General features: G+C 71.7%; 48 protein-coding genes and 1 pseudogene (2 of these 49 cut by a window edge). 32 read left to right on the top strand and 17 right to left on the bottom strand.

The window, feature by feature from the left end; all coding sequences use genetic code 11:
* The 4 genes from cydB to BMY61_RS07050 all read left to right on the top strand — a co-directional run.
* On the top strand, positions 1 to 262 hold the end of the coding sequence (gene cydB / locus BMY61_RS07065; RefSeq protein ID WP_042459374.1) for a cytochrome d ubiquinol oxidase subunit II. 734 nt of this gene lie to the left of the window's left edge; only the last 262 of its 996 coding nucleotides appear in the window; its start codon lies beyond the left edge, outside the window; its stop codon occupies positions 260 to 262.
* A gap of 17 nt (positions 263 to 279) precedes the next feature.
* Positions 280 to 4017, top strand: a complete 3738-nt coding sequence (gene cydD, locus BMY61_RS07060) for a thiol reductant ABC exporter subunit CydD (protein ID WP_042459370.1) — start codon at positions 280 to 282, stop codon at positions 4015 to 4017.
* A 215-nt stretch (positions 4018 to 4232) separates the two neighbouring features.
* Positions 4233 to 5975 (top strand): GAF domain-containing sensor histidine kinase, encoded by a 1743-nt coding sequence (locus tag BMY61_RS07055; RefSeq protein ID WP_042459367.1) that lies wholly within the window; start codon positions 4233 to 4235, stop codon positions 5973 to 5975.
* A gap of 174 nt (positions 5976 to 6149) precedes the next feature.
* Positions 6150 to 6761 carry a hypothetical protein gene (locus BMY61_RS07050; protein ID WP_052439477.1) on the top strand — a complete coding sequence of 204 codons (612 nt, stop codon included), beginning with the start codon at positions 6150 to 6152 and terminating at the stop codon, positions 6759 to 6761.
* 12 nt (positions 6762 to 6773) lie between these two features.
* On the opposite strand, the gene BMY61_RS07045 is transcribed toward BMY61_RS07050, so the two are convergent.
* Complete coding sequence (locus tag BMY61_RS07045) at positions 6774 to 7577, bottom strand: HAD family hydrolase (protein ID WP_236656647.1); 804 nt, start codon at positions 7575 to 7577, stop codon at positions 6774 to 6776.
* Positions 7578 to 7678: 101 nt separating this feature from the next.
* Between BMY61_RS07045 and BMY61_RS48320 the strand changes: the two genes are divergently transcribed.
* The 17 genes and pseudogenes from BMY61_RS48320 (at position 7679) to BMY61_RS06960 (ending at position 28231) form a co-directional block, all read left to right on the top strand.
* Complete coding sequence (locus BMY61_RS48320; RefSeq protein ID WP_177240376.1) at positions 7679 to 11155, top strand: AfsR/SARP family transcriptional regulator; 3477 nt, start codon at positions 7679 to 7681, stop codon at positions 11153 to 11155.
* Between the two features lie 260 nt (positions 11156 to 11415).
* Positions 11416 to 13002: an MFS transporter gene (locus BMY61_RS07035; RefSeq protein ID WP_042454150.1), complete on the top strand. Its 1587-nt coding sequence runs from the start codon at positions 11416 to 11418 to the stop codon at positions 13000 to 13002.
* A 125-nt stretch (positions 13003 to 13127) separates the two neighbouring features.
* The gene (locus BMY61_RS07030) at positions 13128 to 13664 is read left to right on the top strand and encodes a hypothetical protein (protein WP_042454152.1); all 537 of its coding nucleotides are present in this window, start codon (positions 13128 to 13130) and stop codon (positions 13662 to 13664) included.
* Complete coding sequence (locus BMY61_RS07025; RefSeq protein ID WP_082015362.1) at positions 13664 to 16087, top strand: bifunctional polysaccharide deacetylase/glycosyltransferase family 2 protein; 2424 nt, start codon at positions 13664 to 13666, stop codon at positions 16085 to 16087. The genes BMY61_RS07030 and BMY61_RS07025 overlap by 1 nt, the downstream gene beginning before the upstream one ends.
* Before the next feature lie 84 nt (positions 16088 to 16171).
* Positions 16172 to 17059 carry an LLM class flavin-dependent oxidoreductase gene (locus BMY61_RS07020; protein WP_042454154.1) on the top strand — a complete coding sequence of 296 codons (888 nt, stop codon included), beginning with the start codon at positions 16172 to 16174 and terminating at the stop codon, positions 17057 to 17059.
* Between the two features lie 266 nt (positions 17060 to 17325).
* A complete protein-coding gene (locus tag BMY61_RS07015) occupies positions 17326 to 18105 on the top strand; it encodes a hypothetical protein (protein ID WP_042454156.1) in 780 nt (259 codons plus the stop codon).
* A 53-nt stretch (positions 18106 to 18158) separates the two neighbouring features.
* Positions 18159 to 19001, top strand: coding sequence for a hypothetical protein (locus BMY61_RS07010; protein WP_143094211.1), 843 nt, complete (start codon positions 18159 to 18161; stop codon positions 18999 to 19001).
* Entirely contained in the window at positions 18998 to 19804 is an 807-nt protein-coding gene (locus BMY61_RS07005) for a hypothetical protein (protein WP_042454158.1), read from the top strand. The genes BMY61_RS07010 and BMY61_RS07005 overlap by 4 nt, the downstream gene beginning before the upstream one ends.
* Positions 19801 to 21222: a hypothetical protein gene (locus tag BMY61_RS07000; RefSeq protein WP_075003789.1), complete on the top strand. Its 1422-nt coding sequence runs from the start codon at positions 19801 to 19803 to the stop codon at positions 21220 to 21222. The genes BMY61_RS07005 and BMY61_RS07000 overlap by 4 nt, the downstream gene beginning before the upstream one ends.
* 211 nt (positions 21223 to 21433) lie before the next feature.
* Entirely contained in the window at positions 21434 to 22129 is a 696-nt protein-coding gene (locus BMY61_RS06995) for a hypothetical protein (RefSeq protein WP_143094209.1), read from the top strand.
* 19 nt (positions 22130 to 22148) lie between these two features.
* Positions 22149 to 22997: a hypothetical protein gene (locus BMY61_RS06990; RefSeq protein WP_075003787.1), complete on the top strand. Its 849-nt coding sequence runs from the start codon at positions 22149 to 22151 to the stop codon at positions 22995 to 22997.
* Complete coding sequence (locus BMY61_RS06985) at positions 22994 to 23752, top strand: hypothetical protein (protein WP_042454168.1); 759 nt, start codon at positions 22994 to 22996, stop codon at positions 23750 to 23752. The genes BMY61_RS06990 and BMY61_RS06985 overlap by 4 nt, the downstream gene beginning before the upstream one ends.
* Positions 23749 to 24597: a hypothetical protein gene (locus BMY61_RS44795; protein ID WP_052439118.1), complete on the top strand. Its 849-nt coding sequence runs from the start codon at positions 23749 to 23751 to the stop codon at positions 24595 to 24597. The genes BMY61_RS06985 and BMY61_RS44795 overlap by 4 nt, the downstream gene beginning before the upstream one ends.
* 121 nt (positions 24598 to 24718) lie before the next feature.
* Positions 24719 to 25669 carry an ABC transporter ATP-binding protein gene (locus BMY61_RS06975; protein WP_042454170.1) on the top strand — a complete coding sequence of 317 codons (951 nt, stop codon included), beginning with the start codon at positions 24719 to 24721 and terminating at the stop codon, positions 25667 to 25669.
* Entirely contained in the window at positions 25662 to 26555 is an 894-nt protein-coding gene (locus BMY61_RS06970; RefSeq protein ID WP_042454171.1) for an ABC transporter permease, read from the top strand. Before BMY61_RS06975 ends, BMY61_RS06970 begins: the two co-directional genes overlap by 8 nt.
* A 77-nt stretch (positions 26556 to 26632) precedes the next feature.
* Positions 26633 to 27487, top strand: a pseudogene (locus tag BMY61_RS06965) (ABC transporter ATP-binding protein); the annotation flags it as partial.
* Positions 27488 to 27514: 27 nt separating this feature from the next.
* Positions 27515 to 28231, top strand: coding sequence for an ABC transporter permease (locus tag BMY61_RS06960; protein ID WP_042454176.1), 717 nt, complete (start codon positions 27515 to 27517; stop codon positions 28229 to 28231).
* On the opposite strand, the gene BMY61_RS06955 is transcribed toward BMY61_RS06960, so the two are convergent.
* From BMY61_RS06955 to serS, 4 genes are all read right to left on the bottom strand, one after another.
* The gene (locus BMY61_RS06955; RefSeq protein ID WP_052439119.1) at positions 28200 to 29579 is read right to left on the bottom strand and encodes a glycosyltransferase 87 family protein; all 1380 of its coding nucleotides are present in this window, start codon (positions 29577 to 29579) and stop codon (positions 28200 to 28202) included. The genes BMY61_RS06960 and BMY61_RS06955 overlap by 32 nt on opposite strands.
* Positions 29580 to 29656: 77 nt before the next feature.
* Positions 29657 to 30931: a CynX/NimT family MFS transporter gene (locus BMY61_RS06950; RefSeq protein WP_052439120.1), complete on the bottom strand. Its 1275-nt coding sequence runs from the start codon at positions 30929 to 30931 to the stop codon at positions 29657 to 29659.
* Between the two features lie 198 nt (positions 30932 to 31129).
* Positions 31130 to 31945 (bottom strand): HAD family hydrolase, encoded by an 816-nt coding sequence (locus tag BMY61_RS06945; protein ID WP_042454178.1) that lies wholly within the window; start codon positions 31943 to 31945, stop codon positions 31130 to 31132.
* A 32-nt stretch (positions 31946 to 31977) separates the two neighbouring features.
* Positions 31978 to 33255 carry a serine--tRNA ligase gene (serS, locus tag BMY61_RS06940; RefSeq protein ID WP_075003786.1) on the bottom strand — a complete coding sequence of 426 codons (1278 nt, stop codon included), beginning with the start codon at positions 33253 to 33255 and terminating at the stop codon, positions 31978 to 31980.
* Positions 33256 to 33423: 168 nt separating this feature from the next.
* Here serS and BMY61_RS06935 point away from each other — a divergent pair, with 168 nt between their 5' ends.
* Positions 33424 to 34215 carry a polysaccharide deacetylase family protein gene (locus BMY61_RS06935; RefSeq protein ID WP_042454180.1) on the top strand — a complete coding sequence of 264 codons (792 nt, stop codon included), beginning with the start codon at positions 33424 to 33426 and terminating at the stop codon, positions 34213 to 34215.
* 320 nt (positions 34216 to 34535) lie between these two features.
* On the opposite strand, the gene pheA is transcribed toward BMY61_RS06935, so the two are convergent.
* Entirely contained in the window at positions 34536 to 35468 is a 933-nt protein-coding gene (pheA, locus tag BMY61_RS06930) for a prephenate dehydratase (RefSeq protein ID WP_042454182.1), read from the bottom strand.
* Between the two features lie 547 nt (positions 35469 to 36015).
* Between pheA and BMY61_RS06925 the strand changes: the two genes are divergently transcribed.
* The 6 genes from BMY61_RS06925 (at position 36016) to BMY61_RS06900 (ending at position 42811) form a co-directional block, all read left to right on the top strand.
* Positions 36016 to 36717 carry a Crp/Fnr family transcriptional regulator gene (locus tag BMY61_RS06925; RefSeq protein ID WP_042454184.1) on the top strand — a complete coding sequence of 234 codons (702 nt, stop codon included), beginning with the start codon at positions 36016 to 36018 and terminating at the stop codon, positions 36715 to 36717.
* A gap of 241 nt (positions 36718 to 36958) precedes the next feature.
* Positions 36959 to 37519, top strand: a complete 561-nt coding sequence (locus BMY61_RS06920) for a hypothetical protein (protein WP_244904197.1) — start codon at positions 36959 to 36961, stop codon at positions 37517 to 37519.
* On the top strand, positions 37512 to 39752 hold the full coding sequence (locus BMY61_RS06915) for a hypothetical protein (protein ID WP_143094208.1): 2241 nt from the start codon (positions 37512 to 37514) through the stop codon (positions 39750 to 39752). The genes BMY61_RS06920 and BMY61_RS06915 overlap by 8 nt, the downstream gene beginning before the upstream one ends.
* 77 nt (positions 39753 to 39829) lie before the next feature.
* On the top strand, positions 39830 to 40885 hold the full coding sequence (locus BMY61_RS06910) for a hypothetical protein (protein WP_042454294.1): 1056 nt from the start codon (positions 39830 to 39832) through the stop codon (positions 40883 to 40885).
* Positions 40886 to 41007: 122 nt separating this feature from the next.
* Positions 41008 to 42243: a DUF4407 domain-containing protein gene (locus tag BMY61_RS06905; protein ID WP_236656424.1), complete on the top strand. Its 1236-nt coding sequence runs from the start codon at positions 41008 to 41010 to the stop codon at positions 42241 to 42243.
* A 49-nt stretch (positions 42244 to 42292) separates the two neighbouring features.
* Positions 42293 to 42811, top strand: coding sequence for a Pycsar system effector family protein (locus BMY61_RS06900; protein WP_042454188.1), 519 nt, complete (start codon positions 42293 to 42295; stop codon positions 42809 to 42811).
* 48 nt (positions 42812 to 42859) lie between these two features.
* Here BMY61_RS06900 and efeB read toward each other — a convergent pair whose 3' ends face one another.
* From efeB to BMY61_RS06870, 6 genes are all read right to left on the bottom strand, one after another.
* Entirely contained in the window at positions 42860 to 44116 is a 1257-nt protein-coding gene (gene efeB / locus BMY61_RS06895) for an iron uptake transporter deferrochelatase/peroxidase subunit (RefSeq protein WP_042454190.1), read from the bottom strand.
* A 75-nt stretch (positions 44117 to 44191) separates the two neighbouring features.
* Complete coding sequence (locus BMY61_RS06890) at positions 44192 to 46141, bottom strand: copper resistance CopC/CopD family protein (RefSeq protein WP_042454192.1); 1950 nt, start codon at positions 46139 to 46141, stop codon at positions 44192 to 44194.
* A 22-nt stretch (positions 46142 to 46163) separates the two neighbouring features.
* Complete coding sequence (locus BMY61_RS06885) at positions 46164 to 46637, bottom strand: copper chaperone PCu(A)C (protein ID WP_042454194.1); 474 nt, start codon at positions 46635 to 46637, stop codon at positions 46164 to 46166.
* The gene (locus BMY61_RS06880) at positions 46634 to 47311 is read right to left on the bottom strand and encodes an SCO family protein (protein ID WP_042454196.1); all 678 of its coding nucleotides are present in this window, start codon (positions 47309 to 47311) and stop codon (positions 46634 to 46636) included. The genes BMY61_RS06885 and BMY61_RS06880 overlap by 4 nt, the downstream gene beginning before the upstream one ends.
* A gap of 162 nt (positions 47312 to 47473) precedes the next feature.
* Entirely contained in the window at positions 47474 to 48241 is a 768-nt protein-coding gene (locus BMY61_RS06875) for a YcnI family copper-binding membrane protein (protein WP_342342513.1), read from the bottom strand.
* A 149-nt stretch (positions 48242 to 48390) separates the two neighbouring features.
* The gene (locus BMY61_RS06870) at positions 48391 to 49158 is read right to left on the bottom strand and encodes a hypothetical protein (RefSeq protein ID WP_052439123.1); all 768 of its coding nucleotides are present in this window, start codon (positions 49156 to 49158) and stop codon (positions 48391 to 48393) included.
* Positions 49159 to 49353: 195 nt separating this feature from the next.
* Here BMY61_RS06870 and BMY61_RS06865 point away from each other — a divergent pair, with 195 nt between their 5' ends.
* Together BMY61_RS06865 and BMY61_RS06860 are read left to right on the top strand one after the other, a co-directional pair.
* A complete protein-coding gene (locus BMY61_RS06865) occupies positions 49354 to 49872 on the top strand; it encodes an ATP-binding protein (RefSeq protein ID WP_042454200.1) in 519 nt (172 codons plus the stop codon).
* 78 nt (positions 49873 to 49950) lie between these two features.
* A complete protein-coding gene (locus BMY61_RS06860) occupies positions 49951 to 50709 on the top strand; it encodes a MerR family transcriptional regulator (protein ID WP_042454202.1) in 759 nt (252 codons plus the stop codon).
* A 58-nt stretch (positions 50710 to 50767) separates the two neighbouring features.
* Here the strand turns inward: BMY61_RS06860 and BMY61_RS06855 are convergent, their stop codons facing one another.
* Together BMY61_RS06855 and BMY61_RS06850 are read right to left on the bottom strand one after the other, a co-directional pair.
* A complete protein-coding gene (locus BMY61_RS06855) occupies positions 50768 to 52006 on the bottom strand; it encodes an alpha/beta hydrolase family protein (RefSeq protein ID WP_042454204.1) in 1239 nt (412 codons plus the stop codon).
* Between the two features lie 109 nt (positions 52007 to 52115).
* The gene (locus BMY61_RS06850; protein WP_042454206.1) at positions 52116 to 52832 is read right to left on the bottom strand and encodes a GbsR/MarR family transcriptional regulator; all 717 of its coding nucleotides are present in this window, start codon (positions 52830 to 52832) and stop codon (positions 52116 to 52118) included.
* Positions 52833 to 53065: 233 nt separating this feature from the next.
* Between BMY61_RS06850 and BMY61_RS06845 the strand changes: the two genes are divergently transcribed.
* On the top strand, positions 53066 to 53731 hold the full coding sequence (locus BMY61_RS06845; protein ID WP_042454207.1) for a DUF4097 family beta strand repeat-containing protein: 666 nt from the start codon (positions 53066 to 53068) through the stop codon (positions 53729 to 53731).
* A gap of 33 nt (positions 53732 to 53764) precedes the next feature.
* Here the strand turns inward: BMY61_RS06845 and BMY61_RS48315 are convergent, their stop codons facing one another.
* Positions 53765 to 54769 (bottom strand): helix-turn-helix domain-containing protein, encoded by a 1005-nt coding sequence (locus BMY61_RS48315; protein ID WP_042454209.1) that lies wholly within the window; start codon positions 54767 to 54769, stop codon positions 53765 to 53767.
* Positions 54770 to 54903: 134 nt separating this feature from the next.
* Between BMY61_RS48315 and BMY61_RS06835 the strand changes: the two genes are divergently transcribed.
* Positions 54904 to 55575 (top strand): hypothetical protein, encoded by a 672-nt coding sequence (locus BMY61_RS06835; RefSeq protein ID WP_042454211.1) that lies wholly within the window; start codon positions 54904 to 54906, stop codon positions 55573 to 55575.
* 44 nt (positions 55576 to 55619) lie between these two features.
* On the opposite strand, the gene BMY61_RS06830 is transcribed toward BMY61_RS06835, so the two are convergent.
* Complete coding sequence (locus tag BMY61_RS06830; protein ID WP_042454212.1) at positions 55620 to 57095, bottom strand: aminopeptidase P family protein; 1476 nt, start codon at positions 57093 to 57095, stop codon at positions 55620 to 55622.
* Positions 57096 to 57369: 274 nt separating this feature from the next.
* Positions 57370 to 57671: the end of a PP2C family protein-serine/threonine phosphatase gene (locus tag BMY61_RS06825; RefSeq protein ID WP_042454214.1), read on the bottom strand. It continues 979 nt past the right edge of the window; the window shows 302 of its 1281 coding nt (coding positions 980-1281); its start codon lies off the right edge, out of view; it ends in the stop codon at positions 57370 to 57372.

Here is a 57671-nt window from a genome sequence, read left to right as displayed (position 1 = left end):
TGAGGGATGGGCCTTCATCCTCTCCGGCGTGACCATCGTCGCGGCCGTGGCGATGCTCTTCCTCTCGCTCTTCCCGAACGTCATGCCGTCCACGCTGAACCCGGCCTGGTCGCTGACCGTCAGCAACGCGTCCGCCTCGGACTACACGCTGAAGATCATGACGTGGGTGGCGGGCATCATGACCCCGGTGGTGCTCGTCTACCAGGGCTGGACCTACTGGGTGTTCCGCCGCCGTATCGGCGTGCAGAACATCCCCGCCTGAACGCCGAAGAGGACGCCGTGAAGCCCGTCGATCCGCGCCTGCTGCGCCACGCCCGAGCAACCCGGATATTCCTGCTGGCCTCGGTGGCGCTGGGTGCGCTGGGTGCCGGGCTGGTCATCGCGCAGGCGCTGTTGGTGGCGCAGATCGTCGTCGGCTGCTTCCAGCACGGGCAGGGGCTCGGCCGTCTGGCCGGGCCTCTGGCCGCGCTCGCGGCCGTCTCGCTGGGACGCGGCGCCGTCGCCTGGGCGACGGAGGCCGTCGCCCACCGGGCCGCGGCGACGGTCAAGTCACAGCTGCGCGAGCAGTTGTTGGCCCGGGCGGCGGGGCTCGGTCCCGGTTGGCTCGCCCGGCAGCGCAGCGGCGAGCTGGTCACCCTGGCCACCCGCGGTGTCGACGCGCTCGACGACTACTTCGCCCGCTACCTCCCGCAGCTGGCGCTGTCGGTGATCGTGCCGATCGCGGTGCTGGCCCGGATCGTCCTCGCCGACTGGGTCTCGGCGGTCATCATCGTGGCGACGCTGCCGCTGATCCCGGTCTTCATGGTGCTGATCGGCATGGCCACCCAGAGCCGGATGGACCGTCAGTGGCGCACGCTCGGGCGTCTCTCCCATCACTTCCTCGACGTGGTCGCCGGGCTGCCGACGCTCAAGGTCTTCGGCCGGGCCAAGGCCCAGGCCGAGTCGATCCGGAAGATCACCGACCAGTACCGGCGGGCCACGCTGCGCACGTTGCGCGTCGCCTTCGTGTCGTCGTTCGCGCTGGAGCTGCTGTCGACGCTGTCGGTCGCGCTGGTCGCGGTCAGCATCGGCATGCGGCTCGTGGACGGGGGCCTCGACCTCTACACGGGGTTGGTGGTGCTGGTCCTCGCCCCGGAGGCGTACCTGCCGATCCGTCAGGTCGGCACGCACTACCACGCCAGCGTCGAGGGCCTGGCGGCGGCGGAGCAGATCTTCTCCGTCCTGGAGACGCCCGTCGCCGACTCCCCCGTCGCCGCGCCGGACCCCGCAGGCGGCCTCCGGGTGGACGGCCTGACGGTCCGCTACGAGGGCCGCGAACACCCCGCGCTGTCGGACGTCTCCCTCCACGTCGCGCCGGGGGAGACCGTCGCCGTCACCGGCCCGTCCGGCGCGGGCAAGTCGACGCTGCTGGCCGCGTTGCTGGGCTTCGTCCCGGCCGCGGCGGGTTCCGTGGCCGCGCCCGCCCATGACCGGATCGCCTGGGTGCCGCAGCACCCCTACCTCTTCGCCGGGACGATCGCCGACAACGTGCGGTTGTCGCGTCCCGACGCCACCGAGGAGCAGCTGCGGACCGCCCTGGTCGCAGCCCAGGCCTGGGAGTTCGTCACCGCGCTGCCGGACGGCACGCAGACCGTGCTCGGCGACTCCGGCACCGGACTCTCCGCCGGTCAGCGCCGCCGGGTCGCTCTCGCCCGGGCCTTCCTCGCCGACCGCGAACTGGTCCTGCTCGACGAGCCCACGGCGGGCCTGGACAACGAGCACGAGGCCGCGGTCGTCGCGGCCATCCGCGAGCTGGCGGTCGGTCGCACGGTCGTCCTCACCTCGCACCGCCCGGCGCTGCTGCCCTTGGCCGACCGGGTTGTGTCCCTCGCAGGCCAGGTGCCGACCGACGCGAGCGGGCGGAGCGATGGGGAGCGACCGTCGGCGAACGCTGCGGCCGTGCTGTCGTCGGTGCCGGTGGCGGGCGGCGTGACGCCGGGCGGCGTCGAGGGGCAGTGTGGGGACGCACGGGTGCCGGCGCAGCCGGACGCCGAGTCCTCGGCGCTGGGTGCGGACACCGGAGTGGCCGTCGCCGCCATGGCCGGAGTGCCGGTCGCGGGTGCCACCTCGAGGCTTCCGTCCACGCCCGCCGCGGGCGGAGCGCAGCACGGCACTGTCGCGCAGGTGCCGGCGCAGCCCGGCGGTGCGGCGGGCGGCTCCGCGGAGCCGGAGCCGGTGCTGACTGACGGTCCGGCCCTCGCGGCCCGGCGGCGCGCCGCCGGTGATCGCGCCGTCCCGGTGGACGCCGGCCGTGGCTGGGCCTCCTGGCCCAGGCCGCGGCTCGGGCTCGCGATCGTCCTCGGCGCGCTCGCGCTGATCTGCGCCACCGCGCTGATGGGCACCTCGGGCTGGCTCATCTCCCGGGCCTCGCAGCAGCCGCCGGTGCTCTACCTGATGGTCGCCGTCACGGCCACGCGCGCCTTCGGCATCGGTCGTTCCGCGCTGCGCTACGCCGAGCGTCTGGTCAGCCACGACGCGGTCCTGCGCAGCCTCGGCGCGCTGCGCACCGCCGTCTACGGCCGCCTGGAGCGGCTGGCGCCGGCGGGCCTCGGCGCGACCTTCCGGCGCGGGGACCTGCTCGCCCGGATGGTCGCCGACGTGGACGCCATGCAGGACCACTACCTCCGCTACCGCCTCCCGCTGGCCTCGACGGCGCTCGCGGGTGCGCTCACCGTCGGCGTCGTCGCCTGGCTGCTGCCGCTCGCCGGCCTGCTGCTCGCGCTCGGGCTGCTGCTGGCCGGTGCGCTCGTGCCGTGGCTGGCCCTGCGGCTCTCGATCCGCGCCGAGCATGCGCAGGCGGAGACGCGTGGTCGGCTGACCGGCGAGGTCGTCGGCCTGCTGGACGGCGCCGCCGAGCTGACCGTCAGCGGCGCTCTCCCCGCCCGCCTCGGCGCGCTGCGCGCGCTGGACGCGGAGCTGACGGGGATGCAGCGCAGGTCCGCCGCGGGCCTCGGGCTCGGCACCGGGCTCACCACCGCGCTGACCGGCCTGACGGCCGTGGCCTGTGGCGCAGCCGGCATCGCCGCGGTGACCGCCGGTCACCTGCACGGCGTCTGGCTGGCCGTGCTGCTGCTGACGCCGCTGGCGGCGTTCGAGGGTGTGACCGGACTGACGGCCGCGGTCCAGACCCGCCGACGCGGCCTGCGCTCGGCCGCGCGCCTGGCCGAGCTCGCCGAGGCGCCCGAGCCGGTCGTCGAACCCGCCACCCCGGCGGCCCTCCCGGCCGACCCCTTGCCGTTGCGCGTCCGCGACCTCACCGTCGTCCACGCCGGCCGTACCGAGCCCGCGCTGCGGGGTGTCTCGCTCGACCTGACGCCGGGTCGCCGCATCGCCGTCGTCGGGCCGAGCGGTTCCGGCAAGACCACGCTGGCCCACGCGCTGCTGCGGTTCCTCGACCCGGTCTCGGGGAGCGTCACCCTGGCGGGGACCGACACCCGCACGCTCGCCGGCGACGACGTCCGGCGCGCGGTGGGGCTGTGCGCGCAGGACGCCCACGTCTTCGACAGCAGCCTCCGGGAGAACCTGCGGCTGGCCCGTCCGGGCGCCACGGACGCCGAGCTCTTCGACGCCCTCACCAGCGCCCGTCTCGCGGAGTTCGTCCGGGCCCTGCCCGACGGCCTCGACACCATGGTCGGCGAGCACGGCGCGGCCCTCTCCGGCGGTCAGCGCCAACGCCTGGCCCTGGCCCGTGCCCTCCTGGCCGACTTCCCGGTCCTGGTCCTCGACGAGCCCGCCGAACACCTCGACCTCCCGACGGCCGACGCCCTCACCGCCGACCTCCTCACCGCCACGCAGGGCCGGGCGACGGTTCTGATCACCCACCGCCTGGCCGGCCTGGACACGGTGGACGAGATCCTCGTCCTGGACGCCGGGCAGGTCGCCCAGCGCGGCACCTGGGACGAGCTCGTCGCGACGGACGGGCTGCTCCGCGACCTGTGGGCGCGGGAGCGGGAGGGCGAAGCGGTCCGCGTTCCCTGAGCCGGTTCCGCACCGGGGAGACCGTGGCGGAAGCCGACTCCGGGTCGGGAGCACGACGTCGTGGCCGAGCTCGTAGGCCGTGCGGGTCGTGGTCTCGACGCCGATCTGCGGGTTGATGCCGGTGCGCACGGCCTGCGGGACACCTGCCCTGTCCCTTCGCGGGCCTGAACGCGTGTCCACTGTCGTGGTAAAACCGGACAAACTACGCTCGGGCCATGGCCACCGGTGACGCGCACTTCATTCCCGACCTGGGTTCGCTCGAGGTCGACGACCTGGTTTCCGAGGTGGCCGAGCGGCTCCACGCCGTCGCCGCCGTCAACGACCGGATGCGGGAGCTGCTCGAAGCCGTCGTCGCGGTCAGCTCCGGGCTGAACCTGCATGCGACCTTGCAGCGGATCGCGTCCGCCGCTGCGGATCTCGTCGACGCCGAGTACGCCGCCGTCGGGGTGCTCGCCCCGCACACGCACGGGCTGTCCGACTTCATCCAGGTGGGGATCACCTCCGAGCAGGAGTTGGAGATCGGCGGGCCGCCCTGCGGCCTCGGGCTGCTGGGGTACGTGACCGAGCACCCGGAGCCGCTGCGGCTGGAGGACCTGACCAAGCACCCCAGCGCCGTCGGGTTCCCGCACGGGCACCCCGTGATGCACACCTTCCTCAGCGTCCCGGTCCGGGTCCGCGGACACTTCTTCGGCACCCTGTACCTCGCCGAGAAGCACAACGGGCGGCACTTCTCCGGCGCCGACCAGCAGGTCGTCGAGGCGTTGGCGGCGGCCGCCGGCGTGGCCATCGAGAACGCGCGGCTGTACGAGGAGGGCCGCCGACGCGAGCGGTGGATCGCCGCGTCCCGCGAGGTCACGAACGTGATGCTCACCGCCGAGGACGCCGCCGTCTCCCTGACCACCACCGCGGAGCTGCTGCGCGACCTCGCCGGGGCCGCGCTCGGCATGATCCTGCTGCCCACCGAGGACGGCGGCATGCGCGTGGCCCACGCCTCCGGCGAGGCCGCGGACCTGCTGATCGGGGAGCCGGTACCGCGGACCGAGCGGGTGCGGCAGCTGCTCGCGGGCGACACCGTGATGATCGCCGACATGCGCACCGACTCGGACATCCGCGCCGACATCCGCCAGTCCTTCGGCCCCAGTATGGCGCTGCCGCTGCAGAGCTCGGGACGGGTCCTCGGCGCGGTCAGCGTCTGGCGGGGACGGGACATGCCCCCCTTCACCGAGGCCGAGCGCGAGCTCGCGGAGGGCTTCGCCGCGCAGGCGGCGCTCGCCCTGCGGCTGGTGGAGGGGCAGCAGAACCAGCAGCGTCTCGCCGTCTACCAGGACCGCGACCGGATCGCCCGCGACCTGCACGACCTGGTCATCCAGCGGCTCTTCGCCACCGGGATGATGATGGAGAGCGCCGCGCGGCTCGCCGAGGTGCCGGAGGTGAAGGTCCGGATCTCCAAGGCCGTCGACGAGCTGGATGCCACCATCCAGGAGGTCCGCACCACCATCTACGCCCTCCAGCACGAGGACACCCCCGAGGGCGGTGAGGACCTGCGCAAGCGTGTGCTGCGCGAGTGCGCGCAGGCCTCCGGGCCGCTGGGGTTCAAGCCGTCGGTGACCTTCGTCGGTCCGGTCGAGGTGATGACCGGCGAGTCGATCGTCCGTCAGCTGGTCGCCGCGCTGCGCGAGATGCTCTCCAACGCGGCCCGGCATGCCGAGGCCTCGCGGGTGGACGTGGTCGTCGACTGCTCCGCCCACATCGACCTGGAGGGGCGGCTCATCGCGGGAAAGGGCCGGCCCGCGGTCGTGCTGACCGTCAGCGACGACGGCGTCGGCATCCCCGAGGGGGGTCGCCGCAGCGGCCTGCGCAACCTCGCGGACCGGGCGCGCAACCTCGGTGGCGACGCCTGGTTCGCGCCCGGCCTCGACGGCCGGGGCACGCGGGTCTTCTGGACGGCGGGGCTCTAGGGGTGTCGTCCGGGGCACACCGGGCGTGGGCCCTGACGGACGGTCGGGTTGTTGCGAGTCTGTAGCGAGGCGGCCGACGGGGTGTTGCGCGCGCATCGCTACATTTCCGTCATCCCGACCGGCACGGCTCGCCGGTCCCCGTCGCGTATGCCATGCCACACCTGGGGGAATCCCATGCGCTCCACCACACGCCGTGCCGCCGCCTCGGCCGCTCTCGTCCTCACGTCCGCGCTGCTGCTCACCGCCTGCAACTCCGGCGGCGGTTCGACCACCGGCGGCTCCACCGCCTCCACGTCCGCGCCCTCGGGCGGATCGGGCGGAGGGTCGACCTCGGGCGGGTCGGGCGGGGGGTCGACCTCGGGCGGGAGTGGCTCGTCCACACAGGGAACCACCTCCGGCTCCACGTCCGGAACCGGCGGGGCGACGGCTGCCGCCGCGGGCTGCCGGAACCTGGTCGCCACCGACGCGGTCAAGGCCGCGGTCACCCAGGCGTACGAGGCGGAGAGCCACCGCGGCCACATCACGCCGCTCCCGCACCGGTTCCTCTACGGCGAGTGCGGCGGTACCACCTACGCCGCGACCGCGTTCGAGCTCACCCCCGGCGCGACCTACAACGACCAGGTCGCCGCGCAGGACGACGGCAGCACCCGCAAGTACTTCTCGCTCACCGCGGGCGGCAGCTGGACCGTGCTCGGCAGTGCCGGATTCCCCGACATGGGCGGCTGCATCGCCCAGGTGCCGAAGGCCCTCGCCACGGTCTGGGGCGGCTGCCCCGGCGCCCAGTGACGGAGCCCGTGTTCAGTCCAGCAGCGACTCGATGACCTGCGCGACACCGTCGTCCTCGTGGCCGGCGGTGTGGCGGGAGGTCGCCGCCAGCACCTCCGGGTGCGCGTTGGCGACCGCGTAGGCGGTGCCGGCCCAGGCCAGCATCGGCAGGTCGTTGGGCATGTCGCCGATGGCGACCACGTGCTCGGCCGGGATCTCCCGCTCCGCGCACCAGCGCGCGAGCGCGCTCGCCTTGCTGACGCCGGGCGCGCTGATCTCCAGCATCGCCACCGCGGCGGAGCGGGTCACCTCGCCGTACTCGCCCACCAGCTCGCGGCCGAGCCGCAGGAACTCGTCGGGGTCCAGGCTCGGGTGCTTCGCCAGCAGCTTGAAGACCTGGTGGCCGGCCGGGCCCGCGAGGATCTCCTCGGCCGGAGCGACCTCGTCGGCCGCGTCCATGTCCCACAGGGTGCGCGGGTAGGCGGGCTCGTGGGAGAACCCGTTCGGGTACTCGAAGGCGAAGCTCACCTCGGGCAGGGCGGCGCGCAGCGCCAGCACCGCGACGAGGGCGTCGTCCGCGCGCATGGGGTAGGTCTCCAGCAGCTCTTGCCGTCGCACGTCGTAGAGCGCGCCGCCGTTGGAGCAGATGGCGATCCCGTGCGGGCCGATCGCCTTGGTGACCGCGCCCATCCAGCGCGGCGGGCGTCCGGTGACGAAGACGATGCAGACGCCCGCCTCCTCCGCTCGGCGCAGCGCCTCTTCGGTACGGGCGGAGACGGTGCCGTCGCCGCGCAGCAGCGTGCCGTCGAGATCGGTGGCGATGAGGGTGGGGATCACGGGTACATCCTCACATCCCGGTCGTCCCCGCCCGCGCATTCGTCGCACTTTCGGTGATCGAATCGCCGCATGCCCGCCCGACGATGGGTCAGAATCGCCAGGTGAGATTCGGCATTCTCGGGACGACCCAGGCCTGGACCGACGACGGCGGCGAGCTTCCGCTCGGCGGCCCCGGCCGCCGCGCGCTGCTGGCGCTGTTGCTGCTGGACGCGGGCCGGACGGTCACCACCGAGCGGCTGATCGACGGCCTGTACGGGGAGGAGCCGCCCGGCAACGTCGGCAACGCCCTGCAGTCGCAGGTCTCCCGGCTGCGCACGACGCTGCGGCCGGTCGGCGTCGGCATCGAGGGCGGCCCCGGCGGCTACCGGGCGCTGACCGCGCCTGACGAGGTGGACGCGCACGCCTTCTCCCGCCTGGTCGCCGACGGCGAGGCCGCGCTCGCCCGCACGGACGCGGCGCAGGCCTTCACCGCGCTGACCGCGGCGCTCGGTCTGTGGCGCGGCGAACCGCTCTCCGACGTGGGCGGCGCGCCGTTCGCGGCCGGTCAGGTGGTCCGCCTCGCGGAGCTGCGGCTGACCGCGGTCGAGGCCCGCGCGGAGGCCGGGCTGGCACTGGGCCGCGCCCGCGAGCTGATCGCGGAGCTGCGGTCAGCGGTGGCGGAGGAGCCGCTGCGGGAACCGCTGACGGCCCTGCTGATGCGCGCCCTCTACGCCGCCGACCGCCCCTCGGACGCGTTGGCCGCGTTCGCGGCCCTCCGCGAGACCCTCGCCGACTCCCTCGGCGCGGACCCGAGCCCGGAGCTCGCCGACCTCCACCTCTCCATCCTCCGCGCGGACCCCACGCTGCGCGCTCCGCGCCGCGACGCGGGCGCGGCCGCGGGCGCAGCCGGGCCGGACGCCGCTCCGGGCGCCGGCCCCGGCGCGGCCTTCGGCGCGCCTGGCCTGGCGGGATCCGCGGCACCGGGCGGCGGCCCTGGCGCGGCCTTCGGCGCGCCTGGTGCTGCGGCCCCCGGTTCTGGGCTTCGGCAGGGCTTGGGCGGCCGTGGGGCCGCGGGCGCGCCCGGCTCTGCCGTCGGCGGCCCCGACCCGGGTGCCGCCGCAGGCGCAGGCGCCGGCGCCTCCAGCCCCGGCTTCGACGCCGACCACGCCCCCGCGAGCGTCGAGGGCGGACCAAGATCGTCAAATGTTCCACGTGACGCATTTGGTGATCTTGGTGTCGTCGAGGTCCCGATCGTCCTCCCCAGGCCGCTGACCAGCTTCGTCGGTCGGGAGGCCGACATCGACGGGCTCGCGGCCGCGCTCGCGCACGGCCGGCTGGTGACGCTGACCGGGCCGGGCGGGACCGGCAAGACCAGGCTCGCGCTGGAGACCGCCGCCCGGCACCCCGGTGCCGGAGGCGCCTGCTTCGCCGACCTGTCCCGCGTCGTCGATGCGGCGACGCTCGACGCCGCACTGCTGGGCGCACTGGGTGTGCGCGAGGCGGGCGTGCTCGCCGCCGCCGGCCCGGGCGGGGGTGACGCCGCCGACCGGCTCGCGCCCGCGCTCGCCCGCCGCGGCGAGCTGTTGCTCGTGCTCGACAACTGCGAGCAGATCGTCGCCGAGGCAGCGGCCCTCGCCGAGCGCCTGCTGCTCGCGTGCCCGCAGCTGCGCATCCTGGCCACCAGTCGCGAGCCGCTCGCCGTGCCCGGCGAGCACGTCCGCCCGTTGGAGCCGCTGCCCGGTCCCGAGGCGCTGCGGCTCTTCGCCGAGCGCGCGGCGGCGGTGCGTCCCGGGTTCGACCCGCGGACGCAGGCCCCCGACGACGCGGCCGCCGTCGCCGAGATCTGCCGCCGCCTCGACGGCCTGCCGCTCGCCATCGAGCTCGCGGCGGCGCGCCTGCGGCTGCTGACCCCGCGCCAGATCGCCGACCGACTCGACGACCGGTTCCGCCTGCTCACCGGGGGCAGCCGGACCGCCCAACCGCGCCAGCAGACCCTGAGGGCCGTCGTCGCCTGGAGCTGGGACCTGTTGCCCGAGGCCGAGCGGACGATGCTGCGCCGGGTCTCCGTCTTCGCCGGCGGCTGGTCGCTCCCCGCCGCCGAGGCGGTCTGCGGGACGGGGCCGGAGACGCTGGACCTGCTCGGTGCGCTCGTCGACAAGTCCCTCGTCGTCGCGTACCAGCCGGACAGCGTCGGCGAGATGCGCTACCGGATGCTGGAGACAGTCCGCGCCTACGCCGCCGATCAGCTCGCCGCCGCCGACGAGCAGCGTGAACGCGCCGACGTCCACCTGGACCACTTCCTGCGTCTGGCCGAGACTGCCGAGCCGCTGCTGCGCACCGCCGACCAGCTCGACTGGCTCGCCCTGCTCGCCGCCGACCACGACAACCTCAACGCCGCCCTGCGCCACGCCACCGCCACCGACACCGACCGGGCCCTGGACCTGCTGGCCTGCCTGTCCAGCTACTGGATGCTGCGCGGTCTGCGCACCGAGGGCCGCGTCCCCGCGCAGCGGCTGCTCGCGGCGATCGGCGGCGAGGTGCCGCCGGGGCGCGAGCAGCAGTTCGCGCTGGCGGTCCTGGCCGCGATCTCCGGCGGCATGGACACCCCGGAGCTGATCGGCTACATCGAGACCTGTCGCCCGGTGATGGACCGGCTGATGTTCGAGCACCCGCTGCGGTTCCCGTTCCTGGTGGTGCTGTGGGCGCCGTTCGTCGGCGTCCCGGACGACGTCTCGATGGTCGAACAGAACCGGCTCGCCGACGAGCTTCTGACCGATCCCTGGTACCGGGCGTTGCTCCACTTCGGCCTCGCCTTCCAGCACTGGTTCCTCCATGCCGACGCGGCCTCCGCCGAGCGGGAGCTGACACAGGGCCTCCAGGGCTTCGAGCAGGAGGGCGACCGGTGGGGCATGGTGATGTCCCTGATGGAGCTGGCCCGCGCCCGAGGCCGCCAGGGCGACCGGTCCGGCGCCTCCGTGCACACCGACCGGGCGCTGGAGCTCGCCGCCGAGCTGGACTCGCCGGAGGACATGGCCGAACTGCTGTGGAGCCGCTCCGAGCTGAGCCTGCAGGCGGGTGATCTGGCCTCGGCGGAGGCGGACCTGCGGCGTGCGGTCGCGCTGGTCGAACCCTTCGGCGTCAGCGACAACCTCGCCTCCGCGCGGCTGGGCCTGGCCCAGGTCGCCCGCCGCCGGGGCGCGTTCGCGCAGGCCGAGGAGCTGTGCGCGCAGGCCCTGGCCAGCCGACTGGTCGGCTGGTCCAGCGGCGAGGGCATCCAGGCGTCGGTGCAGTTGGAGCTCGCCCGCGTCGATCTCGCGCAGTCCCGCGCCGCCGCGGTCCGCGCCCGCCTGCGCGAGGTCGAGTCGATCCTGCGCGGCGGCCGGAACCTGCCCACCTACGGCGAGCTGGCCACCGTGCTCGCGGAGCTGGCGCTGCTGGAGGGCGAGGCCGACCTGGCGGCGGAGCTGCTCGGCACGGCCTCGGTCCTGGCACCCCGCCCGAACCCCGCCCCGACCAACCCCGCCTTCACCCGCGGCGCCGCCCGCAACCCCCGGGAAGCGGTCGCCTTCGTGACGGACCTGGTGACGGCCGACCTGTAGTTGCACTACCCGGGGGCCCGGGGAACTGCGCGACAAGCCACCCACGCAGCAGGCAGACCGAACGACCAGGGCCATCCGCGCAGGGTGGTTGCTCGCGCAGAGCCTCGCGCCCCTGGGGTGGTGCAACCGCATGCGGGAGCGTCACCGACCCACTCGCGCCCGCGCGGCGGAGCCGCACATCAGCAGAGCCTCGCGCCCCTGGGGTGGTGCGGTCAGCGTCCGGTCAGTGCGCGGTGCGTGGCGACCGCGAGCGTAGGGGCATGACCTCCACACGGAACCTCTCCGCCGCCCGCAAGTGGGGCACGCTCGCGATCTGCTGCGTCGCATCCCTCGTCCTCGGGATCGACAACACCGTCGTCAACCTCGCCTTCCCGCACCTGGTGCGGGACATGGACCCGAGCAGCACCCAGCTGCTGTGGATCGCCGACGCCTACGGCTTCGCCCTCGGCGGGCTGGTGATCGTCATGGGATCGCTCGGCGACCGTTTCGGACGCAAGCGGCTGCTGCTCCTCGGCGGAGCCGGCTTCGCGTTGGCCTCCGCGCTGACCGCCGAGGCGCCCAGCGCCGGCTGGCTGATCGCGGCCCGGGCACTGCAGGGCGTCGCGGGGGCGACGCTGATGCCGTCGACGCTGTCGCTGGTGCGCAACGCCTTCACCGACCCGAAGGAGCGCACCATGGCGATGGGGATCGCCGGGGGCGTCGGCGCCGCCGGCTTCGCGCTGGGGCCGGTCGTCGGCGGGCCGCTGCTGGACCACTTCTGGTGGGGCTCGGTCTTCCTGATCAACGTTCCGGTGATGGCGCTGGTCCTGGCCGTGGGCGGCTTCGTGCTGGTGGAGTCCCGCAACCCGAACCCGGGCCGGATCGACTGGCGCAGCGTGCCGCTCTCCTGCCTGGGCATGGTCGCGACCGTCTACGCGCTGAAGACCGCCGCCCGGGACGGGCTGGACCGGCCCGCGGTGTGGATCGCCGCCGCGCTCGGCGTCGTGCTGCTGACGGGCTTCGTGCTGCGTCAGCGTCGCGTCGCGAACCCCCTGGTCGACGTGGACCTGCTGCGCAGCCGCGGCTTCTCCGGGGCGATCGCCGCGAACACGCTCAGCATCTTCGCCCTCGCCGCGCAGTCGCTCGCCGCCTCGCTCTACTTCCAGGACGTGCGCGGCTACTCGCCGATGGGCACCGGCTTCGCCCTGCTGCTCGGTCCGCTCGGGGCGATGGTGACGGGTCCGCTCTGCCCGGTCGCGGTGAAGGCGCTGGGCCGGGCCAGGGCCGTCGGCCTCGGGCTGGTGCTGATGGCGGTGTCCTGCTTCGGCTACCTGCTGGTGGGCGTGGCCACGGATTACTGGGTGATGGGCGCGGTCATGTTCGTCTCCGGTCTGGGCATCGGTCTGGTCTTCGGGATCGGCGGCGACACGATGCTGGCGAGCGCGCCCAAGGAGCGGGCCGGCGCGGCGAGCGCCGTGGAGTCGACCGCGACGGAGCTGGGCGGCGCACTCGGGATCGCGGTGCTGGGCAGCCTGCTGACGGCGGTCTACCGGAACCGGATGACGCCTCCGGCGGGGATCGGGGCGCAGGCGGAGTCCGCCGCGCACGAGTCGATCGGTGGCGCGGTCGCGGCGGCGCACACGCTCCCGGCACCGCTCGGGCACGTGCTGACGGCGGCGTCCCAGCACGCGTTCGTCGACGGCTTCCACGCCGTCGTCGCAGCGGGCGGCGTGGTGCTGCTGCTCGGCACGGGCCTGGTGGTCGGCCGCCTGCGGGGCGTCCCGGCGGTCATCGCGGAGGAGAGTGCCGAGGCGGAGGGGGAGCGGGGCACGGAGTCGACGCCCGCCGCTCCCGTGACGGTCGTGTGACACCGGCGGGATCCCCGCCGTTCTTCGGGTCGTCGTCCCACCGGTCAGGGGGATGACGGCCCGGTCTCGTTCCTCGGGCCGAGACGGCCAAGCGTGGTCAAACGGCCCCGGGAACGCTAGGGTCCGTGCTCGTGCAGACGGGTTCGACGGCGGCCGACGAGACGGTCGAGATGGTGCCGGTACCCCCCGATCGGCGGGTACCGGAACGTCCGGTCTTCGTCGACGCGAGCGGGCGTCGACAGCGGCGGGTCCGGCGGATCGGTCGGATCCTCGTCGTGCCCGCGATCGGGTATGTCGGGCTCCTGGTGAGCACGCTGCTCGGCGGCCCGACCATCAACAGCCCCTTCCTCCCGCTCCCCGCCCCGCCCCAGTCGAGCCAGAGCCAGGGCCACGGCGTGCACACGCATCCAGGGGCTCACCCCGGTGCGAACGGCACGGGTCAGGGCGGCGCCAACGGGACCGGCACCGGAACCGGGACGACCGTCGGCACGGGCACCGGCACCGGCGGGTCCAACCCGACGCCGGGCGTCTCGACCTCCGCGGTGCCCACCCCGGGAGCGACCCAGCCCGGGCCGGGCGTCACCCACGGCCACAGCACGCACACCGCCTCCCCGCCCGGGGCCTCGCACCACCCGACCAAGAAGGCCAAAGCGCACCTCTGATGAGCAAGGACTCCTCCCCCTCCCGCTCCGGCCGGGCGCGTCGCGGCCGTCGCGGGGCGGTCCGCCAGGTCCCGCTGCGGACCCACTGGCTGCTGCTCGGCACCCTCGTGGTCACCCTCACCCTGGCTCTGCTGATCGAGGGCTACACCCAGCACATGTTCGGCAGCACGCCCGACGGAGCCGGCATGGTGCAGGGCCCGTCGGGGGCGGTGCCGAGTGCGGTGAGCAACGGCGGCCCGGTCATATCCCCGCAGGGCGGCGCGGGTGGCGCGCCCCGTACGGCCCGGCCGCGGCCCGGCACCGTCGCGCTGACCTTCGACGACGGCCCGAGCGCGCAGTGGACCCCGCAGATCCTCGAGGTGCTGCGCAAGCACGGCGTCCACGCGACCTTCTTCGTCATCGGTGAGAACGTCACCGCCAACCCGGGTGTGACCGCGCAGATCGTCGCCGACGGCAACGAGCTCGGCGTGCACACGTTCACCCACCCCAACCTCGGCCTGATCCCGGCCTGGCAGCGCACGCTGCAGCTGCGCGAGGCCCAGTTGGCCATCGCCGGCGCCACCGGCGACACCACGACGCTGCTGCGTCCGCCCTACTCCTCCGGCAACGACTCCGTCGACGACGCCGACTGGACAGCCATCCAGCAGGCCGGCCGCGAGGGCTACCTGACGGTCCTGACGACGCAGGACACCGAGGACTGGCAGCGTCCGGGCGTCGAGAAGATCATCAGCAACGGTGCGGTTCCGGGCACGGTGCCAGGTGTCCGCGTCAACCCGAGGAAGCTGCCCGCCGGTCAGGTCGTGCTGATGCACGACGCCGGTGGTGACCGCTCGCAGTCGGTGGCCGCGCTGGACCAGCTGCTGACCGAGTACCAGCAGGAGGGTCTGACCGTCGGCACGGTCAGCGCGACGACCGGCCTGTCCGCGCCGATGACCAAGGCGTCCGCGACGGACCACTGGATGGGCCTGGCCCTGATCTGGGTGCTGCTGCTGAGCCACTGGCTGCTGACCGTCATCGGCTGGTTCATGATCGCCGCAGGTGTGCTGAGCGTGCTGCGCGCGGTCGTCTCCGTCATCGCGGCGCGACGGCACAAGCGGATGGCCCAGCACGGATGGGGTGAGCCGGTGACCGAACCGGCCACCGTCATCGTCCCCGCCTACAACGAGAGCGCCGGCATCGAGGCGGCCGTCCGCTCGCTGGTCGCCCAGGACCACCCGGTGGAGATCCTCGTCGTGGACGACGGCTCCTCGGACGGCACGGCCGACATCGCCGAGTCGCTGGGCCTGCCGGGCGTCCGGGTGATCCGCAAGGAGAACGGCGGCAAGCCGTCCGCGCTCAACACGGGCATCGCCAACTCCTCGTTCGACCTGCTGGTGATGGTCGACGGCGACACCGTCTTCGAGCCGGACGCGGTGCGCAAGCTGATCCAGCCGTTCGCGGACCCGGAGGTCGGCGCGGTCTCCGGCAACGCCAAGGTGGTCAACCGAGGCGGCCTGCTGGGCCGCTGGCAGCACATCGAGTACGTGGTCGGCTTCAACCTCGACCGGCGCCTGTTCGACCTGGCCGAGTGCATGCCGACGGTCCCGGGCGCGGTGGGCGGCTTCCGCAAGGAGGCCCTGATGCGCGTCGGCGGCCTGGCGGAGGACACGCTCGCCGAGGACACCGACCTCACCATGGCGCTGTGCCGCGACGGCTGGCGCGTCGTCTACGAGGAGGGCGCGGTCGCCTGGACCGAGGCTCCCGCCTCGCTCGGCGCCCTGTGGAAGCAGCGCTACCGGTGGTGCTACGGCACCATGCAGGCGATGTGGAAGCACCGCGGTGCAATGCTCCAGCGGGGCCCGGCGGGCAAGCTGGGTCGCCGCGGCCTCGGTTACCTGCTGCTCTTCCAGGTGCTGCTGCCGCTGCTGGCACCGGTCGTGGACATCTTCGCGCTGTACGGACTGGTCTTCCTCGACCCCCTGCACGTGATCGGCCTCTGGCTCGGCTTCATGCTGCTGCAGCTGGGGATGGGCCTGTACGCGTTCCGCCTGGACGGGGAGAGCCCGGGACCGTTGTGGAGCCTGCCGCTCCAGCAGTTCGTCTACCGGCAGTTGATGTACCTGGTGGTGATCCAGTCCACGGTCACCGCGGTCGCGGGGGCGCGCCTGCGCTGGCAGCGCATGGAACGCTACGGCTCCCTCCAGGCCCCGACCGGCCTCGGCGCACCCGTCGCCGGCTACACCGGCTACACCGCGGGCGTGCAGCTGACCAACATCCCGATCCCCTCCCAGCACCAGGCAGGCCCCCCGCTCGCCGACTCCTGGCTGGCCGAGGCCGCCCGGGCGGACCACTCCGCGTACGCCTACGAGCAGCCGAACTACCCCTACACCGCCTACGACTACCGGGACGAGCGGCCGGCCGACCCGGGGGACCGACGAGTCTGACCGGGGCGACGGAAGGCCCCACCTCATCTCCCGGGAGCAGTCAGATCCAGGGTGCGTTGCGCGTTCTCGCGTAGGGTCGACGGTATGCGTCTGAGCACGGTGATCCTCCCCATCCACCGGTGGAGCGAGGGACAGAAGATCTGGCAGCGGGCCGAGGAACTCGGTTTCCACGCCGCCTACACCTACGACCACCTCACCTGGCGGTCCTTCCAGGACGATCCCTGGTTCGGCGCGGTGCCGACGTTGACGGCCGCTGCCTGCGCGACCGAGCGGCTGCGGCTGGGCACGCTGGTCACCTCGCCGAACTTCCGGCACCCGGTGACGCTGGCCAAGGAGCTGATGACCCTCGACGACATCTCGCAGGGCCGGATCACCGTCGGCATCGGGGTCGGTGGGACGGGCTTCGACGCCACCGCGTTCGGCCAGGAGCCGTGGGGCGCGCGCGAGCGGGCGGACCGGTTCGACGAGTTCCTGCCGCTGCTGGACAAGCTGCTGACGCAGGAGGCCACCACGGAGGAGGGGCGCTTCTACTCCGCCGTCGAGGCCCGTGGGATCCCCGGTTGCGTCCAGGAGCCGCGCGTCCCGTTCTACGTCGCGGCCACCGGCCCGCGCGGGCTGAAGCTCGCTGCCGAGTACGGCCAGGGCTGGGTCACCTACGGCGACCCGCGCGGCCCCGGCGACGTGCCCGTCAACCAGGCCCCCGCGGTGATCGAGGCGCAGCTCGCCAAGCTGCAGGCGGCCTGTGCGGCCCAGGGCCGTGACGCCGCCGATCTGAACAAGGTGCTGCTGCAGGGCTCGACCGCAGAGAAGCCGCTCGCCTCCCTGGACGCCTTCGTCGAGTGGGCGGGCACCTACCGCGACCTCGGCATCGACGAACTGGTCGTCCACTGGCCGGTGCCGGACTCGATCTTCGAGAACGACCTCGCCGTCTTCGAGCGGATCGCCACCGAGGGCCTCGCCCAGCTCGGCTGACGCGCTGTCGATCCGTGCCCCCGGGTGGGACGCATGTGCCGTGATATTCGGACTTTCCGGGAATTCCGCCAGGGTCGGAAGCGTCTCCCGGGGGCAATCGGAGAGGTAATCAGCAGTGTGATCGATCCGCAGGTATCGATCGCATAAAGAACTTTGGAATTACCTGTGGATCACGGCATACTCGCAGCTCGCAGGCCTGGTTGAGGCCTCCGGTCCGCACCGGTCGCCACCCTGCATCGAATAGTGCGCGCTGTGGGGGAATTGTCGTGAATCCCGAATACCCGGGTACGCCCGAGCCTGCTCCGCGCCGTCGTGCCGGAACGGTCGCGCTGGCGGTCGCCGGGTGGCTCGTCCTCGCAGCCGCGACCGCCGGGGCGGTCGTGGCGGTCGGCAGCGGCGGCTCCCCGCGCACCGTCGCCGACCCGGCCGCGAGCCCGAGTGCCGCGCGCCCCACCGGCGGTGCGAAGGCGTCGGTGACGCCCTCGCCCTCGCCGACCACGGCGAGCCCGACGCCGAGCCCCTCGGCGACCGTCAAGGGCAGCGTCAGCGGCAACACCCACAGCGGCGACCTGCGCTACTTCCTGCTGCCCGTCCCCGACGGCGACCAGGTCGAGGGCGACCCGAACGGCGTCGCGCAGAGCCTCGGTGACGTCGCCAAGGAGATGGACAACCCCAGCACCAGCCGCAGGATCCTGAACGACCTCGGCTGTCAGGGCGGCGCCTACCGCAGCTTCGTCACCAACGACGGCGTGTGGACCGTCACCGTGCACCTCATCCACTTCGACGGCTCCGGCCACGCCTCCGACTGGGTCTCCGGGCTGACCTTCGCCAACGGGCACTCCTTCCACGTCTCGGGCATCTCCGACGCGACGGGCCAGTCGATCGACCCCAGCAGCTCCAACGGCGGGAACGGACTGCTCATCGGTGTCTCGCACGTCGGCGACGTGGAGTACGAGGTCGACGTCACCGGTGCCGGATCCCCGAGCCGCTCGCTGCTCACGCAGCTGATGCAGCGCCAGGAACAGCGCCTCACCACCGGCGTGTGAGCCCCCACGCCGCCGACGCTGCCGCCGCCGCAGCGACCGCACCAGGAGAAGACGTGACGACGACACCCGAGCCGGGGCCCACGGCGCCCTTTCCGGCGCAGCCGCAGCCACTGCTGCCGCAGCCGCCGCAGGCAGAGGCAGTGGACGGGCCACCGCAGGAGCAGCCGGGCCGCGTGCGTCGGCGCTGGTCCCGCGGCCGCCTCGCGCTGCTCATCGGCGGTGCCGCGGTGCTCGGTGTGCTGGGAGGTGGCGGCATCGGCTACGACATCCAGGCGGGACGCCCGCCGACGCCGCTGCCGCCACTGGCCGGCGACCGGCTGCACTACCCGCTCGCGCACGCCACCGCCTCGCCCGCGCCGCTGCCCGCGAACCAGGACGACGCCGTGCGGACCGACGGCGACCTGACGGCGTTGCTCGTGCCCGCGCCCTCCGGCAGCAAGCCGTGGGAGCAGCCGGACACACCCGACGGCTGGCTGTCCCCGGCCGGCTTCGCCGTGGGCTACAAGAAGCCCGACAGCGAGTTCCGCTGGCTGCTGGAGAACGGCTTCCGCCGCGCCGCCGAGGCCGAGTGGATCCAGGGAGACACCAGCTACCAGGTCGTCCTGACGCAGTTCCAGAAGCAACACGAGGCCAACGCGGCCACGGAGCTGACGGCCCAGCAGGGCTATGCGAAGTCGTTCTGCGGCGGGGACCAGGTCACCGTTCCCGGCACCGCGGCCGGCGTCGTCTACGCCGGCACGAACTCCCACACCGACTCCGGCGGCAACAGCTACTACCAGGGCCGCGGGTTCGTCCAGCACGGCGACATCCTCGTCGAGGTCTACGCCACGGGCCCCGGTCAGATCTCCGCGTCGTCCGTCATGTCCGTCCTCCAGAGCCAGTTGGAGCGCCTGTGAACGCCGAGGCCGTCCCGCAGCCCCAGGCCGCGCCGGGACCGCAGCCGGGGCCGCAGCCGGACGGCTCCGCGCCGCGTCGGAGCCGCCGGTTCACCGCCGGGGCGGTCGCCTTCGTCCTGTCCGCGGTCGCCGTCGGAGGTGTGACGGGCGGCCTGATCCTGGCCGCGCGTGCGGCCTCCGCTCCGGCCCGGTCCACGACGTCGGCGCAGGCGCCGCAGGCCGCGCCCACGTTCGGCGTCGAGGCGGACGGCAGCCACTTCGGCCCGCTGGACCAACTGCTGCTGCCCGTTCCCGGCACCGACGCCCCCGGCGCGGACGTGGCCGACTTCGGCAACGACACCGTGCTGACCCCGGACCGCTACGCGGCCCTGTTCCAGCGCGAGTTCCGCTTCCTCAGCAGCGGCGCGCGGTCCTCGCTCCAGTCGGAGCTTGGCCTGTCGGAGGTCAAGGGCTACGCCCTGCGCACCTACGCGGACGGGGACGACGGCCTCTTCATCCAGATCACCCTGATCCAGGAGAACGCCGCGCACGTCGGCGGGCTCCAGCAGGGCCTGAAGACCCTCGACTCGGCCACCTCCGGGCTGCGCGCCGGCCCGCAGGTGTCGGGCTTCCCGCACGCCCACTGCTACCAGCCGGCCGACCCGTACGGCTCCTCGCTCGACCTGATGCGCTGCGACGACGTCGAGGGCGACCTCCTGGTCAGCATGCAGGTCGACGGCGTCAGCCCGCTCGCCCAGTCCGCGGCGGCGGACTTCTTCCGCAACCAACTGTCCCGACTCGCGACCCCGGCGGCCCAGGTATGACGACCTCCGAAGCCCCCCAGCCCGACCCGTCGACCCCGGAACCCGTCCCCGTTCCGACGGACGCGGTGCCGGCGGACGAGGCGGTGGCCACGCCCGAGCCTGAGCGCGGTGCCGTGCCGCAGGACGCGGTCCCGGCGGATGCAGTGCCGGCGGTCGCCGCCGCGCAGTCGGCCGAGGCGGCGGCCACGCCCGAGGCCGGGACCGTGTCCGAGCCCGATGCCGTGCCCACGTCGGAGGCGGTGCCCGTGCCGCAGGATGCGGTCCCGGCGGATGCAGTGCCGGCGGTCGCCGCCGCGCAGCCGGCCGAGGCGGCGGCCACGCCCGAGGCCGAGGTCGGGACCGAGCCCGAGCCTGTGCCCGTGCCCACGTCAGCGCCCGCGTCGCGGGACGCGGTCCCGGGCGTTGCGCCGGATCCGCGACTGCTGATGGCCCGTGAGGCGGAGCCGGTCACTGAGCCGGCGGCGGAGGAGCCGGCCGTCGCCGCAGGCGCGCCCGAGCCCACGCTCGTCCTTGCGGCGGCCGAGCCGGCCCCAGCGGCTCCTGCCGCGCCCGCGCCGCCGTTGCCGCTGGGGATGGTGCCGCCGCAGCCGGGGGTGCCGCACCCCTACGGCGAGGCGGTCGCCCCGGCGGCGCAGGCGCCGACGTACTGGGCGCTGCCGCCGCAGTACGCGCCGAAGGTGCGCAAGGAGCGGCCGTGGCTGCGGACGTTCGGGCGCTGGGCCACGGCCGTCGGCGTGCTGGCGGTCGTCGGGTCGGTGACGGCCGCCCTGGTGGCCGCGCCGGCGCGGACGGACATTCCGGGGCTGAAGACGCCGACGGACGGTCGCTGGTCCTTCCCGGCGCTGACCCTGCCGACGCTGCCGCCGGGCAACGGTCCGAGCGATGCGTCCGCCGAGCACGTGCACCGCGTGGACCTGCGGTCCCTGCTGCTGCCCGCGCCGGCCGGCGCCACCGTCGAGGCCGGGCTGCCCGGAGCCGGCGGCTGGTACCCGACCAGCAGCCTGCTGGGCCTGTTCGCCTCGTCGGGCCTCGTCCAGATCAAGAACGCCCTGCAGGACGCGGGTCTCCGACACGTCGCCGCGACCGGCTGGACCATGCCGGACGGCACGCACACCGAGATCTACCTGCAGCAGTTCCGCTCGTCCGCCACGGCGACCCAGGCGGACACGGCCGAGAGCATCAGCGGTTACCTGAGCGCGGCGCCCGACGCCGTCTCGGGTGGCGCCGGCGATCTCGGCAGCCTGTCGTCGGCCACTGTCCGCTCGGCCCTGGCCGCAAGTGGTCACCCGGCCGTGACGTACGCGTACTTGCCGATCGGCGACACCGAGCTTCTCGTCGTGATGAGCAACCCGAAGCGGGTGCCGGTGGTCGACTTCCAGCAGGTCATGTTGCTGGAGAACCGCCTGCTCACCGCCTGACCCAAGAGCGTTCCCCGGAGGAACCGTGGAATCCGAAGACGTGCCCGGCTCCGATGCTGTGGAGTCGGTGCCCGAGGTTGCGCCTGAGCCTGAGCCTGCGCCGATACCCGAGCCCGAGCCCGAGCCGGAGCCGGAGCCTGCGCCCGGGCCTGAGCCCGTGGACGCCTCCGTCTCCGCGCCGCGTGCGCGGCGGCGTGGCGTCACGATCGCCGTGGCTGCCACGGCGTGGCTCGCCATCGCCGGCGTGTCGGCGGCGATCGCCGCCAACACCGGCAGCGGCGGAGGCGGCGGCGCCGTCGCACAGGCGACGCCCAGCCCCGTCGTCTCCGTCTCGGCCGCGCCGACGCTGCCGTCGGCCGCCCCGACGACGCCCTCGCCCAGCCCGAGTTCCACCGTCAAGGGCTACGTCAGCGGCAGCAGCCACAGCGGCGACCTGCGCTTCTTCCTGTTGCCGGTCCCCGACACCGCCGAGGCGTACGGGGACACCGACGGCACCACGGAGTCGCTGTCCGACATCGCCAAGGAGATGGACAACTCCTCGACGAGCAAGAGCATCCTGCAGCAGCTCGGCTGCTCGGGCGGGGCCTACCGGATCTACCGGACGAACGACGGCCAGTACACGGTGACCGCGAAGCTCATCCACTTCGACAGCTCCGGCCACGCCGCTGACTGGGTGTCGGGGCTCACCTTCGGGCACGGCGACAGCTTCGACGTCTCCGGCATCTCCGACGCCAAGGGCCTGGCGATCAATCCGTCGGACAGCACCGGCGTCGGCACGTTGATGGGCATCTCGCACGTCGGCGACGTCGAGTACGAGATCGACGTCTCGGGGACCGGAAGCCTGGCCCACTCCCTGCTCACGCCGCTGATGCAGCGTGAGGAAAAGCTGCTCAGCACCGGCCGCTGACCACAGACCTGGAGGAAGAGTGAGCACTCCCCCGCCCGCCGAGCCGGGCCCGGAGGCAGCGGCCGAAGTCCCGGCGGTGACCGAACCGGCTCCCGAGCCCGTGACCGAACCCGACCTCGTGCCCGACCTCGTGCCCGAGCACGAGCCCGAGCCGAAGCCCCGGCCTCGCGGCCGGACCGCGAAGATCATGGCCGCCGCCGTGGTGCTCGGCGTCCTCGGCGGGGCCGGCACCGGCTACGCCGTGCAGGCCGCCCGGACGCCGACGCCGCTGCCGCCGCTGGCCGTCACCCAGCCAACCTACCCGTCCGCGCACCGCGTCGCGCCTGCGCTCACCGCCGCGCAGGACGACATGGTCAAGACCGACGGCGACCTGACCAAGCTGCTGGTGCCCATCCCCTCCGGTGCCAAGCCCTGGGATACCCCCGCGGGCAACGACGGCTGGCTCGACCTCTACAGCCTGTCCTCGGACTACACCAAGCCGGACGCGGAGATGAGGTACGAGCTCTCCCACGGCTTCCGTCGTGCCGCCGTGCAGACGTGGATGCAGGGCAGCGTCTCCTACGAGGTGGACGTGATCCAGTACCGCCACAACGACGAGACCGCGCCGAACCAGTTCGTGCTGGACGGGGAGAACTACGCGCGCCAGGACGCCGCGGCGCAACTGCAGATGCTCCCGCACACCGCCGGTCAGTACGGCGTGTACGCGGGCACCAAGGCGCTCACCCGCAGCGACGGGTCGACCTACTACCGCGGCTACGGCTTCGCCGCGCACGGGGACCTGTGCGTGCAGATCCTCGTCTTCTCGCCGAACCCCGTCGACGCCAAGCCGCTGATGACGGAGCTGCAGAACCAGATGGAGCGACTGTGACCGATGACCACGCCGTCGCCCCGGCGCCGCAGCGGCGGACGGGGCGCCTGCCCGGGCTCGTCGCGTTGGGCGCGGCCTTCGTCCTGTCCGCCGTCGGGGTCGGCACCGCCGTGGGCTACTACGGCCTGCGGGACAACCGTGCCGCTCAGCCGGTCGCCAAGGCGGCGGCCCACGCCGGGCCGGCCTACGGCGCCCACAGCGACGGGGACCACTTCGGCTCCCTCAGCGACCTGCTGCTCCCGCTTCCCGGCGGCTACGACTACGGTCCGGACGACGCGGACCTCGGTGACAACACGGTGCTGACGCACGACCAGTACGTGAAGAAGTTCAACAGCGACTTCGCGGTCCTCAGGACCTCCGAGCGCGACAAGCTCCGCACCGACCTCGATCTCGACCACGTCCTCGGCTACGCGCTGCGCACCTACACCGACGGCAACGCCCTCGTGGTCGAGGTCAGCCTGGTGCAGGAGAACCAGCAGACGGCCAAGTCCATGGCGACCCTGGGCAAGTTCCTGGCCGACAGCACCGGCGCCTTCCGGGCCGGACCGAGCATCCCCGGCCACCCGGAGGCCCACTGCTACCTGTTGCCGGCGTCTCCGAACGACCCGCTGGACCAGATGGACTGCGACGACTACGTCGGCGACATGCTGGTCCACGTCGACGCCTACGGTCCGGCCCCGCTCGACCAGCAGTCGGTGGCGAGCCTGCTGGAACTGCAACTGTCCCGACTCGCGATCCCGGCGGCCCAGATATGAGCGACGACGACCAGATCGACCATGCGCCCGTCGCCGACCCGACCGAGCCGACGCCGGAGCCCACCGCCGAGCCGAAGGCGCGGCGTTCGTTCCTGCGGCCCGGACCGCGCGGGCGGACCGTCGCGCGCTGGAGCATCGCGACGGTGCTGTGCCTGGGGCTCGGCGCGGCGACGGCGGTCGCGGTCATGGCCCCGAGGCGCACCGACATCCCGGGGCTGGCGACGGCGGCGGACGGCCGCTACACCTACCCGACGCTGCAACTGCCCCAGCTCCCGCCGGGCGCGGTCGGTCCGTCGGCCGGCGGTGCGCCGAGCGGGGCGCCCGGTGGGACGGTGCCGCACGCCGCGGACGTGCGGCAACTGCTGCTGCCGCACCCGGTCGGCGCGGTCACCGATTCCACCCTCCCCGGCGCTCGCGGGTTCGTGCCCCTCGGTGACTTCGCCAAGCTGTTCACCAGCCCTGACGACCTGGCCGAGGTGCTGGGCGAGAACGGGGCCCGGCACGTCGCGGCCACCGGCTGGCGGATGCCGGACGGTACGCACGTCACCGTCTACCTCCTCGCCTTCCGCAGCGGTGTCACCAGCCAGGCGGCCTTCAACAGCGAGATGGGCATGTACCTGGCCGCCGCGCCGCAGCTCGACCTGTCCACCACGGACTCCTCGGTGCCGCTGGCCGTCGCCGACACGGCGAGCCGACCGGCCGGGAAGGACGGCCCCGCCCTGCGCGTGACGGTCTTCTCCGACGCGGACATCAACGGTCTGCTGGTGATGACCAACCCGAAGGCGGTCAACCCGGTCGACTTCAAGCAGGCGCTGACCCTGCAGATGGAGCTCCTGGGCGGGTGACCCTGATGCCGTGGGGGTGGATCCCCTAGGGGAAACACCCCCGCGCATACATCCCAGGGCTAGGGAAAAGTCAGCCGCCAACCTGATGTGACGGGGGCCACTGGGTGACTAGGGTCGTCCTGTGGCAGTCATCACTACGGATAACCTCACCAAGAGGTTCCCCCGGGTCACCGCTCTGGACCACCTCTCCGTCGAGGTGCAGCCCGGAGTGGTCGGTCTGGTCGGGGCGAACGGCGCGGGTAAGTCCACTCTGATCAAGATTCTGCTGGGGCTCGCCCCGGCCACGGAGGGCTCCGCCCGCGTGCTCGGGCTCGACGTCGCCACCCAGGGCGGCGCGATCCGTGAGCACGTCGGGTACATGCCCGAGCACGACTGTCTCCCGCCGGACGTGTCCGCCACGGAGTTCGTCGTCCACATGGCCCGGATGTCGGGGTTGCCCGCCACCGCCGCGCGCGAGCGCACCGCGGACATCCTGCGCCACGTCGGCCTGTACGAGGAGCGCTACCGCCCGATCGGCACGTACTCCACGGGCATGAAGCAGCGCGTCAAGTTGGCGCAGGCCCTCGTGCACGACCCGCAGCTGGTGCTGCTCGACGAGCCGACCAACGGGCTGGACCCGGTCGGCCGTGACGACATGCTGGAGCTGATCCGGCGGGTCCACCGCGAGTTCGGCATCTCCGTGCTGGTCACCTCGCACCTGCTCGGCGAGCTGGAGCGCACCTGCGACCACGTCGTCGTCATCGACGGAGGCAAGCTGCTGCGCAGCTCCTCCACCGCTGACCTGACGGCGGCCACCTCGCTGCTGGCCGTGGAGGTGACGGAGCGCCAGGGCGATCCGTCCTTCGACGCGGACGCGGCGCTGCTGGCCCGGCTGACGGAGGCCGGGCTGACGGTGACGGCCGACGGCGGCCACGTGCTGCTGGTCGAGCTGACGGGGGACGAGGTCTACGACGCCATCCGCGACGCGGTGGCGGAGCTGGGCGTCGGCCTGATCCGGCTGGAGCAGCGCCGGCACCACATCTCCGAGGTGTTCTCCGTGGACACCGTTGTCGAGGAGCCCGCCCATGTCTGAGACGCGTGTGCCGGACAACCGCCAGGACGTCATCCACGACATCGGCTACCGCCACTACGAGGGCCCGCGGCTGGGCATCGGCTACGCCACCCGCTCGCTGTACACCTCCAGCCTGCGCGGCGCGTTCGGTCTGGGCCGCTCCGGCAAGTCCAAGATCCTGCCGATGGCCATGGCTGTGATCATGGCGGTCCCCGCCCTGATCATCGTCGCGGTCTCGATCTACGTGAAGATGGGCAAGCTGCCCGTCGACTACCCGCAGTACCTCACCAACCTGCAGTTCGTCACGGCCGTCTTCACCGCCGCCCAGGCGCCGGTGCTGCTCTCGCGCGACCTGCGGTTCATGACGGTCCCGCTCTACTTCTCCCGCCCGCTGCGCTCCAGCGACTACGTGCGGGCCAAGTACGCGGCGATGGTCTCCGCCGTCTTCATCCTCACCCTGATGCCGATGCTGATCATGTGGATCGGCTCGATGCTGGGCTCGATGGACTTCGGCTACAACACCCAGCACTTCGCCTACGGCGTCGTCGCGGCCGCGTTCTACTCGCTCGTCTACGCCGGCCTCGGCCTGCTGATCGCCTCGCTCACGCCGCGCCGCGGCTTCGGCGTCGCCGCGATCATCGCGCTGTTCATGGTCTCGGCGGGCGTCTCCGGCGCGCTGCGCGGCGTCATGCACGTCACCGGCCACCAGGCTGCGTCGTTCTGGGTCGCCATGCTGAACCCCGGCTTCCTGATCGACTCCACCGTGTCGTGGATGTTCAACCTGCCGCTGCGCGGCAACGTCGCGGAGATGCCGACGACGATCGGCGGCATCGCGTTCCTCGTCGAGATCGCCGTCCTCGCCGCCGGCACCTTCTTCCTGCTCGTCCGCCGCTACCGGAAGATCTGAGGAGGCAGCACATGACCACCATCAGCATCGACCGGGCGTCCCGCTGGTTCGGCAACGTCGTCGCGGTCAACGACGTCTCCATGACGATCGAGCCCGGTGTGACGGGCCTGCTCGGCCCGAACGGCGCCGGCAAGTCCACCCTGATCCACATGATGAGCGGCTTCCTGCCGCCCTCCTCCGGCTCGGTCACCCTCGACGGCACGCCGATCTGGAAGAACCAGCAGGCCTACAAGCAGATCGGGCTGGTCCCCGAGCGCGAGGCCATGTACGACTTCCTCACCGGCTGGGATTTCGTCCTCGCCAACGCCGAGCTGCACGGCCTGCCCGATCCGGGCGCGGCGGCGCAGCGCGCGCTGGCCACGGTCGAGATGGAGTACGCGCAGGACCGGCAGGTCTCCACGTACTCCAAGGGCATGAAGCAGCGCGTGAAGATGGCCTCGGCCCTCGTCCACGACCCGGCCGTGCTGCTGCTGGACGAGCCCTTCAACGGCATGGACCCGCGCCAGCGGATGCAGCTGATGGAGCTGCTGCGCCGGTTCGGCGCGGAGGGCCGCACGGTGCTCTTCTCCTCGCACATCCTGGAGGAGGTCGAGCAGCTCGCCCGCCACATCGAGGTGATCGTGGCCGGCCGTCACGCCGCCTCCGGCGACTACCGCAAGATCCGCCGCCTGATGACGGACCGCCCGCACCGCTACACCGTCCGCTCCAGCGACGACCGTGCGCTGGCCGCGGCGCTGATCGCGGACCCGTCCACGGCCGGCATCGAGCTGGACTACAAGGAGCGGGCGCTGCAGATTCAGGCGATCGACTTCTACCGGTTCACCGAGTTGGTGCCGCGCGTCGCCAAGGAGGCAGGCATCCGCCTGCTGACCGTCTCCCCGGCCGACGAGTCGTTGGAGAGTGTCTTCTCCTACCTCGTCGCCGCCAAGTAGCCACGCTAGGGAAGGCCAAGACCTCTCATGAACGTCACCGTCGCCCGGCTGACCGCGCGCGGCCTGCTCGGCCGTCGCCGGGGCCTCCTCCTGCTGGCGCTCCCCGTCCTGCTGCTCGCGCTCTCCGCGCTGATCCGCGCCATCGCGGGCCAGGACGAGGGCACCGCCTCCAACATCCTCGGCGGCCTCGCCCTCGGCACGATGGTCCCGCTGGTCGGCCTCGTCGCCGGTACCGGGGCCATCGGCCCCGAGATCGACGACGGCTCGATCATCTACCTGCTGTCCAAGCCCCAGCCGCGGTGGAAGATCATCACCTCGAAGCTGGTCGTCGCGATCGGCTGCTCGGTCGTCTTCGCCGCGCTGCCGACGTACTTCGCCGGGCTGATCCTCTTCGGTACCTACCAGAACCTGACCCTCGGCTACACGGTCGCGGCACTGATCGCGGGCGTCGCCTACAGCGCGATCTTCCTGCTGCTGGGCGTGGTCTCCCGCCACGCCGTGGTCTGGGGCCTGATGTACGCCCTCCTGTGGGAGACGGTCGTCGGCGCGTACGTCCCGGGCGCGCAGACGCTGAGCGTGCACCAGTGGGCGCTGTCGATCGGCGAGAAGATCGCCTCCCCGGGTGTGATCAGCTCCTCCGTCCACCTCCCGACGGCGGTTCCGCTGTTGCTGGTGGCGTCGCTGGGCGGGGCGTGGCTCGCCTCCGCCCGCCTCACCCGGCTGACGTTGGCCGGCGAGGAGTGACCTCGGGGGCGCGGGGCTCCGCCCCGCGCCCCTGGATCCACAGCAACACGCCGAGGCTCGCCAGGAGCAGGACGCCGAGCAGCGGATACAGGTTTCCGACCACGAGCTGGAGGCCCGTCCAGCCGTTCTCGGCGTTGTTGTCGTACGGAACCGTCCACAGGAGGCCGGCCGGCAGCCTGACGGCGTGCGGCCCGCGGTCGGCGTGGGCGACGATCGGCCAGGCGAACCAGAGCAGGTACACCGCGAGGGCCGTCAGCCACGCCCACCAGGGTGCGCGCCGGCTGTGCAGCAGGTAGCCGCCGGCGGTGAGGAACACCGCGATCCAGACCCAGTGGTGCGACCAGGAGATGGGCGAGGCCAGCAGCCCCAGCAGCGCGGTGGCGGCGATGCCGAGCAGCTCCTCCCCGCGCCGGTACGCCCGCGCCGCCAGCGGGATCGCGATCGCGGCGGCGAGCAGCACGGCAGCCAGCCAGTACGGCTCGACTCCGCGCGCGTCGAGCCCGAGGGTGCGGGCCAGCACTCCCTGGAGTGACTGGTTGCCGACGTAGTTGATGCCGCCGACGCGGGAGGAGTCGGCGAAGAGGCCGTCGATCCAGTACCGGTGTGCCTCCTGCGGCAGCAGTACGAACCCGCCGACCACGGTGGCCACGAGCGTCCCGGTGGCGACGGCGGCGGCGCGCAGACGCCCCGTCACCAGCAGATGGACGATGAAGATCGCCGGGACCAGCTTGAAGCCGGCGGCGAGGCCGATACCGACGCCCTTGCTCCACCAGCGGTGCGGTTGGGCGAAGTCCACCAGCACGACCAGCATCAGGAAGACGTTGACCTGGCCGAACGACAGGTTCTGCTGGATCGGCTCGGTCCACAGCGCGAGCCCGGCGACGGTGAGCGCGGCGCCCAGGCGGCCGAGGCCGCGACGGTATCCGGCCAGCCCCCAGGCCACCCAGGTGGAGGCGACCAGTGCGGAGATGCTGCCGCAGGCGACCAGCCACTGCAGGCTGTGCTCGTCCAGGTGGGAGAGGGCCTTGAACACCCCGAGTGCGAACGGCGTGTAGGTGAACGGCAGTCCGAGACGGCCCAGGTGGTAGTCCAGGTCGTAGACGTCGTGGCTGTGGCGGGCCGTGGTGCCGCCCCAGTAGTACACGTGCAGATCGATGGGCGACCAGAGCCGCCCCGGGTGGGCCTGGACGACCCGGGCGTACTCCGTGAGCGCCGCACCGAACACGAGCAGGCCGAGCAGCAGCACCGCCGGAGTGAGGCGGCGGACCGGTCGGGCCACGGGCCCGGGCGCGGCCGCGGATATGCGGGCGGCGTCGACGAGTCTGCGGGCCGCGCTCATCAAGGTCATGCCTCAGCCTCGACCGGCGGCGCGCTTTCGGCGCTTCGGCTCGCCGAAGAGGGCGAGCCGAAGCCGCGGGACAGGCGTCAGGCGGAGAGGACGAGCCTGCGGCCCGCGCCGAGCCCGGCGGTCAGGCCGATCGCGCAGCAGCCGAGGAGCATCGCCAGCGGCAGCACCCAGCCGCCGGTGGCCTGGTGCAGCGCGCCGAAGCCGACCGGACCGACGGCCGCGATGAAGTAGCCGACCAGCTGCGACATTCCGCTCAGCTGCGCGGCGACCTGCGCCGAGCCGCTGCGCAGCACGATCATCGCCATGGCCAGACCGAAGCCGCCGCCCTGCGCGACGCCGATCAGGATCGCCCACAGCCACGCGGCGGCCGTCGGCGCGATCAGCAGTCCGGCGACGCCGGTGGCCATCGAGCCGACCATCAGGGCCACCAGCGCCCGCTGGTTGGTGGTACGCCCGGCGGCCAGCGGCACGAAGAACGCCGCCGGGATCTGCACCAGCGAGCTGACGGCGAAGACGGCGCCGGCGGTGCCGCGGTCCATGCCCTGGGTGGTGAGGATCGTCGGCAGCCAGGCGATCAGCGTGTAGGAGAGCAGCGACTGGACGCCCATGAAGACCGCGAGCTGCCAGGCCAGCGGGTGCTTCCACAGTCCGGCGGGCTTGGCGGGGGCGGTTGTCGGGTCGGTTGCGGTGGCCGAGGACGCGGCGTTCGCCGCGGGAGCCGGTCGCTTGGCGGCGGCGAGCTGCGGGAGCCAGGCCAGGAAGGCGAACGCCGCCAGCACCGACCAGGAGGCGAGCGAGCCGCCCCAGCCGCCGAAGGCGTGCTCCAGCGGGACGCTCAGTGCGGCGGCCAGCGTCGCGCCGACGATCATCGACGTGGTGTAGACGCCCGTCATCGCCGCCGCCCGCTCCGGGAAGTCACGCTTGACCAGGCCCGGCATGGTGACGTTGAGCAGGGCGATCGCCGCGCCCAGCACCAGCGAGCCTGCGAACAGGGCTGCGACGCCCGGCAGGACGCGCAGGACGATCCCGGCGACGAGCGTCACCAGGGCCAGGGCGACCACGCGCTCGGGGCCGACCTTCCGGTTGAGCCGGGCCGCGAGCGGCGCGACCGAGCCCATCATCAGGACGGGGATGGTCGTCAGCAGGCCGCCGGCCGTCGAGGAGAGGCCGTAGCGGCCGGTGATGTCGCCGAGCAGCGGGGAGACGGCGGAGACCGCGGCGCGCATGTTCAGCGAGACGAGCAGGATTCCGACCAGCGCCGTCGCCGGGTGGGCGAGGGCGCGGCCCAGCCGCGAGGTCGCAGAAGGTGCGGAGGCATACGAAACGGGCGTGTCAAGGACAGAGCGGGACATGGGAGAGCCTCGAAGCAAAGGATGCGAAAGGGAGAGGGCCGGACGGCGCACGAGGGCGCGCGGCCTCAGCTCTCCGGACGCTTGATGTTCGCGTCGATCAGGGAGGCGAGATCGATGAGCACGGTGTCGACCGTTCCGCCCATCGCCATTGCTCCGCCTTGCCTTCCCAGTGAGGTATCCACCCCATGCTAACAAGGATCAGAGGTGGAAAATTCGCTCCAGGGCGACGGCGACGCCGTCCTCCTCGTTGCTGAGCGTGATCTCGTCCGCGACGGCCTTGAGTTCGGGGTGCGCGTTGGCCATCGCCACCGCGTGCCCGGCCCAGCGGAACATCGGCACGTCGTTCGGCATGTCGCCGAAGGCGACGGTCCGGTCCTTGGTGGTCCCCAACCGCGCCGAGGCGAGGGCCAGGCCCGTCGCCTTGGAGAGGCCCAGCGGCAGCAGCTCCACGAAGCCCTGTCCGGCCAGAACCACCGTCACCAGACCGGCCCCGGCCTGGCTCACCGCGGCCGCCAGCTCGTCGTCGGAGAGGGTCTTGTGCTGCACCAGCACCCGGCTCAGCGGCTTGGCCCACAGCTCCGTGATGTCGGCCACGGCCTTGCCGCGGCCCTCGCCGGCGCCAGGCATCTCGTAGTCGGACGAGAAGAGCACCTCGCCCTCCAGGCCGTCCTGGACCACCGAGATGGCCATCGGACCGACCTGTGCCTCCGCCTTGGCGAGGGCAAGACCGGCCACCTGACGATCGAGCGTGACCGAGGTCACCACCCGGTGCGCGCCCGCATCGTAGAGCTGGCCGCCCTGCCCGCAGACGGCGAGCCCGGTGTAGCCGATCGCGTCCAGCGTCGGCCGCGTCCAGGCGGCGGTCCGCCCGGTCACCACGATGTGCTGCGCCCCCGCGGCCTTCGCGGCCTCCAGGGTCCGCTGCGTGCGCGACGAGACCGTGTGGTCCTCGCGCAACAGCGTCCCGTCCAGGTCGGTCGCGATCAGGTCGAACGGCCGGGGGGCGGAGCTCACGTGGTTTGACTCTCTTTCAGGACGTGCAGGGCTTACTTGCCGACCGGGGTCAGCACCTCGCGCCCGCCGAGGTAGGGGCGCAGCGCCTCCGGGACGACGACGGAGCCGTCGGCCAGCTGGTGCGTCTCCAGGATCGCCACGATGGTGCGCGGCACCGCGCACAGCGTGCCGTTGAGCGTGGCCAGCGGGCGGTTGCCCTCCTCGCCGCGCATCCGGATGCCCAGGCGACGGGCCTGGAACTCACCGCAGTTGGAGGTCGAGGTGAGCTCGCGGTACTTGCCCTGGGTGGGGATCCACGCCTCGATGTCGAACTTGCGCATCGCGGAGGCACCGAGGTCGCCGGAGGCCACGTCGATGACGCGGTAGGCGAGCCCGAGCTTGTCGAGGAAGTCCCGCTCCCACTGGAGCAGGCGCTTGTGCTCGGCCTCGGCGTCCTCCGGTGCGACGTAGGAGAACATCTCCACCTTGTCGAACTGGTGGACGCGGATGATGCCGCGGGTGTCCTTGCCGTAGGTGCCGGCCTCGCGGCGGAAGCACGGCGAGAAGCCGGCGTAGCGCAGCGGCAGCTGGTCCCCGTCGAGGATCTCGTCCATGTGGTAGGCGGCCAGCGGCACCTCGGACGTGCCGACCAGGTAGAAGTCGTCCTCCGGGAGGTGGAAGACGTTCTCCGCGGCCTGGCCGAGGAAGCCGGTGCCCTCCATGGCGCGCGGCTTGACCAGCGCGGGCGTGATCATCGGGATGAAGCCGGCCTCGGTGGCCTGCGCGATCGCCATGTTGACCAGGGCGAGCTCCAGCAGCGCGCCGACGCCGGTCAGGTAGTAGAAGCGCGAGCCGGAGACCTTGGCGGCCCGCTCGGTGTCGATCGCGCCGAGGATCTTGCCCAACTCGACGTGGTCGCGGGGCTCGAAGCCCTCCGCGGCGAAGTCGCGCGGGGTGCCGACCTCCTCGATGGTGACGAAGTCCTCCTCGCCGCCGATCGGAGCGGCCGGGTCGAGCAGGTTGGCCAGCCCGCCCAGCAGACGCTGCACCTCGGCCTCGGCCTCGGACTGCTCGGCGTTGGCCGTCTTGACGTCGGCGGCCAGCTGCTTGGTGCGCTCCAGCAGCGCGGCCTTCTCGTCGCCCTTGGCCTGGGCCACCTGCTTGCCCAGCTGCTTCTGCTCGTTGCGCAGTTCGTCGAAGCGGGAACTGGACGATCGCTGCCGCTCGTCGGCGGCGAGCAGGGCGTCGACGAGCTCGACGTCCTCACCTCGGGCGCGCTGGGAGGCACGCACACGGTCCGGGTCCATACGAAGCAGGCGAAGGTCAATCACGGTACGAGCCTACCGGGCCCGGGGTGGGGTGAGCGGACTCACAGTCGCAGGGTCTGGTTTGTCACATCTTCGTCCCGGGGCCACCCCGAACCTGTGAGATCGCTCTGAACACGCCATTCCTGCTGCGACAGTTGGCGGGCGGACAGCGAACGAGAGGTGGGACAGGACATGAGGACGCGCACGGTGGCGGCAGCGGGAGCGATGCTGGCGGCGGTGCTGGCGCTCTCCGCGTGCGGCGGGGGCACCGGGGCGCAGGGGGCGGACGGCGGGGCCAAGGGCGGTGCCACCAGCGCCTCCCCGGCCCCGAAGCGCACCTCCGGCGACACCGTCCCGAACGGGACCGAGACGGTCAGCAAGCAGCTGGAGTACTACATCGCCCACCCGAACGGCGAGAAGACGGTCGCGCTGACCTTCGACGACGGGCCGAGCGGGACGTGGACGCCGCGGATCCTCGCCGAGCTGGCGAAGTACAACGCGCATGCGACGTTCTGTGAGATAGGCCCGAACGCGACCGCGAACCCGGGCGCGGTCAAGCAGGTCCTGGCGGCCGGCGACCGGCTGTGCGACCACTCGGTGCACCACAACGAGGCGATGTCCAAGCGCGGTCTCGCCTATGAGACGAATGAGATCGTCGGCGCGAAGCAGATGATCGAGCAGGCCGGCGGCGAGGGGACCCAGGTCAGCTGGTTCCGTGCGCCCGGCGGTGATTTCTCTCCGGAGATCCGGCAGATATCCGCGGAGAACGGATTGCGTCCGCTCGCCTGGAGCGTGGACACCAACGACTGGAAGCGGCCCGGGGTCGCCGCGATCGTCGCCACGGTCAAGAAGGAAGTGAAGCCGGGCTCGATCATTCTCATGCACGACGGCGGCGGGGACCGGAGCCAGACCGTGGCCGCTCTGGCCCAGCTGCTGCCGTGGCTGGTCCAGCAGGGCTACTCCATCAACTTCCCGGACGCCTGAGAAGACCCGACGCCTGAGAAGACCCGAAGCCCGACGGCGACTGTGGATATCCCGACTTTATCCACAGGCCGCCTCGATGGCCTGTGGATTGTGAGTAATCACGCCTCTGAGCTCGCTAAACCTCGTGTTTGCGGCCGGAGGCGTGATTTTTTGGGTCTGCGAAGGGGACTTTGGGGAAACTGGCCATCGGAATCCCCCTATGTCCGACTTGCCTGATCTGCAAGTTTTGTTGGGCAAGGCGAGTTTCGCCGGATCTCCCGCGGTGTCCCCAGGCTGTGGATAACCGAGTCCCCTGTGGATAACTCGCGGCCGGCTGTGGACTACAGCTCCCCGCGACCGTCCAGAGCTCGGGACAGCCAGTCCGAGGCGCGGGCGAACTCCGTGTCCGACGTGCCCGGACGCACCGTCGCCGGCACCGCGTCCGCCCGCGGGTACGAGCCCAGCAGCCGCACCTGGGGACAGATCCGGTGCAGGCCCATCAGCGCCTCGCCCACCCGGTGGTCCGTGATGTGGCCCTCCGCGTCCGCGGCGAAGCAGTACTTGCCGAGCCCCTCGCCGGTCGGGCGGGACTCGATCCGCATCAGGTTCACCCCGCGCACGGCGAACTCCTGCAGCAGCTCCAGCAGCGCGCCCGGGTGGTCGTCCGCCAGCCAGAACACCGCCGAGGTCTTGTCGGCCCCCGTCGGAGCCGGCGGCCGCCCCGGCCGCCCGACGAGCACGAAGCGCGTCGTCGCGTTCGCGGCGTCGTGGATCTCCGACGCCAGCGGCTCCAGGTGGTACAGCGGCGCGGCGAAGGCGCCCGCGAAGGCCCCGTCGTACCGGCCCTCCTGCACCAACCGCGCACCGTCGGCGTTGGACGCGGCCGACTCCCACTGCGCGTCCGGCAGGTTCTCCGCCATCCAGTGCCGCACCTGAGGCTGCGCCGCGGGGTGGCCGGTGACGGTCTTCACGTCCTCCAGCTTGGTGCCGGGCCGCACGAGCAGCGCGAAGGCGATCGGCAGCAGGACCTCGCGGTAGATCATCAGCGGCTCGCCCTGGGCGAGCTCGTCCATGGTCTGCCGGATCCCGCCCTCGACGGAGTTCTCGATCGGTACGAGCGCGGCGGCTGCCTCCCCGTTGCGCACCGCGTCCAGCGCGGCGGGCACGGACACGGCGGGCACGAGCTCCCGCGTGGCCGCCTCAGGGAGCGTGCGCAGCGCGGCCTCGGTGAAGGTGCCCTCCGGACCGAGGTAGGTGAATCGGTTCGCGGACACGGCGACCTCCAAAGCTGCGTTTGCCACGGACGTAACGTTAACGAGTCGCACGGCGCCGAGACTCCTGGTCTTGCAAGGTGGGACGCACGGAGGCAGGGCAGACGCGTCTTCGCGACGGAGGGCTGAGGTCCCTCCGGGGTGAGTGGACCTCTGTCTGCGATCAATGATGCGGCCCTGTGGTGACTCGCCGCAGAACGATAGGCACGCTTGTCTTCATAAGTCGAAGACCCGACGACGATCCCGGCAGACATCGAAGCCGCGCAGGGCCGGCCGATGGCGCTGCACGTCAGTGGGAGCGGGCATGGCCGGAAGTGGTGACCGCCTTGCGATAGGGACCCACCCCAAGAGCCCTCTGGGCTGGCGAAGTGTCAAACATTCAGCAATCAAGGCTAATTGATAGGCAATCATATCAAGCCAAAGTGCGAAAGTGAGGTTTCAGGGAGACGGAGCGGAGGCATGATGGGCCTTCCCGCTCTCAGCGCTCCGGGGGAGGCCGATGGACAAAGAGTCGATCAGGGTGCCGTCGCCCGGACGCGTGGGAGGTTCCATGGGCAACGTGTGGCCGCCTTCAACCTTTCTGGGGCAGCTGAGGCCGGACACCGCGGAGGCCGTTCTGGAGATCGGTACGCCGGTGATCTATCCGGCCCACCGCTGGATCTTGCGACAGGGAGAGGAAGGCTCGCACGTCATCTTGCTGGTCAGCGGCTTTGTAAAGGTGCTGCTGAATGCTGAGACCGGGTACGAGATGCTGGCGGCCGTCCGCGTTGGCGGTGATCTTGTCGGTGAGATGGCCGCCTTCGAGAGTCGGCCACGCTCGGGTTCTGTGATCGCTTGTGGCGAGGTCCGGGCGAGGGTTGTCCAGCGGGAGGCGTTGGAGCAATTTCTTGCCGCGCGTCCGGATGCCCTGCGAGGCGTCATCCGAATGCTGAGCGCTCGACTGCGTTGGGCGAACCAGCGACGCGTCGAGTTTCAGGCGTACGACGCGGAGACACGACTTGCTCGTGTGCTGGTCGAACTCTCGCACTCGTACGGGTTGACGGAACCAGGCCGCCCTCGGAGCGTGCTTGCTTTGACACTGACCCAGTCGGAGCTGGCGTCGCTGGCGGGCCTGAAGCTCGCGACGGCCGAGAAGGCCCTGGCCGGATTGACCCGGATCGGCTTAGTGGAGCGGAACTACCGCAGTGTGACGGTGAACGACGTGCCACGCCTTATGCAGTTCGCCCATGTAGACCCCCAAAACCCCTACTGATACGGGGTCGACAGCCGCGTGCCAAGCCTAGCCTGGCCGTCCCACCCGCCGTGGCCACCGTTTGATGACAGGAGAGGCTGTGACCGACTGGTCCGGGTTCCGCCCATGTACGTGCATCGCCCTAGACGCTGAAGGATACGGCCCGAACAACGATCGACGGCAGTCTGAGATCCAACACGACCTGCGTCGACTTCTCACCAGGGCGGCAAGCGGGGCTGGTCTCGATCGCTCACGTTGGAAGGTGCAGCAGCAGGGTGATGGCGAGGTGGCTCTCATCCCGCAGGACGAGAACGAGCCGCGTTACGTCGATGATCTGGTCCGGCACATGGTGTCGGAACTACGGATCTACAACGAAGAACGCCGGGACATCCATCGCATGCGACTTCGCGTCGCTCTTCACCACGGGCCCGTGGAGTTGGCTGACAACGGCTTCGCCGGTGGCGCCGTTGTTGCCGTATGCCGTCTGCTGGCAGCCGATCCGCTGTACGAGGCACTCAGGACGCTCCCCGACATCGATCTCGCTCTGCTTCTCTCTGACGATCTCTTTCAGGCCACAGTCGGTGCCGGGCACACCACGTACGAGCCGACCATGTTTCGTCGGGTGTCGGTCCGGAAGAAGGAGTTCACCGCGCCAGCGTGGCTCTGGACGCCGCGTACGGTGCCGGCGTCAGGCCGAGATACAGCTGCTCTTCGATCTGAGTCGGGCCGGGCCGAGGCCCACGCGGCGAGTCCGACCGTGGTGAACCACATTCACGGCGATGTCCGGGGCAGCGTTTTCGGATTCGGGAGTCCCCTTGCCTGAGCACGAAGGACCGGCTGAGTCGTCGGGGCCTCGTCTGTCCGACCCGGAAGATGCCCGGCGAGTCGTCACAGGCAGTGCCACAGCGAATGCCGACGGGGCTGTCGCCGGTGAGCAGTCCCCCAGGGCGACAGTCCCGGAAGAATCGCCGGAAGCTGCGGGGCACGAAGCCAGCGAGGATGCCCCAGCACTCGCTCCCATACCTGTCGGAGAGTCGGGTTCGGATCAGGACCAGGACGAACATGGGTACGGCGAGTTTCGCAAAGTCATTCACCAGGTAGTGAACAATCACTTTCATGATCGGGTGGATGCCGGGGGTTCGGTATTTGGCGTCGGAACGGCAAGCCGACTCGGGCTGACACCCGGCCTGGTCGACCTTGCTGAGGTCGACAAGGCACTTGAGTTCTACATGCCGCCGCAGCCGCACTTCTCGAGCGCCCAGGAACGCCTGACTTCCCGAAACGTTGTGTCTCTGGTGGGCCAGGATGGCACCGGACGCCGAGCTGCGGCGTTCGCGCTGCTGCGGGAGGTGCTCGGTGGACATGCGCAGATTCGGAGCCTCTCGCCCGCCACATCTCTCGCGGAGCTTGCGGATTCCAGCGCCGTCAAGCCCGGGCACGGCTACGTAATCCTGGACTACGTCGGCGACGTGCAGTCCGCCGGCGTGCAGGAGTTCGAAATGCGACGGCTGAGCAGTCAGCTGCGCAAGAGCGGATCGTTCCTTGTCGTCACCTCCTCGGAGCAGGCGATTCGACTTCAGTCGCTGAAGAGTTTCTGCGTAAGGTGGTCGGCACCTGATCCGAGCGAGCTCTTCAATCACTGTCTCAAGGAGTCGCCGGATACGACCTACGATCCAGAGCGCCTGGATGAGTTGCGCGCACTGGTCTCTACGCTGCGGCGACCCGACGATGTGGTTGCTGTCGCACGTACGCTTGCGGAGCGCGGCCTCGAGCATTCGCTTGAGTCCCTGCGCAGTGGGGAACGGGCGCGCGTCCATGCATGGTTCCGAGACCCGACGCGTTCTGCGGAGGACACGCTGACCGTCGCAGCACTGGCCTTCGCCGAAGGCCTTCCGGAGCGTACGTTCGAGAAGGTCCTGTTCGGCTTGACCCTTGCTGTTCGAAACTGGGAACACACCATGGTTGGCGCGACCGTGGAGGCCGCGGTACCCGCGCTGCCCGAACTCAGGATCGAGCAGAGCCGGAGTCGATGGAGCGTGACAACAACTGGGCTCATAGAAGCACGACGTGACTACTCCACAAGTGACGATCAGATCAGAGTCGAGCGTTGTGTCTTCTTCGTATCGCCTCGCATCAGGGAACTCGTTCTGGAGCAGCTCAATGAGCTCTACGGGCTGCAGCTGTGGCAGCCGTTGCGGCAGTGGCTCACGCATCTTTCCCAGAACGGGGACCTTCAGCTTCGGACGGAGATAGCGGCCGGGTTGGCCCTCTTAGCTCGCTACGCACTCGCCGAGGTGGAGGAGAACCATCTGGATGTGTGGTCGGCGGGCTACGTCAGCCAACGCGTCACTGCAGCGTTGACGGTCCAATTTATGTCGGCTGACCCACAGTTGGCGTCCCACGCGCTCAACCTGGCCTTGCAGTGGGCCGACAAGAGGGGGCCAGTGCGCGCAGTCACGGCCGCCATGGCTCTGGTTGGCCTGGGTCGGCCTTATCAGTTCGAGTCACTGAACTGGCTTTGGTACCTCAGCGCGCGCGGTGAACGGGTCGCATGGGCCGCACGGAGTTCCCTGTATCTGCTCCTCGCTGCCGCTGAAGACGACGAGCGAAGTGCTTCACTGACCCTTCGCTATGTGCGAACCAGGATGGAAACGGCCCGCGAGCCCAGAGAGCAATCACGAGCTGCCACCGCGGCAATGCTGATGCTGAGCGGGCCCAGCTTGGACGGTTCGAGCCCCCTTGCTGCGGGTTTGCTGCGTAACAGTTCGCCGGTGGCAGGGCCCTTGGGCAGGCTTTGGGCGCGCTTGCTGCTGAGTAATAGGCGCCGCGCCGCACTTGATGCCCTGTGCACAACGCTATCGGCTCTGCGGGATGAGCCGGATCTGTCCCATACAGTTCGCTCCCTCGGCGGCTCCATGCAGGAAGCCATGACTGAGCGTCAGTGGAAGGCCCTGCGTCGCGACCTGCTCCATTTGCTCAGCCATCCGGATTATGCGGAGGACGAAACCCAGCGGTTGGCCCGTTTCATGCTCGGCCTGCTCCGAGACCGTTCCTGACTGACCACTCCGAACGCCCCGCGTGGCGTGCGTGCAATCGCAGAGAGCTTCGGATCATCGACAAGGAGAGAGTGTTCGTGAACTACCCCATCCTCCTAGAGAAGACCCTGGCCAGACCCGAGAGCCGTTGGCCTCGCCGAACGCGGAGGGAGGACACTCCGGCGCTCCCGCCAGGCGCCGTCTTCGTGTTCCGGGTCGGCGGTGACTATCGCGAGTACCCGCGTGACCTCGTCTTCGACCCGACGCATCCTGACGTCCTGGATGCTTCGTCGGTCAGCTTGGTGGATACTCGCTGGCGCATGGTGACCGTGGATCGGGTCGTGCCCTCGATCAGTGAAGGGGCATCCTTCACGCTGCGCGCCTCCTTCCGCTGCCAGGTGAGCAACGCGGTAACAGTGGCCAGGGAGGGAATCAACGACGTCTCGGCGCTGCTTTCTGCCTATCTGGGCCAGGACTACAAGTTGATCAGCATCGCAGCGGCCCACGCAATGACCGACGTCAATGCTGTCCGTGCCGAGGTCAAAGCTCGATTGGACGCTTCCATGGCGGTCGCGCCGCCCGACATCGACGGCTTGTCAATCGAGTTCATGACAATCGAAGTGCTGACACCGCACGATGTGGGCGAGCACGAGCGCAAGCTGATGGAGGAGGCTCGCCGGCAGGAGTTGGCCAAGAGGCGTGGCACTTACGAGGCCGGTCTTGTTGAGGAGTCGGCTGCGCTGATCGGCCGGGGATCTGCATGGACGGATGCCCAAGCGCTGGTCCACGGCAGCCTCTCTCCGGCGGAGCTCGCCGATCGACGCCGTCAGGCGGAGCTCGACGCCGAGGTGGCTCGCGCGCAGCAGGAGGCTCTGGCGCTCGAGCGGGCCCACGAGATGGCACTTCGAAGGCTTGAGACCGAGACCCGGCTCGTCCATGCGGTGCTGGACCAGTTGGCCGCATCGGGCACCTACGTCAACTACGAGGACGTGCTCCACCAAGTGTTGGGACGAGGTGGAGTGTCTGCGGCTGAAGAGCCGCACGAGCTGGGTTCCGGCGGTGCCACGCCTGCCGACCGCAACGATGGGAGGCCCCAGCAGGGTTCGCGTCCACAAGACGGTTTCATCAATGACGAAGAGGGTCTGTACTCATAATGCATGGCGACGAACCTGTTCGTGTGATCCACAGCCACAAGCAGGCCCCCGCTGGGAGGAACTGGAGCGCAGCCCTTCCTGCTCCGTTCGATGTCGGTCGCGGACTCCGCATCCTGACAGGTGTGGACGAGGATCTGCTCCGTGTGGTCCGGTATGAGCGGAGCCGACACACCGCGCTCGGTGCAGTCATGGTTGGCACGGCTACCATTGCCGGGTTTTCCATGTGGAACTTCGTCAACGAGGCGCTGGGTCGAGCGAGCATAGTCGCCCTTGTCCCAGCTGTACTGTGGGCAGTTTTCGTGCTGCTCCTGGACCGGTGGATGATTGCGCCGCAAGCACAGTCACGGCGTCGTGTCGCGCCGGTGCTGCTTCGCCTGACGGTGTCGCTGCTCATCGGCGCCGTGGTGGCCGAACCACTTGTTCTTCGCGTGTTCCAGACTGCGATCGAGCAGAACGTGGAGCAGGGGCGGCAGCAGGCGCTGGACCATCTACGCAGCGAACTGCTGCGGTGCAACCCAGACCCCTCCCAAGGCAACGTCTCCGCCCCTTCGGAGTGCGCTCCAGGGGGCTACCTCCTCTCTTTCGCGGCGACCCCGAGCGGCCAGCAAGGCGAACTTTCAACTCTCCGTAGCCAAGCGGCAGTCCTGCAACGGCAGGTTACGCAGGAGCAGGATCGGCTGAGCTCGATCGACGACCAGGTTCGCAGTGAGTGTGCGAAGCAGATCCCGATCGCGGGAACGAGGCTTTGGCAGCGTTCGTCGGAATGCCTGCGCCTGCGCATCGTTGCGGATGACTACCGTGCGACGCACGACATCACGGCAGACGCCTCCCAGCTGACAACCCTCAACAACCGGATTTCTACCCTTTCCGGGTCCCTGGCCTCCTCGCAGAGCTCCTTCACGATCTCCCGGAGTCGGCTCATCAGTCAGCGAATGGCGGAGGCCGCATCGGCACAAGGACCTATCGGTGCGCTGGAACGGATGAGCGCACTGGACTCGCTGGCCAACGGGAATGCCGTCCTTTTCATAGGCGTGTGGTTGATCCGGCTCTTGTTCGTTGTCATCGACGTCTTGCCTGTGTTGGTGAAATTCCTCAGCGGGGCGACCAGTTACGACCGCCTCCTGACGGAGCGGAGCCACAGTGCGATCCGCATCGATGTCGAACACACGCGCACGGAGGAGCGGAAAGCGATGGCTCGTGAGGAGATCGAGCGCGCTGAGACGGAGCAATGGGTACGGCATCGCAAGGCCGAGCTCGACGCCAGCCGTCGTGAGCACATTGCGGCCATGAACATCAGGGTCACGAGGGCAGTCAATGAGCTGGAGGCTGAGCTGACGCGAGTGGGCTCTGGTGGATGAGCATTCGAAGACCCGCGCTCAGAGGCGACGACCGCAGGGGGGCCCACTCATGGCATCGGGAAGCTCTGATCCTTTCGAGACGCTGACGCGCACACTCGTCGCCGAGACACGCACTGAAATGGCGAAGGCCGACCAGAAGGCAGGAGTCATCCTTTCCGCCCTTGTCGCCGCCCTGGCCGCCCTCGTGGCAACTGCCGGTGCGGGTGGAGTCACTCCGGCTGCGTTTGGTGCGTTTGCATCTGCCCTCTTCTGGTTCGGCTGTTCGGCGTGGGTCCCAGCTCTGGTCATGCTCGGCCTCGCGGTTGCACCGAGACCGGGCCTTTCGGTCAATGGGCGAGCGCACTACTTCGCCGATGTCGCATCTATTCTGTCGGCGCAGGAACTAGGTGAGATTCTTCGCGGTACCGACGCGGGGGAGCGGGACTTGAGTCAACTGCTTATCCTGTCTCAGATAGCGGTACTCAAGTATCGGCTCATTCGCTGGGGAATGCTCGCATCGGCCGTCTTCGTGATTTCAACGTTCCTCGGCCTGCTGCTCGGCGTTGCCGGGCATGGGTCCGGTTTTTGACCTAGCCTCAGCTCGCTGATGCCTGGACCAAGTCGGGCGGTTGGGGGCCTACGCACTCTCCAGGAGCGCCTGCCCTACGTATCCGCCTGCCGGAGCGCCGCCGGGGACGGCGTACAGCCCTGAGGACTCGTGGACGACGAAGCGCGAGAGCGCGTCGCCGCGGGCGAGCTTGCGTTGGACCGGGACGAAGCCCGTGAGGGGGTCGGCCTGGAAGCAGACGAAGAGGAGCCCCGCGTCCGGGGAGCCGTCGGGGCGGAGGCCGTCGTGGTACGAGTAGCCGCGGCGCAGCATCGCCGCGCCCTGGTTGGAGGCCGGCGCGGCGACGCGCACGTGCGCGTCGCCGGGGACGGCGAGGGAGCCGTCGGGGTTCTGCTTGGCGAGGTCCACGGGCGTGGTCTCGGTGCCGCCCGAGAGCGGAGCGCCGTCGCCCTTGCGGCGACCGATCGTGCGTTCCTGCACCTCCCGCGACTGCAGGTCCCAGGTGTCGAGCAGCATCCGGATCCGGCGGAAGACGGCGTAGCTGCCGCCCGCCATCCACGCCGGCTGTCCGCTCGCGGGGGCGGCGGGCACGAAGACGCGCGAGGCGAAGTCCGCGTCGCTCGGCTTGGGGTTGTTGGTGCCGTCGATCTGGCCCATCAGGTTGCGGCCCGTCATCGGGCGCGCCGTCGCGCCGGGGGCGCGGCTGAAGCCGGTCATCTGCCAGCGGGGGGCGGCCTGCCCGGCGGCGAGACGCTGGAGAGTGCGCATGGCGTGGAAGGCGACGAGGGGGTCGTCGGCGCAGACCTGCACCCACAGGTCGCCGTCGCTGCGGGCGCGGTCGAGGCGGTCCTCGGGGAACGCCGGGAGGGGTGCCAACCGGTCGGGCTGCTGCGCGGTCAGGCCGGCCTTGGCGAAGACCGGGGCGCCGAAGCCGAAGGTGACGGTCAGTGAGCTGGGACCGGCGTCGAGGGCGACCTGGTCGTCGCTGAGGCCGGGCGGGGTGCGGCCCTCGGCCATCGCCGCCGCGGCGGCGGACCAGCGCTTCATCAGCGCGGTCAGGCCCGGGCGCCCGGTGCCGGGGGTGAGGTCGAAGGCGGTCGCGTGGAGGGCGGACTGCATCGGCTCGACGATCCCGGCCTGGTGCGGGCCGTGGAACGGGACGGACGCGGCGCCCAGCGCGGGTGCGGCGGCCGCCGCGGGCGCGGAGCGCTGTCCGACGAGGGCGTAGCCGCCCGCGCCGAGGGCGAGACCCGCGGCGCCGCCCGCGCCCGCCGCGCCGAGGAGGCGGCGGCGGGAGAGCGGCGGGCGGGGGGCGTCGGTGCTCATCGTGCTGCTTTCGTCGTTCGGGTGGTGCCTGGTGGTGCCGGGTCGTGCCGGGGGGTGCGGCGGGGTGACGCCGGGTCAGCCCACGGCGATCTGCGCGGTGACCGTGGCCTCGTCGATGTCGTCGGAGCGGACGGTCACCGCGAGGGTCCACTCGCCCGGCATCGGCAGTTCGAGATCGGCCGCGCCGTAGTGGCCGATGTCGAGGTGGTCGAGCTTGACCGCGAGCGGGCCGAGGTTCTTCGACTTGAGCGTGAGCGCGATGTCGATCTCGGGGACGTCCACGGGCTTGCCGGTGCTGTCGTAGAGGTAGGCGTGCAGGCTGTTCTGGCCGGTGCGGGCAGGGTCGATGTCGATGGTGACCTTGCCCTTGCCGCCGCGGGTGGTGCCGGTGGTGTCGTAAGGGAGGGTCACGTCGACGGGCCCGCGTGAGGCGGCCGTGGCGACCGCCTGCTGCTCCGCGACGGCGCGGCCGGGCGGGGAGTTGGTGAGGGCGGTGGTGAGCGCGAGCACCAGGACGGCGAAGACGGCCTCCAGCGAGACCGAGCGCAGCAGCATGCCGCGGGCGGGCGCGGCCTCACGGGCCTTGCGCTCGCTCGCCTTGGCCCGGGCCTTGGCCTGCCGGGCGAGCTGGGCGGCGCGCTCGGTGTCGTGCGCGGAGTCGCCGCCGTCGGACTGCTCGGCGGTGCTGTTCGCGCCGACGGGCACCTCGGCGAGGACCTCGTCCGGCACCTCCGAGGTCTCCGTCTCCGCCGCGTTGGTGCGGAGCAGGGCGACCCAGCGGCGGGAGATGAAGGCGGCGGCCAGGATCACGACCACGGCGCCGATCTTGACCAGCAGCAGGCGGCCGTAGGTGGTGTCGGTCAGCGCCGACCAGGAGCCGAGGCCGCGCCAGGCCTGGTAGACGCCGGTCGCGGTGAGCGCGGCGACGCACCAGAAGGCCAGAGTCGAGAATCGGCCGACGGCGCGCACGTCGATGCCGCCGGCGCGGTCGGCGGAGCGCAGGCCGACCAGGACCGTGGCCAGGCCGCCGAGCCAGAGGGACATCGCCAGGATGTGGACGGTGTCGAGGGTGACGGCGAGCGGCACCTGAAGGCCGACGGAGGCGTGGTCGCCCAGCGGCCAGGTCAGGGCGATCGCCATCGCGAGCAGTGCTCCGGTGACACCCAGTCCGATACGGCGACGCCGCTCCACGAGGAGAGCACCGCTCTCGTCCGCGGCTTCGGTTCCGGCCGGTGCCGCATGCCCGGCCAGCAGCGCCAGGAACACCCCGGCGCCGGCCAGCAGCAGCACCCGCACCGCCAACAGCTCGCCCAGCTTCTCGCCGAGCACCTGCCGCAGCAGGGAGAGGTCGAAGACCCGGCCGAGCCCCGTCCCCGCCTCGTACGTCCCGCGCAGCAGCAGCTCCGCGAGCGTCGCGAGCAGCAGTCCCGCCCAGCCGGCGACCATCAGCCGCTGGACGCCGCGCAGCCGCAGCCCGCCGGGCCAGCACAGCAGCACCGCCGCGACCGAGCCGATCAGCAGCGCCACCGTCCCGTACTGCACCGCCCGGGAGACGCCGTAGAGCGTGCCCAGTGCGGTGGGCCCGCTGCCGGCGCCCACCCCGGCGACGCCGGTCAGCGTGGCCGGGGGCGAGGTCCGTCCGATGGAGAAGGTGTAGGCGCCCGCGACGGGGTGGGTGTCGGCGGAGATCACCCGCCACGCCACGGTGTAGGTGCCCTGCGCGGCCGCCGCGCTCCCGTCGATCCGCACCTGCGCCGTCGAGGCGTCGCCGCCCGCGTGCCCGGCGGTGCCGGTGTCGACCCGCTTGCCGCTCGGGTCGAAGACCCGCAGAGCGTCCGGCTCGAGTGTGACCGACTCGCTGAAGCGCAGCGTCACCGCCGTCGGCGGCACGGCCACGACGCTGCCCTGCGCGGGGTCGGTGGACAGCAGCGCGGCGTGCGCCGAGGCGACGCCCGCGCCGCCGAGCAGCAGCGCGACCAGCAGCGCCAGCAGCGCCGCCGTCCGGCGTGCGAATCGGTTCCTCACGGCGTTCTTCCTCTCCCGCTGCTCACTGGCCGGGCTGGTACGTCAGCGGCTGCACGGTCGCCTGGACGGTAACCGGTGCGGCGCCCTCGAAGCGCAGGTTCAGCTCGATCCGCGCGCCGAGCTTCGGCGCCGGGTGCAGCCCCATCAGCATCAGGTGCCGACCGTCCCGGGCGAAGGTCACCGTGCCGTGCGCGGGCACCTGGACGTTCGGCAGGTCGACCATGGTCGACGCGGTGCTCTGGTGCATGGAGACCGACCGCGCGTCCGGGCTGGTGACGCCGGTGAGCGTGGCGGCCCGGTCGCCGTCGTTGTGCAGCACGAAGTAGCCGGCGGCCATGTCCGGCATCGACGGCAGCGGTATGTACGCGCCGGTGACGCTGAGCCGCGCGCCCCCGGTGGCGGCGTCGGCGGAGCCGTGGCCGCCGGAGGACCCGCACCCGGCCAGCACCAGCGGGAGCGCGGCCGCGAGCGCCAGCGCCGAGGCGCGGCGCCTCACGGGGTCACGCCCTTGATCAGCAGCGGCAGGTCGTGCTCGAAGACGGCCGTGGTGGTGCCGCTGGTGTAGAGGACGTGCGCCTTGCCGTCGGCGGGCAGGAAGCCGAGCGTCTGCGCGCCGTGCACCGGCTCCTGACCCTTGACCGGGGCGGCGACGTAGACGCCGACGGACTTGGCCGCCGCGATGATCGTGTCGATGTCGCCGGTGAGCCCGATGAAGTTCGGGTTGAACGCGTTGAGCCAGGTGCGGATCTCGCTCGGGGTGTCCCGGGCGGGGTCGGTGGTGACGAAGACGACGTCGACCTTGCTCTGCTGGTCCTTGGGCAGCTTGCTGACGGCCACGGCGATGTCGCCCATGGTCGTCGGGCAGACGTCGGGGCAGTGCGTGTAGCCGAAGTAGAGCAGCATGGCCTTGCCGCGGGTGCCCGCGACCAGGTCGAACGGCTTGCCGCTGGTGTCGGTGAGGGTGACGGCGGGCTTGTCGAAGGTGCGGCCGAGCGAGTCGCCCTGGTACGGGCCGGACTGGGCCTGCATCGAGGGCGTGATCTGGCTGCCGTCCGCGGAGGACGCGCCGGTGGCGGAGCCGGAGGAGCCGCAGGCGGTCAGCAGCAGGGCGGCGGCGCCGCCGAGCGCGCCGAGCAGGAGCGAGCGGCGGGTCGGGAGGGAGGAGGTCATGAGGTTTGGCTTCCCGGGGGAGAAGAAGAGGAGGGAACGTTGCGGGCGGGCCGCCGGACACGACCGGAGCCGTGCCCGGCGGATCGGCGCGATCAGCGCGGACCTGCGCGGGTCAGCGCCGATCAGCGCCGATCAGCGCAGGTCAGCGAGGATCGGCGCCGATCAGGAGGCGCTGCCGCGTCCGCCGCGACGCCAGCCGAGGAAGCCCAGGGCGACGCCGGCCAGGCCCACGGCCACGCCGACGCCGGCGAGCACGCGCGCCGCGGTGTCGCTCTCGCTGCCGGTGCTGCTCGCCGCGGTCTGGCTGCTGCTGCCGCCCGACGTCTTGGCGTCGGTGCTTCCGGAACCCGCGTCGGAGCCGGCCGCGGTGAGGTTCAGCGTGGGCGCCGGGTGCTGCGGCTCGGTGCCGCCGGAGGTGGCCGGGGCGTCGATCCAGCGGACCACGCTGCCGTCCGAGTAGGTCTGCAGCGTCTTGAAGACCAGCTGCTTGGTGTCCTTGGGCAGCTGCCCGAAGTCGACGGTGAAGTCCTGGTACTGCCCGGGGGCGATCTTGCCGCCGGTCCAGACGATCTCCGAGACGGCGTCGGTGACCGGGCCGTCGTCGGTCTGGATCGGGGTGGCCAGCTTGGTGGTCTTCACCTCGCTGGTCCAGCCCGGCACGGCACCGACCAGCGCGGAGGCGATGGGGTGGGTGGGGGGGAAGAAGACGTCGACCTTGACGGTCGAGGCGGTGTCCGACTCGTTCGGCACCCGGAACGCGAAGACCTGGTCCGCGGCGCCGGCGGTGGCGGCGTCGGGCTGCACGGTGACGTGCGCGGAGGCGGGTCCGGCGAGCAGCAGCACGCCACCCGCGGCGAGCGCGGCCGGGACAGCGAGTCGGCGGACGGCCGGACGACGGACGGAGGTGCGAAGGTCGGTACGCATACGCATGGTGTGGGATCTCTCCTCAAGCCTGGTGCGCCGGTCCGCCGCGCCTGACAGGAGTGACAGGCGACGCGCGCGGACGGCATGGGTAGCGGGCCCGTGGGGGCCCGGTGCAGAAGGCAGGGGGTCCGCGTCGCCGCCGTGGGCGGGGGACGTCAGACCGGGAGAGCGCGCGGCGGGCCGCGCCGGACCAGCTGGTGCCGCAGATGGGTGCGGCCGGGCAGGCGCCACGGCTCGTCCGAGCGGCGCGGGACGCGGGGCCGGGACGCCTCGGCGTCGGCGCCCAGGACGGCCGTGAGCAGGCCGACGAGTTGGCGCACCAGCACCCGCAGCGGTTCCAGGGCGAGACCGAGCAGCCGGAACAGCGCCGCCTCGCCGCGCCGCAGCCACCAGCCGGCGACCAGCGCGGCCAGCAGGTGGCCCACGAGCATGGCCGGGGTCAGCCCCAGCGCCGCCCACAGGGAGCTGCCGGTGGGCATCGGCGCGGCGGCCAGGTAGCGGTGCGGGTCGAGGCCCGCGTCGCTCACGATCTGCCAGGCGGAGGTGTTGGCCGGGAGCGGGCCGCAGAGCAGCGAGGCCGCGAGGCGTGCGATCGGGTCGGTGGAACCGGCCGCCATGCCCGGCATCCCGGCCATGCCGGTGGAGCCGGCGGGCACGGTGAGGTGGAACAGCGTGTGCAGTCCGAGCTCGCCCACGGCGAGGCCGCCCGCGATGGCGGGCAGACCGCGTTCCCGGCCGGCCAGCGCGGCCGCCGGCAGGGCGACCAGCACGAGTCCGACGATCAGCGTCGGTACGGGCACCGGCCCACCGCCGGCGCACACGTGCCCGAGCGCGGACACCAGGACGCAGACCGTCGCGAAGGGCAGCGCCCGTACTGCGCGAAGGTCCGGACTGGTTGCGCTCGAGGCGCCCGGGGTGGCCATGACGCCCGCCAGTCTCTCAGAGCGCTGCCAGGCGCAGAACCACGGGTCGGCGCATGGCTTTTTCGCGCCCCCTGATGCGCCCGCGCGCTCCTCTTGTCCGCCAAGAGAGCGACAAGATCCGAGCGGAGCGGTTCGTTCCCGGGCGGGTCGGCAATACCTACTGGTATGTGGTGCCGCAGCCAGGAGGAGCCTTTCGTGGACATCTGGTGGTCTCTGCACCTGCGGCGTGAGCCGGCGAGCGTGCCGTTGGCCCGGCGGGTGCTGCTCGGGACGATGGCCGCGGCCGGGGTCGACCCGGACGTGTCCTACGAGGTCGGCGTCGCGCTGAGCGAGGCCTGCGCGAACGCGGTGGAGCACGCGAGCCCGTGTCGGGCCGGCCTCGACTCCGGTGCGGACCAGGGCTTCCAGGTCACCGCCGCGATCATCGGCGACCGGCTGCACATCGAGGTCAGCGACTCGGGCCCCGGTTTCGCCGTTCGGCTGCGTCACGGCGCCCGGGGCCGGCGCGCGAAGGCGGCCACCTCGGTGCGGAAGTCCGTCGCGCCGGACCTGTGCGCCGAGAGCGGGCGCGGGATGTTCCTGATCCGGGCGCTCTCCGACAGCGTCCAGTTCCGCAATCACCCGCGCTCCGGCGCGGTCGTCAGCTTCGACCGCACCCTGACCTACCGCGACCACGGCGAGCGCCGTGGTCGTCCTCTTGCCCACGCCTCCTGACCCGCGTCGCAGAATTGCGGTTGACCCTCACGTCACGTGAGACCGCAGGCTGGGTGACGAGGGAGAGGAAAGGGCCCCATGAGTTACTCGGTCGGTCAGGTCTCGCGGTTCGCCAAGGTGACCGTGCGCACGCTGCACCACTACGACGAGATCAAGCTGCTCAGCCCGAGCCACCGCACGCCGTCCGGCTACCGCCGCTACGACGACGCGGACCTGGACCGGTTGCAGCAGATCCTCTTCTACCGGGAACTCGGCTTCTCCCTCGACGACATCGCGTCCATCCTGGACGATTCCGAGGTCAGCCCGAGTGAGCACCTGCGCCGCCAGCGCAGTCTGCTGCTGGGGCGGATCGACCGGCTCCAGGAGATGGTCGCGTCCGTGGAACACGCACTGGAGGCGAGGAAGATGGGGATCCAGCTGACCCCCGAGGAGAAGTTCGAGGTGTTCGGCGAGGACTACGTCGACCACCAGGACGAGGCCGAGCAGCGTTGGGGCAACACCGACGCGTGGAAGCAGTCCCAGCGGCGCGCCGCGCAGTACGACAAGCAGGACTGGGTCGAGATCCAGGCCGAGGGCGACGAGCTCAACCGGCGGATCGCGGAGGCGATCGGCGCCGGCGTCGCGTCGGACAGCGAGCAGGCGATGCGGATCGCGGAGGACCACCGGGAGCACATCACCCGGCGCTTCTTCGACGTCTCGTACGGGATGCACCGCTGCATGGCCGACATGTACATCGCGGACCCGCGCTTCACCGAGACGTACGAGAAGGTCGCGCCGGGCGCCGCCGCCTGGTTCCGCGGGGCGATCGTCGCCAACGCGGACCGCGCGGAGGCCTGAGGCGCAGGTGTCACCGACGGTGGGCCGTCGCCCGTGAGGGCGGCGGCCCACCGTGCGTTCAGCGCTGCCCGGCCAGGGTCTCGAACCAGCGCAGGATCTGCGGGTAGGCGCGGTACGCGGAGTGGGGATGGTCGACGTGTCCGACGTTCACCAGCGGTGCGTCCACACCGTGCGCGCGCAGCGAGCGGTCGCAGGAGACGGCGTTGCCGAAGGCGACGTCGGTGTCGCGGTCGGCGGCGTAGAGGCGGACCGGCACCCGCGGCGTCCAGTCGGTGCAGACCGCGTCCGCGGTGCGCAGCATCGCCGCGAAGGCCCCGGTCGGGTGCTGCAGCAGGGCGAGGAACTTCGGCGTCAGCAGCGCCTGCGGGTTCGGCGCGAGCGCGGCGACGATCTGCTGGTCGGTGTGGTCGCCGTCGAAGAGCGGCGCGAGGGTCTTGTCGTACGGGGCGCGGAACGCCTCGGACGGTGAGTGGTAGAGCGGGTGCAGCCGGTTCCACGCCGTCAGCACGTAGGCCAGGTAGAACGCTGCGGTCGGCGGTGCGAGGCGTCCGTCGAACGCGGCCGGCAACTCCTGGCCGCTCAGGTCGTAGGGGCCGCTGACCGGGGCGAGCCCCGCGAGCCGGAAGCCGGGCGCGTCCCCGCGCTGCGCGGCGCGGGCCACGCCCATCGCGGCCGCGCCGCCCTGGGAGAACCCGGTCGCGTAGAGCCGTCCGTCCAGACGTTCCCCGTGCCTGGCGGCGACGGTGCGGGCCGCGCGCAGCAGGTCGACGGAGGCCGTCGTCTCGGAAGCGACGTCCATGTACGGGTGCGCACCCGGACCGACGCCGAGCCCGAGGTAGTCCGGGGCGACCCCGGCGAAGCCCTGCGCGGCGAACATCACCGGCACCGCCCGGTCCGGCCCGTTCGAGACGGAGGGTGCGTCGCCCCGGTAGGGCATGGTCCCGTGCGTGTACTCCACCGTGGGCAGGGCCCGGTCTCCGGCGTCGTGCGGCAGCGCGAGCACGCCGCTGGCGGTGGTCGCCCGCCCCTGCGGGGTCACCGTCCGGTAGACGATCCGGTAGGCGTCGACGCCGTCGCGCCCGTCGGGAACGGCGAAGCCGTTCTCCCGCGCGTACCGGGTGGCCTGTGCGGCGGTGAGGTGGTCGATCGGGGTGACGCGGACGACGTCGCCGCGCCGTGAGACCGTCTGCGAGGCCGTCGGCGCCGCCGCGGCGAAGGCGGGTGCCGCCATCCCGCAGGCGAGGGCAAGAGCTGCGGCGAGGGCGGCGAAACGGGCTCCGAGCTTGGTGCTTCGCATGAGGGTTCTGCCTTCTGCAGGTCGTGTGGTGACGTCCACTCACACTTCCAGCGCGGCCCGACCCGGACCATCCGGCCATTCCCCGCCTCGGGGGTGGGGAGAACCCCCGTCAGTCCTCCCGGGTGGTCGCGGGCTTGCTGTGGAGGATGTCGCGGGCCTGCCCCGCCGCGCGCAGGATCGTCTCGCTGATGAAGTCGCTGAAGCGGGCGATGTTCTCCAGCCGGGTGGCGGCGGGGCTGTCGCGACCCACGACGGCGACGCCCTGACGCGCGGTCGCGGCGACCGTCGCGATGCCCTGGGCACTGGCGATGGTGGACTGGTACCAGACGTCCTCGTCGACGAAGTAGCGTTCGCGGCGGCGCTCGTCGCGTTCGCGGCGGACCAGGCCCTGCTCCTCGAGGAAGCCGATCGCCTTGGACACGGAGGCGGGGCTGACCTCCAGGTGCTGGACGAGCTCGGCGGCGGTGATGCCGTCGTCGGCGGTCATCAGCCGGGTCATCACGCGGGCGGTCATCCGAGGCAGGCCCTGGCTCATGAGCAGGGTCGTGAACGTCTCCTCGTAGGCGCGCAGGGCCTCGTCGCGGGCGTCGTCCGAAATGCCCTGCCCGCGCGGCGCGGTGGCCTTGCGGCGGCGGGCGCGGTGCTCGGTGGCGCGGTGGGCGAGGTCGGCCCGGTAGGCGTTCGGACCACCGTTGCGGTCGACCTCGCGCGTGATCGTCGAGGTGGGACGGTCCAGACGCCGTGCGATCTCGGCGTACGCGAGATCGTCGGCCAGCCCCAGCGCGATCTGCTGGCGTTCCTGCTGGGTGAGTCGGCCTCCCGGCACCTGCGGTCTCCCTCCGTCCGTCCCCGACGCGGCCAGCATAGCGTTCAGGTCCATCCAATGCAACGACGACGGTGATCTGTCATTGCGTTAGATTCCGTCTCGTTGCAACGAAATAGTGGTTCTGAACTGCGCATATCTAAGTTGGATGCAACGAAGTCATTGCGCTGTGCGGGAACGCAACGTAGCGTTTCTCATGTCGGAAACGCCGACCAGTGCACCCACCGGAGAGCATCATGCAGAAGTTCGACACCCCCGCCGCGATCGCCGCCGTCGTCGAGATCGCCGCCGGGCGGGTCCAGGTCATCGCCGCCGACCGGACCGACACCGTCGTCGAGGTCCGCCCCGCCGACCCGGGCAAGGGCCGCGACGTCAAGGCCGCCGAGAACACCACCGTCGCGTTCGACGGCGGCGTGCTGCGGATCAGCACCCCCGAGCCCCGCAACCAGCTCTTCGGCCCCTCCGGCTCGGTGGAGGTCACCGTCCAGCTGCCCGCCGGCTCCAGCGTCACCGGCCGCACCGACGCCTGCGAACTGCGCGGCGTGGGCCGCCTGGGCGCGGTCGACTTCGAGGGCGCCTACCGCCAGATCAAGATCGACGAGGCCGCCGGCGTCCGGCTGGCCGCCGTCGACGGCGACGTCGAGATCGGCCGCCTGAACGGCGCCGCCCAGATCACCACCAACCGCGGCGCCATCCGCATCGCCGAGGCCACCGTGGGGGCCGTCGTCCTGCACACCCACATGGGCGACATCACCGTCGGCGCCGCCCCGGGCGTCTGCGCCACCCTCGACGCCGGCACCGGCCACGGCCGCGTCGCCAATGCCCTGAAGAACGACGGCACCCCCGGCCTCGACATCCGCGCCACCACCGGCATGGGCGACATCACCGCCCGCAGCCTCTGACGGCCCGATCCGAGGGGAATCGTCGGACAGGCCCTACGAGGCCACCCGGCCGAACGCCCGCCGGTACGCCGTCGGCGTGGTCCGCATCGTCCGGGTGAAGTGGTGACGGAAGGTGGCGGCGCTGTCGAACCCGACAGCCGTCGCCACCTCCTCGATCGGCGCGGACCCGGACTCCAGCAGAGGCAGGCTGGCCGCGACGCGCTGCGCGATCACCCAGCGCATCGGGCTCGTCCCGTTCCGGCCGGCGAAGTGCCGCAGGTAGGAGCGTTCCGACATGCCGGCCACCTGGGCCAGCCGGGAGACCGTCAGTGGGGCCGCGAGGCGCTCCATCGCCCAGGCCATGCTGCGCGCGACGCCGTCCTCCTCCGGGCGCAGCGGGCCGACCGCCGCCTCGATGAACTGGGCCTGGCCGCCCTCCCGGTGCGGCGGCACCACGAACCGGCGGGCGACGGTGTTGGCCACCTGCGCGCCGTGGTCCGCGCGGACCAGGTACAGGCACAGGTCGATGCCGGCGGCGCTGCCGGCACTGCTCAGCACGTCGCCGTTGTCGACGTAGAGGACGTCCGAGTCGACCTCGACATCCGGGTACTGGGCGGCCAGCAGGTCCGCGTAGCGCCAGTGCGTGGTCGCCCGACGGCCCGTCAGCACGCCGGCCGCGGCGAGTGCGAACGCGCCCGAGCAGATGGAGACCAGCCGCGCACCCCGCGCGTGTGCCTGGCGCAGCGCCGCGACCAGCGCGGGCGACACCTCGCCGCCGGCGCGCGCCACCCCGGGGACGATCACGGTGTCCGCGGCGGCCAGGGCGTCCAACCCGTGCTCGGCCTTGAGGCTGAACCCGCCCACGGCCCGCAGATCCCGCCCGGGCTCCTCGGCGCAGACCTTCAGCTCGTACCAGGGCAGATCCCCGAGCTCGGGCCGAGCCAGCCCGAACACCTCGACCACCACCCCGAGTTCGAACGGGGCCATGCCGTCGAAAGCCAGCACGGCCACGGTGTGCACGGACGCGGGCTGCCTGGTCAGGACGAGGTCGACGGCCATGACGCGACCTTATCCCGCTGTTACGTGATCAAGACGGTTCGGGCAGAGAGCAGTGACGGCCGGTCCGATCTAATGGTGATCGCAGCGAGGCGCGACACAGCGCGCCTCACCGAGGAACCCTGGGGGGTCCAGTCATGCGTGCTCTGCGTTCGTCCCGCGCCGCCAAGTTCGCCGCCGTCGCCGCTGTCGCGCTCGGTCTGGCCGCCGGGGCCACCGGCACCGCGAACGCGGCCGGCCACACCTCCCCGTGGCTGACCGGCGCCCAGATGCCGCAGACGTCCGCCTTCCACTGGCAGGCGGAGCCGAAGACCCGCTACACCACCACGGGCGAGTTCCAGTGGCTCTACACCTGCGGTGCGGCCGACCCGACCCACGAGCTGCACAGCAGCTCCGTCTCGGTCGAGCAGTACGGCACCAAGGCGCGCCACGTTCAGGGCAGCGAGGTCCTCTTCCACTTCTCCAGCGCCGCCAAGGCCAAGGCCGCGCTCAAGCGGATCGAGTTCGACTACGCGACCTGCGTCGGCCGTCTCGACCACGGCGCGGTGGACATGCAGACCGGCAAGCCCGTGCACGCCCGCGTCGACCGCACCGCGTGGATCCAGGACGGCGTCTCCTACCGGGTGGAGATCCGCAACAAGCTGGGCCGTCCGGCCGAGCTGCCCGACCTGCCGTCGGACGCGCAGGAGTTCTTCGTCCAGCGCGGCAACACGGTCTCCTTCGTCACCGTCGAGGGCACCAACCCGCACCTCGACGTGACCGCCGGCTCGCTCAACGTCCTCAAGACGATGGCCGCGCGGCTCGGCTGAACCACGCGGCCATGACCGCTGACTGATCGACCCGATGGCGGGCCTCAGCTGTTGAGGCTCGCCATCCAGCTTTCGACCTCGTCGGCGGTGCGCGGGAGCGCCGCCGAGAGGTTGCGGTTGCCGTCGGCGGTGACCAGGATGTCGTCCTCGATCCGGACGCCGATGCCGCGGTACGCCTCCGGCACGGTCAGGTCGTCGGCCTGGAAGTACAGACCCGGCTCGACGGTGAGGACCATGCCCGGCTCCAGCACGCAGTCGACGTAGGACTCGACGCGCGCCTGGGCGCAGTCGTGGACGTCCAGGCCGAGCATGTGGCCGGTGCCGTGCAGCGTCCAGCGGCGCTGCAGGCCCAGCTCCAGCACCCGCTCGACCGGGCCCTCGAGCAGACCCCACTCGACCAGCCGCTCCGCGAGCACCTGCTGCGACGCCTCGTGGAAGTCGCGGTAGCGCGCACCCGGCTTCACGGCCGCGATGCCGGCCTCCTGGGCGTCGTAGACGGCCTGGTAGATCTTCCGCTGCAGCTCGTCGAACTCGCCGTTGATCGGCAGGGTGCGGGTGACGTCGGCGGTGTAGAGCGTCGTCGTCTCCACGCCGGCGTCCAGCAGCAGCAGCTCGCCCGGGCGGACCTGGCCGTCGTTGCGGACCCAGTGCAGCGTGGTCGCGTGCGGACCGGCGGCGCAGATGGAGCCGTAGCCCACGTCGTTGCCGTCGACCCGGGCGCGCCGGAAGAAGGTGCCCTCGATCCACCGCTCCGAGGTGGCGACGGCCTGCGCGAGCTCCCGCACGACGTCGGTGAAGCCCTTGGTGGTCGCGTCGCAGGCGGCCTGCAGCTGCGCGATCTCCCACTCGTCCTTGACCAGGCGCAGCTCGCTCAGGAAGACCTTGAGCTCGGCGTCGCCGTGCTTGGTGGTGTGCGGAGCGAGGGCGGCCTCGATCCCGGCGTCGTACCCGCGCACGACGCGGGTGACGGCCGGGTGCTCCTCGGCGCGCTCGGCCAGCTCCGCCGCGGCCTCGCGCACGTCCCGGGCGGGCAGCCCGAGCAGCGTCTCCGCCTCGGCGAGGCTGTGGCGGCGGCCGACCCACAGCTCCCCCTGGCCGCTGAGCCAGAACTCGCCGTTCTCACGGTTGGAGCGCGGCAGCAGGTACAGGTACGCGTCGTGCCCGTCGCCCTGCGGCTCCAGCACGAGGACCGCGTCCTCGGTCTGGTCGCCGGTCAGGTGCACGTACTCCGTGGCGGCGCGGAAGCTGTACTCGGTGTCGTTCGACCGGGTCTTCAGGTTCCCGGCCGGAACCACCAGCCGCTCGCCCGGGAACCGCGCGGAGAGCGCGGCGCGACGCTTGGCCGCGTACGCGGACTGCTCGGCGGGCACGAGGTCCCGCAGCTCCGTGTCGGCCCAGCCGGCCTTCATGACGGCGGTCAGCTCGTCGGAGATGGCCGGGTACAGGCCGTTCTTCCGCTGCTTGATCGCCTGCGGCGCGGCCTCTTCGGTCTCCTCGGGCGCGAGGTTCTCCTCGGTCACGCTCTGTCGCCTCCTCGTGGTACGGGGAACACGCGCACGAATGTCAGGGGTGTCCTGGGCACGCGGTCCGTACAAGGGTACGGCGGAAGGGTGGGTTCATAACAGTCGTTGGGTAACTTGCACTGTCCAGGGGCGCGGGGAACTGCGCGACAAGCCACGCACGCAGGTAGAGCCCCGAACGCGCAGGGCCATCTGCTCGTCAGTGGTCGTTCGCGCCCACGCGGCGGAGCCGCACGGGCAGAGCCTCGCGCCCCCGGAAGGTGCAACCGGGCGCCTACTCGAACCTGGCTGCCAGCAGGACCACGTCGTCCTCGCCCGGGTCCGGTCGCGGCGTGCCGAGGCAGGTTTCCAGGAGGTGGTCGCAGAAACGTTCCGGGTCGTGGCGGATGTCGCGCGGTGCCTCCGCCGCCGCCGCGCGCAGGCGAGCCTGGCCGGCGTGGAGGGAGCTGCCGCAGCGGCGGGCGAGCCCGTCGGTGTAGAGCAGCAGCAGATCGCCGCGGTCCGCGCGCAGCTCCACGCCGGGCGCCTCCCAGCAGCTCAGCATGCCCAGGGGTGCGCTCAGGGAGGTCTCCACGA

Source organism: Streptacidiphilus jiangxiensis, from assembly GCF_900109465.1.
Classification (GTDB): Bacteria; Actinomycetota; Actinomycetes; order Streptomycetales; family Streptomycetaceae; genus Streptacidiphilus; species Streptacidiphilus jiangxiensis.
The sequence above is the reverse complement of the archived record's forward strand: the minus strand, read 5'-3'. Positions and strand labels throughout refer to the sequence as shown.

Excerpts from the sequence above, each read along its gene's own strand:
- BMY61_RS07055 (WP_042459367.1), top strand. The coding sequence starts at position 4,233 with ATGGCCACCGGTGACGCGCACTTCATTCCCGACCTGGGTTCGCTCGAG.
- BMY61_RS07050 (WP_052439477.1), top strand. The coding sequence starts at position 6,150 with ATGCGCTCCACCACACGCCGTGCCGCCGCCTCGGCCGCTCTCGTCCTC.
- BMY61_RS07035 (WP_042454150.1), top strand. The coding sequence starts at position 11,416 with ATGACCTCCACACGGAACCTCTCCGCCGCCCGCAAGTGGGGCACGCTC.
- BMY61_RS07025 (WP_082015362.1), top strand. The coding sequence starts at position 13,664 with ATGAGCAAGGACTCCTCCCCCTCCCGCTCCGGCCGGGCGCGTCGCGGC.
- BMY61_RS07020 (WP_042454154.1), top strand. The coding sequence starts at position 16,172 with ATGCGTCTGAGCACGGTGATCCTCCCCATCCACCGGTGGAGCGAGGGA.
- BMY61_RS07000 (WP_075003789.1), top strand. The coding sequence starts at position 19,801 with ATGACGACCTCCGAAGCCCCCCAGCCCGACCCGTCGACCCCGGAACCC.
- BMY61_RS44795 (WP_052439118.1), top strand. The coding sequence starts at position 23,749 with ATGAGCGACGACGACCAGATCGACCATGCGCCCGTCGCCGACCCGACC.
- BMY61_RS06970 (WP_042454171.1), top strand. The coding sequence starts at position 25,662 with ATGTCTGAGACGCGTGTGCCGGACAACCGCCAGGACGTCATCCACGAC.
- BMY61_RS06960 (WP_042454176.1), top strand. The coding sequence starts at position 27,515 with ATGAACGTCACCGTCGCCCGGCTGACCGCGCGCGGCCTGCTCGGCCGT.
- BMY61_RS06955 (WP_052439119.1), bottom strand. The coding sequence starts at position 29,579 with ATGACCTTGATGAGCGCGGCCCGCAGACTCGTCGACGCCGCCCGCATA.
- BMY61_RS06950 (WP_052439120.1), bottom strand. The coding sequence starts at position 30,931 with ATGTCCCGCTCTGTCCTTGACACGCCCGTTTCGTATGCCTCCGCACCT.
- BMY61_RS06935 (WP_042454180.1), top strand. The coding sequence starts at position 33,424 with ATGAGGACGCGCACGGTGGCGGCAGCGGGAGCGATGCTGGCGGCGGTG.
- BMY61_RS06925 (WP_042454184.1), top strand. The coding sequence starts at position 36,016 with ATGGGCAACGTGTGGCCGCCTTCAACCTTTCTGGGGCAGCTGAGGCCG.
- BMY61_RS06900 (WP_042454188.1), top strand. The coding sequence starts at position 42,293 with ATGGCATCGGGAAGCTCTGATCCTTTCGAGACGCTGACGCGCACACTC.
- efeB (WP_042454190.1), bottom strand. The coding sequence starts at position 44,116 with ATGAGCACCGACGCCCCCCGCCCGCCGCTCTCCCGCCGCCGCCTCCTC.
- BMY61_RS06880 (WP_042454196.1), bottom strand. The coding sequence starts at position 47,311 with ATGACCTCCTCCCTCCCGACCCGCCGCTCGCTCCTGCTCGGCGCGCTC.
- BMY61_RS06875 (WP_342342513.1), bottom strand. The coding sequence starts at position 48,241 with ATGCGTATGCGTACCGACCTTCGCACCTCCGTCCGTCGTCCGGCCGTC.
- BMY61_RS06870 (WP_052439123.1), bottom strand. The coding sequence starts at position 49,158 with ATGGCCACCCCGGGCGCCTCGAGCGCAACCAGTCCGGACCTTCGCGCA.
- BMY61_RS06860 (WP_042454202.1), top strand. The coding sequence starts at position 49,951 with ATGAGTTACTCGGTCGGTCAGGTCTCGCGGTTCGCCAAGGTGACCGTG.
- BMY61_RS06855 (WP_042454204.1), bottom strand. The coding sequence starts at position 52,006 with ATGCGAAGCACCAAGCTCGGAGCCCGTTTCGCCGCCCTCGCCGCAGCT.
- BMY61_RS06845 (WP_042454207.1), top strand. The coding sequence starts at position 53,066 with ATGCAGAAGTTCGACACCCCCGCCGCGATCGCCGCCGTCGTCGAGATC.
- BMY61_RS48315 (WP_042454209.1), bottom strand. The coding sequence starts at position 54,769 with ATGGCCGTCGACCTCGTCCTGACCAGGCAGCCCGCGTCCGTGCACACC.
- BMY61_RS06835 (WP_042454211.1), top strand. The coding sequence starts at position 54,904 with ATGCGTGCTCTGCGTTCGTCCCGCGCCGCCAAGTTCGCCGCCGTCGCC.